The sequence below is a fragment of the Halomonas sp. AOP7-E1-9 genome, from assembly GCF_052376035.1.
Lineage (GTDB): Bacteria > Pseudomonadota > Gammaproteobacteria > Pseudomonadales > Halomonadaceae > Vreelandella > Vreelandella citrativorans.
The window spans coordinates 1-57,671 of record NZ_JBQSVC010000012.1; the positions used below are offsets into that span (position 1 = coordinate 1).

The 57,671-nt window shown below is 55.9% G+C and carries 50 protein-coding genes and 1 pseudogene (1 of these 51 running past the window's edge); 27 read left to right on the forward strand and 24 right to left on the reverse strand.

The genetic code is table 11. The features are described 5' to 3' along the window. Positions 1-222 precede the first annotated feature (222 nt). The 10 genes from ACT3R4_RS08775 to ltnD form a co-directional block, all read right to left on the reverse strand. Positions 223-1,116, reverse strand: coding sequence for an NAD(P)-dependent oxidoreductase (locus tag ACT3R4_RS08775; RefSeq protein ID WP_441678626.1), 894 nt, complete (start codon positions 1,114-1,116; stop codon positions 223-225). A gap of 37 nt (positions 1,117-1,153) precedes the next feature. Continuing rightward, on the reverse strand, positions 1,154-2,614 hold the full coding sequence (locus ACT3R4_RS08780) for an aldehyde dehydrogenase family protein (RefSeq protein WP_441678624.1): 1,461 nt from the start codon (positions 2,612-2,614) through the stop codon (positions 1,154-1,156). Positions 2,615-2,625: 11 nt separating this feature from the next. Further along, positions 2,626-3,900 (reverse strand): TRAP transporter large permease, encoded by a 1,275-nt coding sequence (locus ACT3R4_RS08785; protein WP_192528268.1) that lies wholly within the window; start codon positions 3,898-3,900, stop codon positions 2,626-2,628. Then, positions 3,897-4,466 (reverse strand): TRAP transporter small permease, encoded by a 570-nt coding sequence (locus tag ACT3R4_RS08790; protein ID WP_192528269.1) that lies wholly within the window; start codon positions 4,464-4,466, stop codon positions 3,897-3,899. The genes ACT3R4_RS08785 and ACT3R4_RS08790 overlap by 4 nt, the downstream gene beginning before the upstream one ends. A 61-nt stretch (positions 4,467-4,527) precedes the next feature. Then, positions 4,528-5,529 (reverse strand): TRAP transporter substrate-binding protein, encoded by a 1,002-nt coding sequence (locus ACT3R4_RS08795; RefSeq protein WP_192528270.1) that lies wholly within the window; start codon positions 5,527-5,529, stop codon positions 4,528-4,530. Between the two features lie 86 nt (positions 5,530-5,615). After that, positions 5,616-6,578, reverse strand: coding sequence for a D-erythronate dehydrogenase (gene denD / locus ACT3R4_RS08800; protein ID WP_192528271.1), 963 nt, complete (start codon positions 6,576-6,578; stop codon positions 5,616-5,618). A 63-nt stretch (positions 6,579-6,641) separates the two neighbouring features. Then, entirely contained in the window at positions 6,642-7,436 is a 795-nt protein-coding gene (gene otnI, locus ACT3R4_RS08805) for a 2-oxo-tetronate isomerase (RefSeq protein ID WP_192528272.1), read from the reverse strand. Positions 7,437-7,474: 38 nt separating this feature from the next. Further along, the gene (gene otnC, locus ACT3R4_RS08810; RefSeq protein WP_192528273.1) at positions 7,475-8,134 is read right to left on the reverse strand and encodes a 3-oxo-tetronate 4-phosphate decarboxylase; all 660 of its coding nucleotides are present in this window, start codon (positions 8,132-8,134) and stop codon (positions 7,475-7,477) included. Further along, positions 8,131-9,459: a 3-oxo-tetronate kinase gene (gene otnK, locus ACT3R4_RS08815; protein WP_441678621.1), complete on the reverse strand. Its 1,329-nt coding sequence runs from the start codon at positions 9,457-9,459 to the stop codon at positions 8,131-8,133. Before otnK ends, otnC begins: the two co-directional genes overlap by 4 nt. Before the next feature lie 2 nt (positions 9,460-9,461). Continuing rightward, positions 9,462-10,394: an L-threonate dehydrogenase gene (gene ltnD, locus ACT3R4_RS08820; RefSeq protein ID WP_192528275.1), complete on the reverse strand. Its 933-nt coding sequence runs from the start codon at positions 10,392-10,394 to the stop codon at positions 9,462-9,464. Between the two features lie 181 nt (positions 10,395-10,575). Between ltnD and ACT3R4_RS08825 the strand changes: the two genes are divergently transcribed. Together ACT3R4_RS08825 and ACT3R4_RS08830 are read left to right on the forward strand one after the other, a co-directional pair. Further along, on the forward strand, positions 10,576-11,610 hold the full coding sequence (locus ACT3R4_RS08825) for a LacI family DNA-binding transcriptional regulator (RefSeq protein ID WP_192528284.1): 1,035 nt from the start codon (positions 10,576-10,578) through the stop codon (positions 11,608-11,610). Positions 11,611-11,700: 90 nt separating this feature from the next. Next, on the forward strand, positions 11,701-12,447 hold the full coding sequence (locus ACT3R4_RS08830; RefSeq protein WP_192528276.1) for a sulfite exporter TauE/SafE family protein: 747 nt from the start codon (positions 11,701-11,703) through the stop codon (positions 12,445-12,447). Positions 12,448-12,489: 42 nt separating this feature from the next. Here ACT3R4_RS08830 and ACT3R4_RS08835 read toward each other — a convergent pair whose 3' ends face one another. Beyond that, positions 12,490-13,185, reverse strand: a complete 696-nt coding sequence (locus ACT3R4_RS08835) for an HAD family hydrolase (protein ID WP_192528277.1) — start codon at positions 13,183-13,185, stop codon at positions 12,490-12,492. Positions 13,186-13,402: 217 nt separating this feature from the next. Between ACT3R4_RS08835 and ACT3R4_RS08840 the strand changes: the two genes are divergently transcribed. Then, on the forward strand, positions 13,403-14,491 hold the full coding sequence (locus tag ACT3R4_RS08840; RefSeq protein ID WP_192528278.1) for an HDOD domain-containing protein: 1,089 nt from the start codon (positions 13,403-13,405) through the stop codon (positions 14,489-14,491). Between the two features lie 208 nt (positions 14,492-14,699). Here the strand turns inward: ACT3R4_RS08840 and ACT3R4_RS08845 are convergent, their stop codons facing one another. After that, positions 14,700-15,239 carry a winged helix DNA-binding protein gene (locus ACT3R4_RS08845; protein ID WP_225733898.1) on the reverse strand — a complete coding sequence of 180 codons (540 nt, stop codon included), beginning with the start codon at positions 15,237-15,239 and terminating at the stop codon, positions 14,700-14,702. A 211-nt stretch (positions 15,240-15,450) separates the two neighbouring features. Here ACT3R4_RS08845 and ACT3R4_RS08850 point away from each other — a divergent pair, with 211 nt between their 5' ends. The 10 genes and pseudogenes from ACT3R4_RS08850 (at position 15,451) to ACT3R4_RS08895 (ending at position 25,916) form a co-directional block, all read left to right on the forward strand. Then, positions 15,451-17,304 carry an ABC transporter ATP-binding protein gene (locus tag ACT3R4_RS08850; RefSeq protein ID WP_192528279.1) on the forward strand — a complete coding sequence of 618 codons (1,854 nt, stop codon included), beginning with the start codon at positions 15,451-15,453 and terminating at the stop codon, positions 17,302-17,304. Between the two features lie 48 nt (positions 17,305-17,352). Beyond that, positions 17,353-18,873: an ABC transporter substrate-binding protein gene (locus ACT3R4_RS08855; protein ID WP_172117828.1), complete on the forward strand. Its 1,521-nt coding sequence runs from the start codon at positions 17,353-17,355 to the stop codon at positions 18,871-18,873. 57 nt (positions 18,874-18,930) lie between these two features. Then, on the forward strand, positions 18,931-19,854 hold the full coding sequence (locus ACT3R4_RS08860) for an ABC transporter permease (RefSeq protein WP_172117827.1): 924 nt from the start codon (positions 18,931-18,933) through the stop codon (positions 19,852-19,854). 8 nt (positions 19,855-19,862) lie between these two features. Beyond that, positions 19,863-20,711, forward strand: a complete 849-nt coding sequence (locus ACT3R4_RS08865; protein ID WP_172117826.1) for an ABC transporter permease — start codon at positions 19,863-19,865, stop codon at positions 20,709-20,711. Then, the gene (locus ACT3R4_RS08870; RefSeq protein WP_192528705.1) at positions 20,708-21,313 is read left to right on the forward strand and encodes a hypothetical protein; all 606 of its coding nucleotides are present in this window, start codon (positions 20,708-20,710) and stop codon (positions 21,311-21,313) included. Before ACT3R4_RS08865 ends, ACT3R4_RS08870 begins: the two co-directional genes overlap by 4 nt. Next, positions 21,235-21,738, forward strand: a pseudogene (locus ACT3R4_RS08875) (ABC transporter permease); the annotation flags it as partial. The gene ACT3R4_RS08870 and the pseudogene ACT3R4_RS08875, both read left to right, overlap by 79 nt. Beyond that, positions 21,735-23,501 (forward strand): M14 family metallopeptidase, encoded by a 1,767-nt coding sequence (locus ACT3R4_RS08880; RefSeq protein WP_483392490.1) that lies wholly within the window; start codon positions 21,735-21,737, stop codon positions 23,499-23,501. The pseudogene ACT3R4_RS08875 and the gene ACT3R4_RS08880, both read left to right, overlap by 4 nt. Positions 23,502-23,527: 26 nt before the next feature. Then, positions 23,528-24,289 carry a 5-oxoprolinase subunit PxpA gene (locus ACT3R4_RS08885; RefSeq protein ID WP_192528403.1) on the forward strand — a complete coding sequence of 254 codons (762 nt, stop codon included), beginning with the start codon at positions 23,528-23,530 and terminating at the stop codon, positions 24,287-24,289. Then, on the forward strand, positions 24,286-24,990 hold the full coding sequence (gene pxpB / locus ACT3R4_RS08890) for a 5-oxoprolinase subunit PxpB (RefSeq protein ID WP_192528404.1): 705 nt from the start codon (positions 24,286-24,288) through the stop codon (positions 24,988-24,990). Before ACT3R4_RS08885 ends, pxpB begins: the two co-directional genes overlap by 4 nt. Further along, positions 24,987-25,916 (forward strand): 5-oxoprolinase subunit C family protein, encoded by a 930-nt coding sequence (locus tag ACT3R4_RS08895; protein WP_441678612.1) that lies wholly within the window; start codon positions 24,987-24,989, stop codon positions 25,914-25,916. The genes pxpB and ACT3R4_RS08895 overlap by 4 nt, the downstream gene beginning before the upstream one ends. 70 nt (positions 25,917-25,986) lie before the next feature. On the opposite strand, the gene ACT3R4_RS08900 is transcribed toward ACT3R4_RS08895, so the two are convergent. The 5 genes from ACT3R4_RS08900 to ACT3R4_RS08920 all read right to left on the reverse strand — a co-directional run bounded on the left by ACT3R4_RS08900 (position 25,987) and on the right by ACT3R4_RS08920 (position 32,372). Next, positions 25,987-27,018: a 2,5-dihydroxypyridine 5,6-dioxygenase NicX family protein gene (locus tag ACT3R4_RS08900; RefSeq protein WP_441678610.1), complete on the reverse strand. Its 1,032-nt coding sequence runs from the start codon at positions 27,016-27,018 to the stop codon at positions 25,987-25,989. Between the two features lie 123 nt (positions 27,019-27,141). After that, a complete protein-coding gene (locus tag ACT3R4_RS08905; protein ID WP_441678608.1) occupies positions 27,142-28,653 on the reverse strand; it encodes a sodium:solute symporter family protein in 1,512 nt (503 codons plus the stop codon). After that, a complete protein-coding gene (locus tag ACT3R4_RS08910) occupies positions 28,646-28,834 on the reverse strand; it encodes a hypothetical protein (RefSeq protein WP_441678606.1) in 189 nt (62 codons plus the stop codon). Before ACT3R4_RS08910 ends, ACT3R4_RS08905 begins: the two co-directional genes overlap by 8 nt. A gap of 21 nt (positions 28,835-28,855) precedes the next feature. Further along, positions 28,856-31,894 (reverse strand): c-type cytochrome, encoded by a 3,039-nt coding sequence (locus tag ACT3R4_RS08915; RefSeq protein WP_441678604.1) that lies wholly within the window; start codon positions 31,892-31,894, stop codon positions 28,856-28,858. Further along, the gene (locus tag ACT3R4_RS08920) at positions 31,887-32,372 is read right to left on the reverse strand and encodes a (2Fe-2S)-binding protein (protein ID WP_441678603.1); all 486 of its coding nucleotides are present in this window, start codon (positions 32,370-32,372) and stop codon (positions 31,887-31,889) included. Before ACT3R4_RS08920 ends, ACT3R4_RS08915 begins: the two co-directional genes overlap by 8 nt. A 503-nt stretch (positions 32,373-32,875) precedes the next feature. Here ACT3R4_RS08920 and ACT3R4_RS08925 point away from each other — a divergent pair. The 7 genes from ACT3R4_RS08925 to ACT3R4_RS08955 all read left to right on the forward strand — a co-directional run bounded on the left by ACT3R4_RS08925 (position 32,876) and on the right by ACT3R4_RS08955 (position 39,582). Further along, complete coding sequence (locus ACT3R4_RS08925; RefSeq protein ID WP_441678601.1) at positions 32,876-34,042, forward strand: FAD-dependent monooxygenase; 1,167 nt, start codon at positions 32,876-32,878, stop codon at positions 34,040-34,042. After that, positions 34,039-34,872 carry an alpha/beta fold hydrolase gene (locus tag ACT3R4_RS08930; RefSeq protein WP_441678599.1) on the forward strand — a complete coding sequence of 278 codons (834 nt, stop codon included), beginning with the start codon at positions 34,039-34,041 and terminating at the stop codon, positions 34,870-34,872. Before ACT3R4_RS08925 ends, ACT3R4_RS08930 begins: the two co-directional genes overlap by 4 nt. A gap of 73 nt (positions 34,873-34,945) precedes the next feature. Further along, the gene (locus ACT3R4_RS08935) at positions 34,946-35,647 is read left to right on the forward strand and encodes a maleate cis-trans isomerase family protein (RefSeq protein WP_441678628.1); all 702 of its coding nucleotides are present in this window, start codon (positions 34,946-34,948) and stop codon (positions 35,645-35,647) included. A 10-nt stretch (positions 35,648-35,657) separates the two neighbouring features. Then, positions 35,658-36,356, forward strand: coding sequence for an N-carbamoylsarcosine amidohydrolase (locus ACT3R4_RS08940; protein WP_441678597.1), 699 nt, complete (start codon positions 35,658-35,660; stop codon positions 36,354-36,356). A 155-nt stretch (positions 36,357-36,511) separates the two neighbouring features. Further along, positions 36,512-37,486, forward strand: coding sequence for a Bug family tripartite tricarboxylate transporter substrate binding protein (locus ACT3R4_RS08945; protein WP_441678595.1), 975 nt, complete (start codon positions 36,512-36,514; stop codon positions 37,484-37,486). 31 nt (positions 37,487-37,517) lie between these two features. Beyond that, entirely contained in the window at positions 37,518-38,042 is a 525-nt protein-coding gene (locus ACT3R4_RS08950) for a tripartite tricarboxylate transporter TctB family protein (protein ID WP_441678593.1), read from the forward strand. Positions 38,043-38,064: 22 nt separating this feature from the next. Beyond that, entirely contained in the window at positions 38,065-39,582 is a 1,518-nt protein-coding gene (locus ACT3R4_RS08955) for a tripartite tricarboxylate transporter permease (RefSeq protein ID WP_441678591.1), read from the forward strand. A 29-nt stretch (positions 39,583-39,611) separates the two neighbouring features. Here the strand turns inward: ACT3R4_RS08955 and ACT3R4_RS08960 are convergent, their stop codons facing one another. Further along, positions 39,612-40,097 (reverse strand): MarR family winged helix-turn-helix transcriptional regulator, encoded by a 486-nt coding sequence (locus ACT3R4_RS08960; protein ID WP_290982284.1) that lies wholly within the window; start codon positions 40,095-40,097, stop codon positions 39,612-39,614. 201 nt (positions 40,098-40,298) lie between these two features. Between ACT3R4_RS08960 and ACT3R4_RS08965 the strand changes: the two genes are divergently transcribed. The 3 genes from ACT3R4_RS08965 (at position 40,299) to ACT3R4_RS08975 (ending at position 45,739) form a co-directional block, all read left to right on the forward strand. Beyond that, on the forward strand, positions 40,299-42,578 hold the full coding sequence (locus tag ACT3R4_RS08965; RefSeq protein ID WP_441678589.1) for a xanthine dehydrogenase family protein molybdopterin-binding subunit: 2,280 nt from the start codon (positions 40,299-40,301) through the stop codon (positions 42,576-42,578). Then, entirely contained in the window at positions 42,578-43,531 is a 954-nt protein-coding gene (locus ACT3R4_RS08970; RefSeq protein ID WP_441678587.1) for an XdhC family protein, read from the forward strand. The genes ACT3R4_RS08965 and ACT3R4_RS08970 overlap by 1 nt, the downstream gene beginning before the upstream one ends. Positions 43,532-43,756: 225 nt before the next feature. After that, complete coding sequence (locus ACT3R4_RS08975) at positions 43,757-45,739, forward strand: methyl-accepting chemotaxis protein (protein WP_441678585.1); 1,983 nt, start codon at positions 43,757-43,759, stop codon at positions 45,737-45,739. A gap of 102 nt (positions 45,740-45,841) precedes the next feature. Here the strand turns inward: ACT3R4_RS08975 and katG are convergent, their stop codons facing one another. From katG to ACT3R4_RS08995, 4 genes are all read right to left on the reverse strand, one after another. Next, positions 45,842-47,992: a catalase/peroxidase HPI gene (gene katG / locus ACT3R4_RS08980; protein WP_441678584.1), complete on the reverse strand. Its 2,151-nt coding sequence runs from the start codon at positions 47,990-47,992 to the stop codon at positions 45,842-45,844. 298 nt (positions 47,993-48,290) lie between these two features. After that, on the reverse strand, positions 48,291-49,733 hold the full coding sequence (locus tag ACT3R4_RS08985) for an NAD(P)(+) transhydrogenase (Re/Si-specific) subunit beta (protein WP_193053194.1): 1,443 nt from the start codon (positions 49,731-49,733) through the stop codon (positions 48,291-48,293). A 16-nt stretch (positions 49,734-49,749) separates the two neighbouring features. Continuing rightward, positions 49,750-51,330 carry a Re/Si-specific NAD(P)(+) transhydrogenase subunit alpha gene (locus ACT3R4_RS08990; RefSeq protein ID WP_441678582.1) on the reverse strand — a complete coding sequence of 527 codons (1,581 nt, stop codon included), beginning with the start codon at positions 51,328-51,330 and terminating at the stop codon, positions 49,750-49,752. A gap of 237 nt (positions 51,331-51,567) precedes the next feature. Further along, on the reverse strand, positions 51,568-51,840 hold the full coding sequence (locus ACT3R4_RS08995) for a DUF2798 domain-containing protein (RefSeq protein WP_441678580.1): 273 nt from the start codon (positions 51,838-51,840) through the stop codon (positions 51,568-51,570). A 131-nt stretch (positions 51,841-51,971) separates the two neighbouring features. Here ACT3R4_RS08995 and ACT3R4_RS09000 point away from each other — a divergent pair, with 131 nt between their 5' ends. After that, complete coding sequence (locus ACT3R4_RS09000; RefSeq protein ID WP_441678578.1) at positions 51,972-52,895, forward strand: LysR family transcriptional regulator; 924 nt, start codon at positions 51,972-51,974, stop codon at positions 52,893-52,895. Here ACT3R4_RS09000 and ACT3R4_RS09005 read toward each other — a convergent pair. Continuing rightward, a complete protein-coding gene (locus ACT3R4_RS09005; protein WP_441678576.1) occupies positions 52,892-53,542 on the reverse strand; it encodes a TetR/AcrR family transcriptional regulator in 651 nt (216 codons plus the stop codon). The genes ACT3R4_RS09000 and ACT3R4_RS09005 overlap by 4 nt on opposite strands. 128 nt (positions 53,543-53,670) lie before the next feature. On the opposite strand from ACT3R4_RS09005, the gene fabF reads away from it, so the two are divergent. After that, the gene (gene fabF / locus ACT3R4_RS09010; RefSeq protein WP_441678574.1) at positions 53,671-54,936 is read left to right on the forward strand and encodes a beta-ketoacyl-ACP synthase II; all 1,266 of its coding nucleotides are present in this window, start codon (positions 53,671-53,673) and stop codon (positions 54,934-54,936) included. A gap of 67 nt (positions 54,937-55,003) precedes the next feature. Further along, on the forward strand, positions 55,004-56,425 hold the full coding sequence (gene mapR / locus ACT3R4_RS09015; RefSeq protein WP_441678572.1) for a GntR family transcriptional regulator MpaR: 1,422 nt from the start codon (positions 55,004-55,006) through the stop codon (positions 56,423-56,425). Between the two features lie 45 nt (positions 56,426-56,470). Here mapR and ACT3R4_RS09020 read toward each other — a convergent pair whose 3' ends face one another. Further along, the gene (locus ACT3R4_RS09020) at positions 56,471-57,121 is read right to left on the reverse strand and encodes a hypothetical protein (protein ID WP_441678570.1); all 651 of its coding nucleotides are present in this window, start codon (positions 57,119-57,121) and stop codon (positions 56,471-56,473) included. Between the two features lie 356 nt (positions 57,122-57,477). Between ACT3R4_RS09020 and ACT3R4_RS09025 the strand changes: the two genes are divergently transcribed. Further along, positions 57,478-57,671: the 5' end (the start) of an NRAMP family divalent metal transporter gene (locus ACT3R4_RS09025; RefSeq protein ID WP_441678568.1), read on the forward strand. The gene runs 1,126 nt beyond the window's last position; 194 of the gene's 1,320 nt are visible here — the first part of the coding sequence; it begins with the start codon at positions 57,478-57,480; the stop codon falls past the right edge of the window.

Consider the following 57,671-nt stretch of genomic DNA (forward strand, 5'->3'; position numbering starts at 1 on the left):
TATCCCGGATAAAACACTTTCCTTGATCTCGCAGGGAGACAAGTTTCCTCGAAATACCTACAAATGCTCTCTCGGTACCGCTTTAGTAATTTTGGTGTTGCAAGAAGGTTCACGTCGTCACCTCATACGGTGAAATAATAAGATTTTTTTGAGGTAACGAATCGCGGCAACTTCCTTCCGTTTTTATAGTCTTCAGCGCTCGCCAAGCCAACGCCACAATGATCAGACTTCAGCGTGCTCCTCTAGCAAACGAATCAACTCCGGCACCGCCATGGTCTGATCCTCCACACCGGCGTACAGCGCCGCTACCGCGCCGGCGACGCCTCTTGTCGTATTAAGCTCATCGGTCATGGTGTGGTAGTAGCCGAGATCTTTATGCGCGTTCGCCACGCTAAAGCGAAACCCCGAAGCATCGCCTGATTCAATAAAGGGACGTAACCGTTCCAGCACCACGCCGCCCCCGCCGCCCTTGGTCAAAACCTCCAGAAAAGCGTGGTCATCGATACCCGCCCGCCGGGAAGCCGCAGTCGCCTCGGCCAGTACGGCTGAAAAGCCCAACGACACGTAGTTATGCAGTAGCTTAAGGGTATGCCCTGAGCCTACGCCTCCCGCGTGGGTAATGACCTCAGCGAAACTTTCGAGTAGCGGGCGCAACGCTTCAAACAGCGTCTCGGATGCACCGACGATAAGGTTCAACCGCCCCTCCTCAGCTTCCTTGGGCGTGCGTGTCATCGCCGCATCGACCAGGTGGCCACCCGCTTCTTCTACCCTGGCGGCAACCTTAGCCGTGGAACTTGGCAGCGAGGTAGAGCAGTCCACCACGATGGAGCCCTGGGCGAGCCCCTCCAGCACGCCATCCGGCTCAAACAGCACGGCCTCTACTTGGGGTGATCCCGTTACGCACAGCAATACCACGTCGGCTTTTTCGGCCACTTCCCGCGCGCTTGAGCACGACACGGCGCCTGCCGCCAGTAGATCGTCTACGGGCTGGTTGCCAGGGTGGTCCAGAAAGGCCAGGGAATACCCCGCATTGAGAATGTTCTTGGCAATGCCGTGGCCCATTAACCCCACACCCACCATACCGATGCGATGCTCTGTACGAACGGATTGATTCATGAATAAGCTCCTAGCCTAATGTAGTTATGATTGTGTTCTAGCCATGGCGAATGGCGACCGTTTTTATCCGGGTATAGCTGCGCAGCCCCTCGAAGCCTTTTTCCCGCCCGTGCCCGGAGCGCCCGACACCGCCGAAAGGCAGTTCAATACCGCCGCCCGCACCGTAGTTGTTGATAAAAACCTGGCCGCTGCGAATGCCTCTCGCCAAGCGCAATTGACGACCACCGTCGCGCGTCCAGACACCGGCGCACAGCCCGAAGTCGGTTGCATTGGCCAAGCGCAACGCTTGTGCTTCATCGTCGAATATCTGCACGGCCAGCACGGGGCCAAACAGCTCTTCGCGCAGCACGTCATGTTCATCGGGAATGTTCGTAAGCAGATGCGGGACGACGAAATGCCCGGCCGGTGAGGCATTTTTAGCGAGCTGCCCTCTTGCCGCAACTCGAATACCGTCCGCTTCGGCCATGGCTAGCCGATTATCGAGCTGCGATTTTTGACGGGCATTGATCAGCGGGCCGCAGTCGGCATCTTCCTCGCCCGATGCACACTGTAGCGCCGAGAAGCGCTTTATCAGACGATCCGTAAACATTTCCGATATATCGCGCTGTACTAACAGGCGACTGCCCGCCGAGCAGGTTTGCCCCGCATTCTGGATAATCCCACGCACCACTGCGTCGAAAGCCGCATCTAGATCGGCATCTGCAAAGACAATCTGCGGCGACTTGCCACCCAGCTCTAGCGTGACGGGCACGTGATGCTTTGCCGCCGCTTGGGTTACATGGGTGCCGGTCTCAGGAGAACCGGTGAATGAGAGATGATCAATACCCGGATGCGCGGCCAGGGCGGCACCGGCTTCACGCCCAAGTCCCGGCACCACATTGAGCACTCCGGCTGGCAGACCGCAGGCTATCGCCAGCTTTGCCAAGCTCAAGACGCTCAAACAGGCATCTTCGGCAGGCTTAAGAACGATAGTATTGCCAACAGCCAAGGCGGCTGCCACGCAGCGGCCAAATATCTGTGACGGGTAATTCCAGGGAATAATCTGCGCGCAAACACCATACGGCTCACGCAACGTCATGACGGTGTAGCCCTCTTCATAAGGTAGGGTCTCGCCATGTAATTTATCGGCGCCACCGCCGTAAAAGCGAAAGTAATGCGCGCAGGCTTTAATATCCGCGCGCGCTTGGGTTAAGGGCTTTCCAGTGTCCAGGCATTCTAAAGCCGATAAATGCTCATGGTTGGCCTCGATGGCATCAGCAAAGTCAAATAGCCAGGCGCTGCGTTGGCGGGCACTCCACTGCGCCCACTCTCCCAGCTCACCTGAAAAGGCGCGCCGCGCTGTGGCGACGGCATCATCGACATGCTCCGGCGTGCAGCGGGCGATATGCGTGACGACTTCGCCACGAGCGGGCGCCTCTACGGGTAGCGTCGCGCCGGTATCAACCCAGATATTGCCTATTAGCGCCGCCTGGGGTGGAAATTCGGGCAAATCAATCATCAACATACTCCTTAGCCATACAGCAGGTTAACCAGGCCCATCGAGATCCAGGGCATATAGGTAATTGCCATCAGACACGTCAGCACCACCAGCACAAATCGCACCAGCCAGGGCAGCATCTGATCAATGGAAATCTTCGCCACTGCACACGCGGCAAACAGGTTTACGCCCAGCGGCGGAGTAATCATTCCCAGGGCCAAATTAACCACCATGATCAGTCCGAAATGTACCGGATGAACGCCAAACTGCATGGCGATCGGCGTAAGGATCGGTGCCAGTACCAGGATCGCCGCGCCGGTCTCGATAAACATCCCCACCACAAGCAGCAGGGCGTTGACGGCCAGCAAAAAAGCCCAGGGGCTTTCGAACATCGCCGTGACTCCAGCGGCGACTTGGGCGGGAAGGCCGGAACGGCTAATCAGGAAACTAAACAGAGCGGCCGCTGAGATAATCAGCATCACCGCAGCGGTAGACACAACGCTTTGACGCAGTACGGGGATTAGGTCGACCAGCTTAAGCTCTCGGTAGCAAGCACCGACCACCAAGGCATAAAACACCGCCACCGCCGAGGCTTCAGTGGGCGTAAAAATCCCACCATAGATGCCGCCGATGACCACCACCGGCATCAGCATTGCCGCCCAGGCACGCTGGAAGGCCGTCGTAAAGCGAGTGCGGTCATTGCGATCTTGAAGACCAAAACCGCGCAGCTTGCAGAAAATATAAACAAAGACCAGCAGCGCACCACCAACCAATAACCCTGGACCAATGCCTGCAATGAACAGCTGGCCAATCGAGGTATTGGTACTTACCCCAAATAGAATCAAGGGAATAGAGGGCGGAATCAGCACCCCCAGCTCTGCCGATGAAGCCTGGATGGAGGCGGCCAAGGGTTTGGGATAGCCGTGCTTGACCATTGCTGGAATAAGAATCGCACCGATAGCAAAGGTCGTCGCCACACTGGAGCCTGATACTGCCGCAAACATCATGCAAGTCAGTACGCAGGTCATCGCCAACCCACCCTGAACGCCACCCACGATTGACTTGGCCAGATCAACCAGTCGGCTAGAGATACCACCGGCTGCCATCAGGTTGCCCGCCAAGATGAAAAAAGGAATCGCCATCAGCGGGAAGTTATCCAGCCCTACAAACAGCTGTTGAGGCACCATCATCAAGGGAAAGCGCGAAAAAAACTCAATGCCGATGATCGATGCCAGCAGAATGGAGATTGCGATCGGCACGCCGGTGGCGAACAAAATCAACAGAGAAAGACCAATGGCTAAGTTCATAAGCGCGGCTCACTCGGGGTAGCAGGCGGCATGCCGGACGTTGCTGCAGCCTCTTGCTCGACTGCCTCATCATGCATTGGCCCTAAAGTTTCAAGACCGCAACTTTGGGCCAGCAGCCGCGCAATAACGGCCAGCATCGCAAAGGCACTGCCCACTGGAATAGCCGCATATGCCCAGGACATCGAGACCTCAAGCGCGGACAGCGTCTGATTGCTAACCCGCTGGGTCATTTGGATGCCGTAGAATACCAATACAGAGAGCACCAGAAGACAGCACAGACCGATAAACCATTCAAGCGCCAGCAGGGTGGGCTTGGGCACGAGCTTGTAGATAACCTCTACGGCCATCATAAAGCCGCCGCGGAACGTGGCGGCAGAGGCCATAAACACACACCAGATCATCGTCGCCCGTGACAACGTCTCCGACCACGTCGAGGGCGCATTGAAGAGAAATCGTGTAAGCACTTGATAGAATCCCAACGACACTGAAACGATCAACATCAAAATAGCAATCGCCAGCGCTAACCGAGTCAACACATGTTCGACACGCAGAAACCAGGACACCATAAATCACCTCACCCCGTCAGGTTATGGGCAAGTGGCGCCCAGAGGGCGCCACGGGATGGGTTCAGCAGCTACTGTTACGAATGCGCTCTAGCATCTCCTCGCCATACTGCTCAATAAAGTCAGCATGAACGGCCTCTACTGCTTCCTGGAACGGTGCTGGATCGATATTATCAGTGACCGTCATACCCTGTTCTTGCAGGAAAGCCACGCCCTCCTCTTCCAAACGTGTAACCTCAGCGCGGGTGGCTTCGGTAGCAGCTTGAGCGGCCTCATTAAACCATTCACGCTCCTCCTCGCTCAGCCCATCAATTAGCACCGGTGAGCCGAGCACAATGGCAGGCGAGTAAACATGGCCGGTCAGCGATAGTTGATCCTGGACCTCATAGAGGTTCGCAGCCACAATCACCGTAATGGGGTTTTCCTGACCGTCCACCGTACCCTGCTGCAGGGCGGTAAACAGCTCCGGCATGGCCATGGGCGTCGGGCTGGCCCCTAGCCCTTCAAAGGCCTGCTGGTGAATACGGTTCTCCATGGTGCGAATTTTTAAGCCGCTAACGTCTTCTGGCTTTTCAATGGCTTTTTGGCTGTTGGTGATATGGCGGAAACCGTTTTCCGACCAGGAGAGGCCGACCAGGTCGTGGTCGCCCATCTTATCGAGCAGTTCCTGACCGATCTCTCCGTCAAGTACGCAGCGGGCTTGTTCGTAACTGGTGAACAAAAACGGTAGATCAAGAACATAGGTCTCGGGGACAAAGTTGCCCAAGGGTCCGGAAGAGGTGATCACTATATCGACGGTGCCGATCTGCAGCCCTTCAATCATGGCCCGCTCTCCGCCAAGCGAACCACTGGGATGATCCGTCACGGTAAAAGCACCATCAGAAAGGCTTTCAAGCGTCTCTTTAAAGGCGCGGGAACCAGCGCCATAGTGGGAGTCGCTGGAAATAGCGTAGCCAACGCTTACCTCTGTAGCGGCCTGAGCCTGAAATGCCAAGCCGGCCAGGGCCAGCGTGGTAGCGGTGCCAATAGCGGTCGCAAGCGTACGCCGAGCGAAACGAGTGGTCATGGTGATACTCCTAATTATATTTATTGGTAAGAACGATGGGGAGTAGTAACCCCTTATTGCTCGCCCGCCAGGCAGGCGAAGATCCATTAGCGATGCTCTGCCACATAGGCATCGATAATCTGTTTAAAATCTCGGTCGCCAACAAAACCCAGCCGGTTCGCTTTAGTGGTCTCAAAGCGCGCGGGCCAGCTTGCCACCAAGGGTTCGATACGCGGGTCTGGCTCATGACGCACACGTGCCACCGCTTCAGCACCCGCCACTTCGCGCAGCGCCTCGAGCATTTCGGAAACATCGGTCGTGATGCCCGGCAGTATAAATGCGCGAAACTTACCCAACGCTTCTTCCTGCACTTCGGCGCCATGTATCAACGCTTCGATCACCTTATCCGGCGACATAACGAAAAGCGCCCGATCCAACGGTACGGGACAAATGGCCTCCTCCCCGTTTAAGGGCTCGCGCAAAATGCTGGACGCAAAGCTCGACGCCGCGGCATTCGGCCGCCCAGGACGAATCACAATGGTCGGCAAACGCAGTACCCTGCCGTCAATCAGGCCGCGTCGGCTGTAGTCGTTGATTAGCAGCTCACACATTGCTTTTTGCGTGCCATAGGATGTTTGCGGCTGCGAAGCCGTCATGTCATCCAGCACATCAGGCAGATCCCCGCCGTAAGCCGCCACGGAGCTTGCCATGACTAAGCGTGTCTTATTCAACTGCCGGGCACGGCAACCTTCCAGCAGAGTGCGAGTGGCATCAAAGTTGACCGCCATCCCCAGATCCAGATCGGCCTCAGCCGCGGAGCTTACGACCGCAGCCAAGTGGAAGATGACATCGGGCTTTCGATCAAGCGCACTACCCAGCGCATCTGGAGCAGTAATATCCACAGCATCGTTGCGGATCGTTATATCAGGCGCGTCAGGTACAGCAGCCTGAGTTTGATCGACCAGCGTTAAGTGCGTGATCGGATGACTGCACAGCTCTTTGCGGCTAATCAGTCGATGTAAAAGACGCTGTCCCAAAAAACCAGCGGCGCCCGTGATTAAGATATGCATGATTAAGGTGTCCTCGCTTTATTGTAGGTTGTTAGCGTTTGAGACCATGTTTTGGCTACTCGATCATGAGTGAAGCCCATAATGTCGCCCCCAGCCCAGACCTTGGCGCGTATCGCCGGCCGGCCTGTATTCGCAGCCAACCCAACCGCTATAGCCCAGCGCTTCAAGCCTGGCAAATAGTGCGGGGTAGTTGATCTCGCCAACATCGGGTTCGTGCCGTTCCGGCACTCCCGCCACTTGAACATGACCGATAGCGCTAAACTGGTGTTCAAGATGGCGAATGAGGTCCCCCTCCATGATCTGGCAGTGGTAGAGATCAAACTGCAGCTTAAGATTGTTCGCCCCCAGCGCTTTCAATACCGCCATGGCTTGCGCTTGTCCCGACAAGAAGTAATGGGGCATATCACGGGTATTGATGGGCTCGATCAATATGCCCTTGCCCAGTTTGGCGGCCTCAGTAGCAGCGTAGTGCAGGTTACGTAGGTAAGTAGCCTGATGATCGGCCAGGGTCGTCGCATCGGCATCCTCAGGTAGTAATCCCGCCATGGCGTGAACGTGTGGGCAGCTGAGCGTCTCGGCATAACGTAGCGCCTCGATAACTGAATCACGAAACTCGGCTTCGCGCCCAGGCAGGCTGGCAAGCCCTCTTTCACCTTTTTCCCAATCACCCGGCGGCAAGTTAAACAACACTTGTTCCAACTGTGTTTCGTCAAGCGCCTGGCGTAGCTCTGCAGCGCTATAGGCGTAGGGAAACAGGTATTCAACCCCTTTAAACCCCGCATCAGCCGCCGCTGAAAAGCGGCCCATAAAATCGCGCTCGTTAAACAGCATACTGAGGTTGGCGGCTAATCGAATCATGGTGTATCGGCGCCTCTTTATTTTTATCGCAATGCGGGCTAATCCCGAGGAAACCGCGCCTCAAGCTCCGCGACCTGTTCAGGCGTTAGCCCCCGTGGGTTTTCGCCGCGCAGTAGCAGAAACAGTTTGGCCGTCTCTTCAAGCTCTTCGGTGGCGTACACCGCCGCTTCCAGATTCTTGCCTGCCACTACCGGGCCGTGGTTGGCAAGCAGCACAGCGCTGTGTTTACCCGCTAGGCCCCGTACCGCTTCGCCCAGTTTTGGGTCACCGGGGATGTGATAGGGCACAAGCGGCAGTTTGCCCACCCGCATAACATAGTAGGCGGTGAGCGGCGGAATGCAGTCGCAAGGGTTTACGTCCGGCAAACACGAGACCGCCACCGAGTGGGTAGAGTGAAGGTGTACAATAGCGCCCGACTGAGGGCGCTCTGCATACATCGCCATATGCAGGAACTGTTCTTTAGTAGGTTTATCACCACCAAGTAGCTGGCCGTTATCATCCAGATGGGAGATTCGCGCCGGGTCCAGCCGCCCCAGGCAGGCGTTGGTGGGCGTCATCAGCCAGCCACCGTCATCCAGGCGCACGCTAATGTTGCCGCTGGACCCCATGGTCAGGCCGCGGTCAAACAGCGACTTGCCAAGCGTGCTAATCTGCTCGCGCAGGCTGTTTTGATGATGGTGGCGTACGTGGACGCTCATGCCAACACCTCAAAGGCTCGGGTAAAGAAATCGACACCGCCAAAGTTGCCCGACTTCAGCGCCAGCGAGAGCGGCGCTTCACGACCTTCCAGCGGTGCCTGGGTCCAGGGCACACCGGGATCAATCTGCTCGCCTATACGTAGGGTGGAAATTCCCAGCGCCGAGACCACTGCCCCCGAGGTTTCGCCCCCGGCGACCAGCAACTGACCAACGCCTTCGTTAACCAGCGTGACCGCCAACTGGCTCAGAGCCTCTTCGACCAACGCCCCCGCACGCGCAACACCCAATGCTTGCTGGGCAGCGCTGACTTTCTCTTGATCCGCCGAGGCGTAAATCAATACCGGGGTCTGTTCTGATAGCCGCTGTCGCGCAAAGACCAGCGCCTGCTCCAACTGCCGGTCACTTTCGGCAAGCGACAAAGGGTCTAGCGCAAAACCGCTGTTAGGGTGGCGAGCCAGAAAATCGGCTACTTGTGCCAAGGTTGCTGTAGAACAACTCCCGGACAGCACCAGCATGCTGCCTGATGCAGGGTTTAAACGCCCCGGTTCCGTAATGGGCTTAAGCCAGCCTTGGGCACGGTACTGGGCGGGTAAAGCCTGCCCCAAGCCGGATCCACCAGTCACCAACGGCATTAGCACGGTAGCTTCTGCCAATATATCCAGATCCTGCTCATCAAGCGTATCGCAAATCACATGGCGAGTGCCCTGCTCGGCAAGTGCGGATAAGTGACCACAAGCGGCGCTGGCGCCTTGGGACAATACCGAGTGACTGAGCAAGCCTACCGGGCGGGGTGTTTGGCGGGATAAGACCCGCACCAGATCGGCGTCCTGCATCGGGTTGAGTGGATGATACTGCATACCGCTATCATTAAGCAGGCGATCACCCACAAACAGGTGGCCCTGATAAACCGTACGCCCATTGACCGGAAATGCCGGTACCATCACCGTTTGAGAGGCGTCCAGGCGATCCAGTAGCGCATCGGCCACGGGCCCGATATTGCCTTTATCCGTAGAATCGAAAGTAGAGCAATATTTAAAGAATAGCTGTCGAGCACCCTGCCCACGCAGCCACTCAAGAGCCGTGAGAGAATCCGTGATGGCTTCATCAACCGGGCAGGAGCGCGATTTCAAAGCTATCACCACCGCATCAACGTCCTGGAGATCAATCGTCTCCTGCGGCACGCCGATCACCTGCAGGCAGCGCATGCCACCGCGCACCAAGTTATTAGCAAGATCGGTTGCCCCGGTAAAGTCGTCGGCGATAGCTCCAAGGACTATGCTTCCAAGGGCTGTCTTTTCAAGGGCTATGCTCTGCTCTGTGCTCATGATTAGGTTTCCTGAGCATCGTTAGCCGCTTCAGGCAACGTAATTCCTGATAGCCGCTGGTAGACTTTGATAACCGCAGAATCATCTTCTCGACCAAAGCCTGCCCCACTGGCCGAGGTGAACTGCTGCAACGCGCTGGCAGCAACCGGCGTTGCCATCGAAAGCTCGCGCCCGGTCTGGTGCACGATATTGAGGTCTTTAATAAAGATATCCACCGCTGAAAGCGGCGTGTAGTCACCTTTGAGAATATGGGGCACACGATTCTCGAACATCCAGGAGTTGCCCGCCGAGTGGGTAATCACCTCAAAGATAACCTCGGGGTCAAGCCCCATCCGGATACCCAACGCCATGGCTTCAGCGGCCGTCGCGATATGTACGCCTGCCAACAGTTGATTGACCAGCTTCATACTAGAGCCCATGCCGGGGTCGTCGCCCAAGCGATAAACCTTGACAGCCATGCCATCAAGCACGTCACTTGCGTAGCTAAATGCCTCCGCGGCGCCCGATGCCATAACTGATAGCTCACCGCTTTTGGCTTTTGCAGCACCGCCGCTAATCGGTGCGTCCAGCATCATCAATCCCTCTGCTGCCACGCGCTCACCAAGCTGTTTCGCCTGACTGGGCGCCACCGTGGCGCACTGTATAATCAGGCTGCTTGGCGCTAGATGGCCCACCACGCCCTGCTCACCAAACAACACCTGCTCAACCTGGCTACCGTTGACGACCACTACCAGCACAATATGACAGTGAGCAAGCTCCATCGGCGTTGCCACACTCTTGCCCCCAGCTGCTATAAAGGCATCGCGTGCCTCAGCGGCAATATCACATCCAGTTACGTTAAATCCCTGGTGATGTAAGGCAGTAGCGGTGCCCATTCCCATCGCACCCAGGCCAATAACGCCTACTTGACGTGATTGCTTATCGTGTTGACTCACCGGTCGACACCTCGCTGTTGTTGTATGAATTGCTGGCGTTACGATGCCTTACTTTTCCCTTGAGTCTTCTCTGATTGTTCACCGTAACAAGGAAAATGGTAGCGCTGTCATGATAGCGCTACCATTACTTCTAGATTACTCTCAGCGTATCGACAAGTTGAACACCAAGGACGTGCGACTAATGTCTAAAGACCTCTCAGCCGCTAACAAGTCACGCCGCCGCTCCGATCAAATCACGCTCAGTCAGGTGGCGCAGGCCGCAGGGGTTTCCCCGATTACGGCATCTAGAGCACTAAACCATCCCGATAAAGTAAGCGACAGTACCCGCCAAAGCGTTTTGGAAAGCGTAGAGCGCCTGGGCTATGTGCCCAATCTGGTAGCGGGTAGCCTGGCATCTTCCCGCTCCCGGCTGATTGCCATCATCGTGCCGTCGCTGATCAACAGCGTGTTTGTGGAAGTCATAAAGGGCCTGCAGGAAACACTAGAAGCGCAGGGGTATCAGATCCTGCTCGGCAATACTGATTACGACCTGGACCGTGAGTATCAACTGGTGCGTACGTTTTTAGGCTGGTCATGTTCGGCTTTGGTCACCGCCGGGCTACGCCATAACGATGCGTGTCGGACGCTATTAGCTAACTGGGGCCATCCGATTATGGAAGTGATGGAGCTCGGTAAAGGCATAGATCTCAACGTGGGGCTGGATCATTTAGCTGCCGGCCGGTGCATGGCCAGCCATCTTATCGACAGAGGCTACCAGCGAATTGTGTATGTTGGCGCGCGGCTCTCCCACGATTATCGCGCGGGAATGCGCTACCTAGGGCATAAAGAAGCATTGGAGGAAAAGGGGCTTGAAGCCCCCTTGCTAGAACTGGACACTTTGGGCAGCCTGCAGGCGGGCGCGGAAAGCCTAGCCCAGGTTTTGAAAGGCTACCCCGCCACGCAGGCCATCCATTTTGCCAACGATGATCTTGCCGCAGGTGCCTTGCTGGCCGCCCAACGCCAAAATCTTCTTGTGCCAGATGATATTGCCATTGCAGGCTTCAACGGCTTACCGTTAGGTCAACATATCACGCCGAAACTCACTACCATTCTCTCCCCACGCGAAGACATGGGCCGTCTGGCCGCACAGGAGCTCATTCGCAGACTTCGCGGTAAACATGTTTATCGCCGACAACACGATGTAGGCTTCACGCTTCAAATCGGTGAAAGTACATAAGAGACCGCAAAACATTTTCGCTAACTCCAAGCCCCGCCCACGCGTTTTTTCCCGCTAGGCGCTTCAACTTCGGGCTTTTAAGGAATTGCCATGCTGCCGAACTACTCCATTATCGCTTGGCTATTGATCGGATTTTCGGTGTATCTGACGGGCATCTCAAAAGGCGGCTTTGCTGGTGGTTTTGGCACGCTTTCGGTGCCGCTGATGGCACTGGTGATTAGCCCCACGCAGGCCGCAGGCCTATTGCTGCCGTTGCTGCTGGTAATGGACGTATTGGCAGTGAAAGCATGGTGGGGCAAGCATGACATGGCCGAAGTATGGCGATTTTTGCCAGGGCTCTTCGTCGGTGTTGCGGTTGGCACACTGCTCTTTGGCAGCCTGAGCGAACAGGGCGTTCGCCTGGTATTGGGTGCGATCTCAGTGGTGTTTGCTGCGTATATGCTGTTAAAGCCATTGGCCGCCAAGCCTATCTCAACGCATTGGGCGCTGCCTGCCGCCAGCGTGTGTGGCTTCACAAGCTTTGTTGCCCATGCAGGCGCCCCACCACTCAATCTTTACCTACTGCCACGAAAACTGCCTAAAGAGACCTTTATCGCCACCTGCGTTGTCACCTTTACAGCGGTTAACGTGATTAAACTGGGCCCGTACCTGTGGCTTGGTGAAATCAATATGACCAGTGCTTGGGCATCGCTACTCCTGGTGCCGGTCGCTTGGGTAGGCGTGCGCAGCGGCCTTTGGCTACAAAGCCGAGTTAATGAGCAGTGGTTTTATCGCCTGGTTATACTGGCCATGTTCCTGGTGGGTGTTAATCTGATTTGGCAGGCGTTGGCGCCTTAAAAGATAAACGTCTCCCCATACAATTATCTGCGTAGGGTATCTTTACAACTGATAACCTGGTAGCGGCCAGGTTCGCCAATCAAGCCTCTGCCACCCTTCAAGGCTCGCGACCTCAGCCAGCACGGGGTCGGGATTAACCACCACGGGGCAATCGACATATTGCAGAAGCGGTAAATCGTTGCGGGAGTCTGAGTAGAACATAGTGTGGCTGGGGGTAATCTGGTGCTCCGTTAGCCACTGCTGTAAGCGCAGCACTTTACCGCCGCGGTAAGAGAAAATGCCCTCACTCTCACCGGTATAACGCGCTTCTTCTGCCTCTTTATCAATACTTAGATCCACCGCCAGCACGTGGGCAATTCCCAGCATGTTGGCAATGGGCGCGACCAAGTGGCGTGACGAGGCAGAAATCAACACTAACGTATCGCCCGCCTGACGATGAGCCGCCAGGCAGGCCAAGGCTTGAGCGAATATACGCGGCTGGATATGCGTCGCAACAAAACGCTCTACTTCTTTTTCGACGTCAGTAACGAGCCTGTTCTTAAGTGGCGCCAGCGTCATCGTCAGGTACTCTTCCAGCTTTAATTGACCCGCATGATAAGCCTGCTGCATCTGCTCAGCCCGGGCGAGAAAGGTCTCGGCGTTGCTGATCCAACCCTGCTCGAACATCCATAAATTCCAGCGGTCGCTACAATCTCCATCCAAGAGAGTATCATCAAGGTCAAACAAGGCCAGCCGCATAAAGCACTCCTATCGTCGCGGATTGACGGCGCGTAGGATATGCCACGAATCATGGCAAAAAGATGACAACCGCAAGCCATTCGTTGTTACTCACCCGCTGTACAAGCGCTGTTCATTGCATCAGCATGGAAGACGTCGACGCCTACGGGGTATATGATTAACGAAAGTACTGACAGCCGCTGCCCGCTACGCTGACAACACACAAGGAGATTATCCCATGACGGGCCCTTTAGTATCAGTCGATACGCTCTACATAACACTGACTGATGAACTGCCAGCGTTTTTGAGCCAATCACTTTTACAGTGCAAGAGCCTACCAACGCTACCGTCTGTAGCGCTTAAAGTGCTTGATATAGCCCGTTCATCAAGTTCAACCTTGAGCGATTACGCCAAAGCGATTGAGCACGATCCAGCGTTAACACTGCGCCTCATTGCGCTCGCGAATAGCGCCTATTACACGCGCTCAGCGCCACCTGTTCAAACCTGTATTGAAGCCATGCAGCGCCTTGGTATAAACGCAACGCTGCCCGTTATATTAGGGTTTAGTTTGTTTCAAGAAGCGCCTAATCGTCATCAGGCTTGGCAACGCACCATCACTGCGGCCCTGGTAGCCCGCTATTTGGCTGAGCAGCTATGCCCTGACGAAAGTGGCAGCATATTTACACAGGCGCTACTACAGGATATTGGCATATTAGCGTTACAGGCAGCCTACCCTGAAGAAGCCGACAAACTCTATACCGATACTTCCTTATCGCATGCTGAGATAACGCAAGCAGAGCAACGCTGCTTTGGCTGCGACCATACACTGGTTGGCGCTTGGCTAGCCTCTAAATGGGGAATGTCCAATCACGCGGCAATGGCCATACGCCAAAGCCATGAAAGCTTTTTAGTCAGTGATAAAGCACTTCTCTGCCTTCGTTTGTCAGGACCCATTGCCGATGCCTGGCTATCCAACAACCCAGCATCTCAACTGGCGGCCTTGTTATATCAACTCAAGACCGTTAGCTATGCCGATACGCTGCAGCTCGACGAAGTGCTTTATAATGTTCAGCATCAGACCAGCCTGATTGCCAACGCGATGAACATGAATACGCCCATAGAGGTCGATAGCACGGCCCTGTTGGCGGAAGCTCATCAACTGCTCTTTCAGCACACGCTGACGCTTGGTTCTCAACTAGAAGCCCAAAAACAAGCGTTAATCTCATTGCGCTACCCCAATGACAACACCAGTCCCAAAGAGCGTATCCGACGGGATGCTTCTCTTGATGCCAAGCGATCAGGGCTAGTACGCAAGCATAAAAAATAGATAAACCGCATTTTGACCCATGCTAAAAAAACAGGCCGTGATTAAGCGACCTGTTTTTTAAGTATATTGTTATTTTCACCCTTATCTTTTCTCGTCGACGAAACATTTCAAATAAACAGCAATAAAATAAAGCATTAGATATCAGCGATCGATAAAAGTGGGCCTAATTGAAGTTGATTTTAACCGCTACGTGATCATAAAAGTGTATTCATAAAGAAGCAGCGGCTCGCGCGGCCTGATCATAAAGACCTGACATGGCGCGCAAAATACCTGCCACGCGGCTGATTTCGGCCCGTTCAATTCCCATGGAAGCGAGTGAGTCAATCAAGCATGTTTCTCGTATTTCAGCATAACGGCTACACACACCGCCTCCTTGTTCAGTTGTACTGAAATACGTCTCTTTACCCTGCTTTTCGCCTATCACCAAGCCAAGTTTGGTTAGCTTTTTAAGCGCGTAAGTAACGGTATGCGTATCTTCCACGTTAAGTACCAGGCAGATATCAGATTGGCGCTTGGCTCTCCCTCGATGGTTCACCCGATGCAACACCAGGACATCCAGAGCGCTCAATTCAGGGTATCCGGTCGCCGCCATGCAACGCACCATCCAACGATTAAACGCATGGCTCGAAATAATAACGCCAAATTCAAATTCCGAGAGTTCGTGAGCCTTATGAGATAAGTGCTCCGAAGAGACGATCGGCTCTCGACTACTGACTACTGTCTGGCTTGATTCTATCATCGCTAACATATCCATTGTCTTTGTTCGTAAACATATATTTACGCTGCTTGATCGCTCGCTAGGGAACCATACTCTACGTAGTTTCGGATGTTTGGCAACTTGTTATCAATGCCGGGGTTGCTTACAGAATAGGAAAGGGATAAACACTGCACGATTGACACGCAGACATCTTACGGATAATTTCTATATAAATTACATAAAAAATACAGGTAAACACTCTGTGCCATCACAACCGCCCTACCCGCTGCTATCCGTTAATTCGTTAGATATCGCCTTCGGCTCAAACCGAGTCGTCAAGAACCTATCTTTCGATCTCTACCCCGGTCAAACGCTTGCGATCGTAGGAGAGTCCGGGTCAGGTAAATCCATGACCTCACTGGCTATCATGGGTCTGGTTCACTATCTCAATGCCACCATTGCCAACGGCAGTATTCTTTTTCAAAAAAACGTCGATAGCACACCTGTCGACCTGACCCAGTTATCTGATCGCCAGATGCGCAAGATCCGTGGGAAGGATATTTCCATGATCTTTCAAGAGCCGATGACATCGCTTAATCCGGTTTACACGATTGGTGATCAAATCACCGAAGTTTTGCTACTTCACGGTGATTACACGCGAGCATCAGCACAAGAAGAAGCACTGCGACTATTACGCTTAGTGCGATTGGCCGATGCCGAGTCCTTGCTAAAGCGCTACCCCCACCAACTATCTGGCGGCATGCGGCAACGCGTTATGATTGCAATGGCACTCGCTTGTAAGCCCAAGGTACTGGTCGCCGATGAACCGACGACAGCACTGGATGTCACGATCCAAGCACAAATTCTAACGATTATTCGCGACCTGCAAAAAGAACTGGGCATGGCAGTGATTTTCATCACCCATGACATGGGCGTGGTCGCTGAAATTGCCGATCATGTAGTTGTCATGCGTGATGGAGAAAAGGTTGAAGAAGCGGATGTTGAACCTCTTTTTAAGCATCCTCAAGAAGCCTACACCCGCGCCCTTCTAGCGGCTGTGCCTACGCTGGGCAGCATGAAAGGACAAGCGCTCCCGTGCGCTGACCCACTCGTTATCTTTGACGGCACAGAGATCGTTACCCACGGTGAACCTACCGTTCAGGATACGGTTCGTGTTCAGGAGGAACCGATAGTACGCGTCGAAAATCTGGTAACGCGCTTCGATATCAATAAGGGCTTTTTTGGAGGCGTTAGCCATCGCGTCCATGCCGTAGAGAACGTTAGCTTCGCTATCTCTCCAGGCGAAACACTGGCGCTGGTAGGTGAGTCTGGCTCAGGAAAGTCGACCATTGGCCGCACTATCCAGCAGTTACAAAAGAGCAACAGTGGTGACATTATTTTCTCTGGGAAGCCTGTCTCACAGATGTCCCGCAGCGAGAAAATGACGCTTCGTCAGCAAGTACAGTATATTTTCCAAGACCCCTTTGCATCGCTAGATCCGCGCAAAACGGTAGGCTTCTCCATTGCTGAACCCATCCACACCCACTATTTAATAAGTGATAGCAAACGTATTAAGCAACGGGTGAGTGAGCTTCTCGAACGGGTTGGCCTTAAGCCAGAGCATGCCAAGCGCTATCCGCATGAGTTTTCCGGCGGCCAGCGCCAGCGCATCTGTATCGCTAGGGCGCTAGCGTCTAAACCCAAGCTTATTATTGCCGATGAAGCGCTCTCAGCACTGGACGTCTCTATCCAGGCACAAATTATTCATCTCATGATGCAACTACAGCGTGAAGAGGGGTTGGCATATCTCTTTATCAGCCATGATATGGCCGTAGTAGAAAAGATGAGTCATCGCGTTGCCGTACTACACCTGGGCCAAATTGTTGAAATGGGGTCACGCCAACAGGTGTTTGACTCCCCCAAGCATACTTATACCCAAAAATTACTTTCTGCCGTCCCGGTAGCGGATCCACTTCACCACCGTAAGCATCTGTTATTGGAGGGTGATATCCCAAGTCCCATCCGTAAAGTAGGCGACGAGCCCGCCATTTACCCGTTGGATGAAGTAGCGGCAGGACATTTTGTGTCGCGTAGCGGCACGTCGTCCCGCCTGTAATTGCTCGTTTTGTTAACACAAATAACAAGCCCTTGGAGAATGATACTAATGAAAAAGACAAAACTGTTCCAAGCATGCACCCTGGCTGCTGCCATGGCTGCTGCAAGCACCAGCTACGCGGGCTCAATCACTATAGCCTCACCGCAGGATCCGGGCAGTTGGGATCCGATTGACACCTTTTTGGTGAACTGGGCCTCAGTGGCCACTAACATCTTCGATGGTCTGACCTACCGAGGCCCCGACCTTGAGTTAGTACCAGGCTTGGCCACCAGTTGGGAAGAGCTGGATGATGGTAAGCGCATCCGCTTTACGCTGCGTGAAGGCGTGGTCTTCCATAATGATGAACCGTTCAATGCTGAATCGGTTAAGTTCACCTTCGACCGTCTGCTCGGAGAAGAGGGCTCACGCGGGCCACAACGCTCTAACTACACGGCTATTTCTCATGTAGAGATCATTGACGACTATACCGTTGATTTCTTCTTATATAATGCGGATCCCGTGCTGCTCACCAAGTTGGCCGGGTATGGCGCGATGATCGTACCGCCTGGCTATATTGAAGAGCATGGTGACGACCACTTTAATACTCATCCTGTCGGTACCGGTCCTTTTAAATTAGTCGACTACACACCACGCTCTGATGTGAAGCTGGAAGCGTTTGCGGATCACTGGGGTGGCGCACCCAAGCTCGACAGTGTGACTTACCGTTTTATCTCTGAGCCTTCCACTGCCGTTGCCGAGCTACAGTCCGGCCGAGTCGACTTGGTACTACCGCCCACTATTCCGATCGGCATGATCGAATCCATCAATAATCATCCTAATGCGGAGATTGTCAGCGTCGCTTCTCCTACGGTAGAAGCTCTGCGTTTTAATACCCAGTCAGGCATTACCGCCGATGAGCGAGTACGTCAGGCGATTATCATGGCGGTTGACCGTCAGGCGATCGTCGACGCCGTACTCGCAGGTGAAGGCAATGTTATCGCCAGCTTCCAAGGCAGCCAGTCGTTTGGCTTTGATCCCTCGCTTGACCCCTACCCCTTCGATCCGCAGCGCGCCCAGCAACTGCTCGCCGAAGCGGGTGTTGAACCTGGCACCTCACTGCAGATTGATGTACGCGGAAACGACTCTACCTTTTCCGAAGTCGCTCAAGTAGTAGCTTCCTACCTGCAAGGCGTTGGGCTTAATGTCTCTATCCAACCTTACGAAACCAACGTATTGCTTAATGACATTATTCCAGCGGGACGTACCGGCGCAATGTTCCAGCAAAAGTGGGGAGGCTGGACGTTTGACTTCGATAACACTGCGTATTTGATGTACCACACTGGCGAACGTTGGAACCCCTACGACAGCGATGCCCAGTTGGATGAGATGCTGAACACTCAACGCGGCATTACTAACCGCGAAGAGCGCGAAACCCTGCTTCAGTTCATCGCACGTTATACCAAAGAGCGTGCCTTGGAGATGCCTCTGTATAGCCAAAATGCGCTGTACGGCGTGGGTAGCCGTGTGACGAACTTTGAGCCAGCCCCTGACAACCGGATACGTCTCACTAACGTCGACGTCAGCGAGTAAGCCTAATTCGCCGTCGTCCTTGTGGGCGGCGGTGCCTATTTTGAGTGGGGAGGCCACGTGGCCAAGTTTCTTTTCTACCGACTGCTACAGGCGCTGTTTGTGCTTGTAGCCGTCACGTTGATCGTGTCGTTTGCGATTCGCCTCACCGGCGACCCGGCCGTTATGCTCGCCCAAGGTGCAGGCAGCATTACCGAAGCAGACCTGGAGCGTATTCGCGAGGCTCTTGGACTCAACCAACCGTTTTTAGTGCAGTACCTGGAATTTTTAAAAGGTTTGTTTACAGGTGACATGGGACGCAGCTTTATGGGCGGCACATCCGTAAGCGAGCTGATTAGCCGCGCCCTACCAGCCACCCTGGCGCTGGCCTTTGCATCCCTTTTCATCTCAATTGCGCTGTCGATTCCTTTAGGAGTAAAGGCCGCTGTTTCACGCGGTAAATGGCCCGATCAGGTCATTCGGATTGTTTCGCTGGTGGGGCTCTCCTTCCCCAACTTTTGGCTAGCTATCATGCTGGTATTAGTGTTCTCCATTACCTTTAATCTGCTGCCCCCCAGCGGTATGGAGGGCTGGCAGAGTTTCATTATGCCGGCGGCGACCATGGGCATTATTCTTACCGCAACCAACGTGCGTCTGGTCAGAACAACCATGCTGGAAACCCTACGCTCTCAGTACATCATGGTGGCGCGTGCTAAAGGCCTATCCAATTCTGTAGTGCTCTATAAGCACGCACTGCGCAACTGCTCTATTCCATTGATTACCTACTTCGGCCTGCAATTCGGCGGCCTACTGGGCGGTATTGTTGTGGTTGAGCGTGTTTTCAACTGGCCTGGGCTGGGTACGCTGGCCTTTGATGCTGTTGCTGCCCGCGACTACCCCGTACTGCAGGGCGTTATCACCGTCCTCTCGCTGATGATTATCTCAATCAACCTGCTGGTCGATATCGCCTATGGCTTTGTTGATCCCCGCGTGCGCAAGAGCTAGGTATCATTATGTCGGCAAACTCTCTGGATCTAAGACATTTTAAAAGTATTGAATTTATCATGGGCGCCCTGTTGGTGGGCGGCATCACCTTGGCCGTTCTGCTATCAGGCTGGCTATTTCCAGACGGCGGCAGCGGTATCAATCTCGCCATGCGCCTCACGCCTCCCTTGGTCGACGGTAGCTTTCCGTTAGGTACTGACCCACTGGGACGCGATGTATTAGCACGCGTGGTCATCGGTGGTGAAATATCGCTTAAGGTCGGCTTTTACTCCGCGTTAGGTGCTGTAGTGCTGGGTATTATTATGGGGCTTTTATCGGGCTATTATGGCGGCATTGTCGATATGCTCGTGATGCGCTTTGCCGATGTGCAGCTTGCGCTGCCCTTTATTCTGCTCGCCATTACGTTCATCGCCGTCATCGGTGGTGGGCTGACCAACATGATCATTCTGCTCATCATCTCACAGTGGGTGCAGTACGCTCGTTTGGTACGCGGCTCGGTGCTATCACTTAAAGATCGCGAATTTATTCTCTCGGCACAGGCCATTGGTGTGCGTGACTGGCGAATTCTCTTTCAGCACTTGCTGCCGAACTTGCTTGGCCCGGTTGTTGTACTGATGACACTTAACGTCGCCAACAACATTCTTCTGGAGAGCAGCCTAACCTTCCTGGGCTTGGGAGTTGACCCCGTTATTCCTAGCTGGGGTGGCATGCTGGCAGAGGGCCGTACTTATCTGCAAACCGCGTGGTGGGTCAGCGTATTTCCTGGTGTGGCGATTTTGCTCACCGTGCTGGGTCTCAATCTATTGGGAGACTGGCTACGCGATACCCTTGATCCTACTGGGCGGACATCACGATGATCACATTACTGGAGACTTCGTTTGAGCGCAGCGTAGATGCCATCGTTTCACAATACCAGACAGTGCTGTCGTCTGGCGATACGCTTAACGCTTGGGTATTTGATGACCTCGCCGCACGTCAGCAGGCTGAGCAAACACTTGCACAACATGGCATTAAGGCGCACTTCTACAGCGCCTATAAGCCCTTGGTGCACTATGTTATTGAGGTACTGCCCGAGCGGTCGCTACGGGCTATTCATATCCGCTACCCAGCACCTTTGGAAACGCCCCAGCGTTTTTTGTTGGAAGCCTACCCGCTGGCAGGACTGCTTGATGCCAACGTAGCACTCAGCTGGGAACCCGTAGCATGTGACACGCAAACCCGACGTTACCACTACGAACTGACACTTACCGATAGCGATGGCGCACAAGAGCAGGTCCGTGTCGCGGCCCCTAACCGCCACCATCTGGACCACATCAATACCTGGCAACTCTCTCCTTGCGGCTGGGTCGAGTGGAGCACTGGCGATGGCAACACCGAAAGCGCTTTGCCGATGTGCAGCTTGCGCTGCCCTTTATTCTGCTCGCCATTACGTTCATCGCCGTCATCGGTGGTGGGCTGACCAACATGATCATTCTGCTCATCATCTCACAGTGGGTGCAGTACGCTCGTTTGGTACGCGGCTCGGTGCTATCACTTAAAGATCGCGAATTTATTCTCTCGGCACAGGCCATTGGCGTGCGCGACTGGCGAATTCTCTTTCAACACTTGCTGCCGAACTTACTTGGCCCGGTTGTTGTACTAATGACACTTAACGTCGCCAATAACATTCTTCTGGAGAGCAGCCTGACCTTTCTTGGCTTAGGAGTTGACCCCGTTATTCCTAGCTGGGGTGGCATGCTGGCAGAGGGCCGTACTTATCTGCAAACCGCATGGTGGGTCAGCGTATTTCCTGGTGTGGCGATTTTGCTCACCGTGCTGGGTCTCAATCTACTGGGAGACTGGCTACGCGATACCCTTGATCCTACTGGGCGGACATCACGATGATCACATTACTGGAGACTTCGTTTGAGCGCAGCGTAGATGCCATCGTTTCACAATACCAGGCAGTGCTGTCGTCAGGCGATACGCTTAACGCTTGGGTATTTGATGACCTCGCCGCACGTCAGCAGGCTGAGCAAACACTTGCCCAACATGGTATTAAGGCGCACTTCTATAGCGCCTATAAGCCCTTGGTGCACTATGTTATTGAGGTACTGCCCAAACGGTCGCTACGGGCTATTCATATCCGCTACCCAGCACCTTTGGAAACGCCTCAGCGTTTTTTGCTGGAAGCCTACCCGCTGGCAGGACTGCTTGATGCCAACGTAGCACTCAACTGGGAACCCGTAGCATGTGACACGCAAACCCGACGTTACCACTACGAACTGACACTTACCGACAGCGATGGCACACAGGAACAGGTCCGTGTCGCGGCCCCTAACCGCCACCATCTGGACCACATCAATACCTGGCAACTCTCTCCTTGCGGCTGGGTCGAGTGGAGCACTGGCGATGGCAACACCGAAAGCGCTTTTTACGCCTGTGACTACGCCAAGCTGTTTGAGGCGGCGATAGAAGCTGTCACCCGAACTGATTGGCCCACCGAGCAACCGTTCTTTGAAGAGCTAAATATCAGTGTCACGCTGCCAAGCCAGGATACACGCTTACCCTTTGGGCTAGAGCACATCAGCTTGGCCGAGGCTCTGCATGAGGAATTATACTTTTCTCTTCTTGAGTATTATCAGCATCTTGCAGGCTTACCGCTCGGCGACCGTTCAATTCAGCCGGGCCAAATTGTGCCTGAAATCAAGACTCGCCCGGACGCATCTCCTTCCCTGAACATTACCCTGCGCCCGCTGAATACCACAGAGGCACCCGCCAAGGCAGAGGTTGAGCTCGATACGGCCTCCCACCCACTGAGCGTTGGCCAAATCAGCGCACAGTTGGAGGCTTTAGACGGCGAAGCAATCCACACAAAAAGCCGCAGCGGACGACAACTCTCTGCACGTTACCGTCAAGGCAGCGATCGTGCAGTAATGATTAGCGCAGCGCAGCACGCCAACGAGCCGTCTGGTATTGTTGGCGCACTTCGGGCCGGGCGCGACCTGGCGCAGCAGGCTGAGGCGCACTTTGTACTTTCACCGCTTGAGAACCCTGATGGCTATCGCTTGCAACAGCGCCTGGTCGCCGAGCAACCGACCCATATGCATCATGCTGCTCGATATACCGCCTTTGGCAACGACCTCCAGGCACAGCCCGCCAACGGCGAGTTTGAGCTAGCTATCCGCGAGCGTGCCAAAGCATTAAGTGATGCTTACCTGCACATTAACCTGCACGGCTATCCCGCCCACGAGTGGACTCGCCCATTGACCGGCTACGTGCCGCGTAACTTTGAACTATGGTCCATTCCGAAAGGGTTCTTCCTGGTCATTCGCTATCATCAAAAGTGGGAAACCCAAGCCAACGCACTGCTTGAGAGCGTAACCGCTCACTTGGCAAACGTACCGGGTCTTGTCGCCTATAACCAACGACAGATTAAGGCTTTTGAAGCCCATGCTGGTCCTCTGGAATTTTCCACGCGTCGCCATATTCCTTATTTACTGACACGTGACGAGCAGCAGTTAACCCCTTTGCAACTGATTACCGAGTATCCCGACGAAACGATTTATGGCGACGACTTCGTAATGGCACATCAAGTGCAGTACGAAACTATTTTAAGCGCTTATCAGTGCTACCAAACGATGGCCTTGCCCAACACGCCATGCTGATCGACCGCTCACCAGGAGAGTCAATAATGACCGATAAAAAGCTCCCCACGCTCAACTGCGACATGGGTGAAAGCTTCGGTAACTGGACACTTGGGCTGGATGCTGAGGTCATGCCTTTTGTTGACTGCGCCAATATCGCCTGTGGCTACCACGCCTCCGACCCTCACGTAATGCGTCGTACCGTGGCATTGGCTGTTCAGCATGGGGTGCGGATCGGCGCGCACCCAGGCTATCCGGATTTAATCGGCTTTGGACGACGCTCCATGGCCTGCTCGGCGGCAGAAGTTGAAGATATGATGCTCTACCAGGTCGGCGCACTGGCCGGTATTTGCCGTGCGGAAGGCGCTGAGCTTTCCTACATCAAACCCCACGGGGCGATGTATAACGACATAGCCGCCAACCCTGAATTGCTGGAAGGTGCAATGCGCGCCGTGCGAGCCTTTGATGCCCGCCTACCGATAGTGGTCATGGCAACGGCCATGCCTGAACCCTTTCGTGAACTGGCCACCAGCATGGGCGTGACACTGTGGTTTGAGACATTCGCCGACCGCGCCTATGAGCCTAACGGCCACTTGGCATCGCGACGCCTGCAGGGTGCCGTTCACCACGACCAATCGACTATCGTGGCCCAGGCCATAGCGCTTGCTAAAGGCGACGCTCTAACGGCCCGCGACTGCTCATCGCTGCGACTTCCCTGCGACACGCTCTGTGTTCATGGTGACAACCCCGAGTCGATTGCCGCCGTACGTGCGATCCGTGAAGCCTTCAAGGTGTTGGAGATCGCGTGAAACTGCGTCTGGAAACCGCTGCCATGGACGCCCTCACGGTGCGTCTTTTTGATGAGATTGATGAGCGCAATATGGGCTGGATCATGGCCGCAGACACTGCCCTGCGCCACGCCTTTAGCGATGCGCTGATCGATCTCATTCCTTCTTATACGACCCTGCTCGTTCACTACGACTGCCAACGCATGACCTTCGTTGAGGCAACGTCACGAATCCGCGAAGCTCTCAAGGGTCTTCAGCCTGCCGATACACAGCAGGGTCAACTGCATGAGATCCCGGTGTGGTACGACGTAAGCGTGGGGCCTGAACTACCGGCAGTGGCCCAAGGCGCCGGGTTAAGTATTGAGCAGTTGATTGCGCGTCACTGCGGTCACGACTACTGCGTTTTTGCGCTTGGTTTTGCACCGGGTTACGGCTTTATGGGGCTGGTGGATGAAGACCTGGCCACCCCTCGCCTGAAAACCCCGCGACGCCGGGTGACAGCCGGGAGCGTAGGCATCGCCGAGCGCCAAACGGCGATTTACCCGCTGCTTTCGCCTGGCGGCTGGAATATTCTCGGCCGCACGGCGGTACCGCTTTTTGAGTACGCAAAACGCGGCGAACCGCTGTTGCGACCCGGCGATAAGGTACGCTTCAAGGCCATCTCTCAAGCCGAATTTGAAGCTGCCGGTGGTGATACGACCCCGCTAGAGGAGCGCGTATGAGCCAAGCTAGCATCACCGTAAAGCAGGCAGGCCCCCTTGCGCTTATTCAGGATAACGGGCGCTTCGGCGTCGGCCACCTGGGCGTTACCCAAAGCGGCGCCGCCGACTGGATCTCCTTTCGCTGGGCCAACTGGCTGCTGGGCAATCCGCTTGAGAGCGCCGCGCTAGAGATTGTGATGGGCGGCAACCTGACATTGGAAACCGACGCAAGCGTGTGCCTGGCGTTGGCCGGTGCCGACCTTGACGCGCGTATTGATGATAAGCCGCTGGCAGTTAACGCGCCCTTCACTCTACGCCCTGGGCAAGCACTCACGTTTCGCCAGCCACGTGCCGGGCTGCGTGCCTACCTCGCCTTCCCCGGTGGGCTTGAGGCGCCAGTCGTATTGGGTAGCCGCGCCTGCACGGCCCGAGAGCAGCTGGGCGGGCTTTATGAGGATGGCAGACCCTTACAGCTCAATGACCGCTTGTATTGGCAGGGCGCGTCCGTGACGCCACGCCGACTTCCAGCAAGCGCTCAGTTGCCGATTCCCAACGGTCGCTGTTGGCTGCCAATGGTACTAGGTGCCCAGGCGGCCCTCTTTGCGGGCCGCAGCCTCTATCAATTATTTAATCAGCCCTGGCGCGTTGATCAGCGCGCTGACCGGATGGGCATTCGACTTACGGGACAGACACTCAAAAGTAAAGTAAGCGGCGTGATCTCAGAAGGCATCCCGCTGGGCGCTGTACAGGTGCCGCCCGATGGTCAGCCGATCATTTTGATGAATGATCGCCAGACCATTGGCGGCTACCCGCGTATGGGCGCGATTACTCCCAGCGCCTGTGCTCTGCTCTCCCAGTGTCTACCCGGCACCGAGGTGTGGCTACAGCCGGTTAGCGCTACTCAGGCTCAGGTTACTCACCGCCGCCAGCTGGCCGTGTGGGAGTGAGCCTTTAAGAAGCGCTCAAATGTCAAAAGGCACCCTGGGGTGCCTTTTGTATTGAACTGCCCGCTAACGGTCAGTTTCGAAGCATCTGTATATCTTTTACTACGATATCGCCATCAACCACAACAGGCTCGTCGTCCAAAAATAACGAGCAATTGCGCATGGGAATATCCAGATGGCAGGCCGTATCGTTGGGCCCGCCCAATTCGTTGTTGGGGCCGGTGGAGAACATCACGTTGCCATAAAAGCTGCGTGGCTCCATGCCCATCCCGCCCGGAAACTCACCGGGCACCATACGGTGCCACTTGGCATCAGGGTTCATGCCCCAGCCAACATGGCTCATGCCCAGGCCACGTTTGTCGTTGAAGCTGTCCATGTAGGATTTAACCAGCTCGGCATCCAAGCCACCTTGAATACCGGTAATCCAGCCCTTCTTGATGGTGTAGGTGATCGGCTCGCGGACATACATGTTCTGAGGCAACAGGACATCGCCGGGCGCCACGACAATGGTGCCGTCCACACCATCGTCATCACCGCCGGTAAACACAAAACCGGAGGGCCAATGATCCCAGCGGCCCGGTTCATCGGTACACGCATATTCGGCAACCGTTGGATAGGTATTCAACTGGTAAGTCACGTCGGTGCCATGGGCGGAAGTAATGCGCATTACCTTGGCCTTAGCTAATAGCTCGGCGGCAATCTCGACCTTCTCTCTGAGTTCCTGGGTTGGCAGCATACGCGCCAGCAGTTCAGGCGGTTCCACCGCGGTAAGAATCCGCGTGCCTGCCGCCTGAATGGCCATCTGTTCAGGGGAGAACAACAGGAAAATACAGTCGATGAGCATATCGCAGTTCTTGAGCGCTTCCACCGCCTCGGGCATCGCAGCAAGCCCGGTAGTGCCGACGTTCCAACCACCCACAAGAGGCGGTGACGGCAGGCGCATATGGTACATATTGGCGCCTAAACGTTGTCCGGCGGCCATGAAAGCATCGGCATAATCGAGCCGGTCGTTGCCCTGAGTCAGTACGATGAGCCTTTCATCGGACTGAACGCCGGACATTTTCAACTGGTGAAGGCAGATTTCCGTAAAGCTTGCGTGATCCATAACTACTCCTGCATATCGTCAGCATGACGTGAAGGCGGTAACCCCTGCACTGACGCTAGCTGTATTTGCCAGTCCAGCATCAAGACAGACGGTTATCGAGAGATAGCGTTGGTAGGAATAGTCCTACACAGCGGCTTTCTGAGATGACGGCGCACTGACCGGAGCGCTCTTTTTGCGTCCCAACTCTTCGGAAATAGCGTTCAGGAAGGCATCGGTTGAGGCCTTATGCGGCTTGGTTACAAGGCTTACGCCAACGAAGAGGGCCGTCGAGACAAAGATGCCCCAGATACCGGACGGTAAACCCAGCAGGGAATTACCCGTGGCATACATCAACAGCACGAAAACGCTGGTACCTATGATGCTTGCCAGCGCACCGGCGGCCGTGCCACGCTTCCAGTAGAAAGCGCCGATAATGGCAGGCACCATGGCGACCAGACCTGATGAAGCCGCCACTGAGAGTACAGCGATCAAGTCCAGCTGCAGCTCAGCAAAACCCAGCGCCAACAAAGCAATAACCGGGACGACGATTTTGCCCACCATCAGTTGGCGTTTTTCACCCACGCCCGGTTTAGCGTTGGCATAGACATCCCGAGACAGCATGGAAGCTAGGGTCAACATGATCGAATCGATCGTTGAGACGGCAGCGGCCATGATACCGATCATGACGATGACACCCAGAACCGGCGGGATAAAGTCAGAGGCGAGCAGCGCCGGCGTTGCAAGGTCGGCACGCGCAAGGTCGGGAAATGCAGCAAGCGCCGAGAAGCCCCACAGCACCGATACCAATGTATAAATGAAGCCGAACACCAGAAAACCGATCAGCATCTGACGCATAGAGCGCAAGGACGACGGCATGAAAAGACGCTGACTGACCTGCGGGTTGGATAGGCTGAAGAAGAACCAGGGAATGCTCAAGCCCAAGAAGGTTACCAGGCTAAAAAGCCCTGACCCCGGCACGCTAAGCGAGGTGGGATGTTCAGCTACAAGCGTACCAAACAAGCCGCTGAAGCCGCCAAGCCCTTGAACAACCAAAAAGGCGACCAGCGTCGAGGCAACGATCATCATCAAGGCCTGTAAGGAGTCGGTCCACATCACTGAACGAATACCGGCAATATAGGAGAAGAAAACGGCTATCACCGTTGCCATTACCACCCCAGTGGTAAACGTGATGGCACCATTGGTCATGCCGTCCAGCAGGTAGCCAACCCCGGCCAGTTGAACGGCAGAGTAAGGGATCAAAAAGATGCAGCTGGCAATCGCGACAGCCATCGCGACATGCTTACTGTTATAACGGTTTCCCAACATTTCACTGGGCGTGACGAAGCCAAACTTCTTGCCGACAGCCCAAAAACGCGGGCCGAAAACGGCCACTAGAGAAACACCGGCAAAATAGATGATCTCAAAGCCTAGCGCGCCGACGCCACCGGCATAGGTCAGCCCCGCCAAGCCCACCATCATAAAAGCACTATAGGTTGTAGCGCTGTAGCTCAGCGCCGATACAAACCCGTTCATCTGCCGGTTGCCAAGGAAGTAGCCCGACATACTTTCCGCCGGTCCCTGACGGGAGAGGAAAGCAATACCGACCGCGATCAGTAGATAGATGGCAATTGACCACCAGATCATTGACTCAGTCATGGTCGTGCTCCTCGAAATCTTTGGTAATGAAGACATTAAGTGCAATAACCACGAGCCCGGCGCAGGTCCAGAAGAGAAAGCTGCCATACCAGGCCGCAATATTCGTTAGTAGGGTGTAGGGCACAAGACAGCTCAAAAGAACCACTGTCCAGACTGTCCATATCCACTTGCTGCGTTTCATGATCCACCTCGTTTTGTATTGTCAGTGAGAAGAGTGCGTATTGTTGTGATGAGGCTGGCGTATTGCGGCAACACGTTGTTCAAGTTGTTGCCAGGGAGGTGCGCCGGGCGCGAAACGTGCCCGAAGATAGCTTGCCAGGGTAGCGACTTGCGTATCGCTGAAGCTGTCAGCAAAACCGGGCATGTTACCTACACCAGGGACGGTGTCAGCATGCACACCGCCTAAAATCGATTGAATAACGTTATCGGGACGATCGCTGTGCAGATTGGTATTCAGCGCAAGCGATGTTCGGGCTCGGGTAAACGAGGGCAAGCCGTTATCCAGATGGCAGGCGGCACAGGCACCTTCAAACAGGCGCTCGCCCTCCTCCATGCCACTAGGGCTAACCGCTGCTGCGGCCAAGCGTTGCTGGGCGTCGGCTTGCTGTACTTCACTGTCCCCAACCGGCGCTTCCATCTGCTGCGCTACATAATGAGCAATGGCGCGAACATCATACTCGGGCAGTTCGCTCAACCCGGCGACCACGGGCGCCATTGGCCCCGAGGCCACGCCATGTAACGCTGACTCGCCGTGGCGTAAGTAGTCGTATAGCGAGCTTTCGCTCCAGCCAATGGGTGATCGCGAAAGCGTGTTCAAGGCAGGCGCTTCCCACCCATCTACCATGGCACCTGCAAAGTAGTACTTACCGTCCTTTTCCGCGCCCATCGCATTGCGCGGACTATGGCAGGCACTGCAATGCCCCAGCCCTTCGGCAAGATAAGCGCCGCGATTGTAGAGCTCGCTTTGCGCAGGGTCCGGTTGAAACGGTTTCGGATCGTGATAAAGCGCATTCCAGGGCGCCATGAGCGCACGCACATTGAAAGGGAACGATAGATCGTTCTGGGGCGCAGGAGCCGATACGGCAGGCTGAGCCATCAAATAAGCATAAAGCGCCTGAAGGTCGGCATCGCTGGTTTTGGCAAACGCCGTATAGGGAAACGCAGGATAAAGGTGGCGGCCATCACGGCTGATACCGTGACGCATGGCGCGCTCGAACGCCGCATACGACCACCGGCCGATCCCGGTTGTCTCATCAGGCGTAATATTCGTGCTGTAAAGCGTGCCGAACGGCGTGTCAAAAGCATGGCCGCCGACATTTGTCGCGCCACCTTCAACGGTGTGGCAAGCGACACAATCGCCCGCCGCCGCCACTAGCCGTCCACGCTCGATAGTTTCAGCGGAATAAAGAGTTGCCGCAGGCCGGGAGACCGGTGCAATCGCCCCTTTCCAGGGCCAAGCCATAGCCGCGCTACCGGCAACCGTCATAAAAGCGGCGGCCGCCAGCCATTGGCGACGCGGCGATATGCCTTTGCGGGATAAAAGCAGGCTACTGCGGCCTTTAGATGCCTCCAGATCCTGCTCTTGTAACGCCTGCCGCACCCGGTTGGCCGTAAAAGGCGGCTGCCGAAAACGTATGCCTGTGGCATCGAACAACGCGTTGGCGATAACTGCGACACTAGGTGAAAGCTCGCTATCCGCAAGGCTAGCCGGCAACGTCGAGGGTGCTTCATTTGGCGTCACCACCTGTCTTTCAAACGAAGACTGGCGCCGGGCCAATGGCGACTCTTTTTTGGCTTCTAAACGACCATCGCCCCACTCATCGAAAGCCGGCTCACTGCCCAGCAGCGGCCGCGCTTCGCCTAACACTCGCGCTTGAAGCGTGTGTTGCAAACGCGCTGTATCAACCTCAATACCCGAATCCTGGCCCACGACCAGTCGCGTCAACTGGACAGCGCCCGTAACCCGATTAACCTCGACATCGGCAATCCAGGCAGAGCGTACGCCACTTTCCAGACGCTGCTGGCGGCCGGGTAGCTGTGCATAAGCCAAACCACGGCCCCGTAACAGATCAATCGATGCCTCACGAGAAGGGGCATCTGCTTGCCAGTTGGCTCGCTTGGCAACCGATTCAATAAGCTCGCGACCACGTGCGTCGTTAAGATAGCCTAGGCGTAACGCCAGCGGGTCCTGGCCGAGCGCATGAGCGACTTCATCAAGAAATGACTCACGGGCGAACGTTTGCTGAATACCCAGCAGGGTATCGTTTAACGGCTGCCCTGAGGGGCGCCCGGTATGCGCCGACAGATGGGCGTTATGGAAGGCATAAGGAGAATATAGCGGCTGCTCGGCTTCCTCTGAAACACCTTGTGCGGCGACTCGCCCACTCAGAAACAGGCCGACGGCCGCCACCTCTCCACTGGCATGCGCTTGTCGGTAGCGATACCGCTCTATGTAATCCCCTTCACCAAAGACAGCGCTTAGCGATAGGCGTTGCGCCTGCCCCAATGCCTTAACATCCGTGCTGTACTGCGCATCCAGCCATACCGCGACCGGATGGCCCAGCGCTTTTGCCATCAAAGCAGCATCGACGGCGGCATCGTCACCACAATGGCGGCCAAGGCCGCTGGCCACGTGCCGTTCTGCCCCCTCCCACTGTTCTCCTTCGCTGGTATAAAGCGCTATTTGATCCATACCCAGCGTCGTTAGGGTACTCAAATCCTGGCGCAGCGCTTGTGGCGTTGTAGTGTGCGTCCAAACCTCAAGACAGTTATTTCGGTATTCGGCAACCACCCAGCTTTCGGTTTCTCCCCAGCGCATACGGCTGGGCCAACCGTAGTCGCACTCATATCTGCCAACGTGGTCACCGTCGACATCAGCTAAGCCAGTTTTTTTGTGGTCGGGCGTCTTACGGCTTTCTTCGCTTGCGCGTACTTGCTGTGTTGGCGCGGCCGATATTTGGCCGTGTGGCTGCCAGCTTAGAACCAGACACTTAGCGGCATCGCGCGCGTTTTCAATGCTACTTGCCACAACCCCCACAAAATTACCCTCGACCACCGCCTTTGCGTCATATGGCAACGTCTTCAGCATCGAGGTATCGACATGCGCCAACCGGTCACACGTGAAATGTTCGCCGTTCCAACGGTAGTAAGGCGGACGCACCACAACGCCGTAGCGCAGGTGCTCGAAACCGTCAGGCCAGGCAACCTGGCGGGGCTGCACCGTGGTATGGGGCTTAGTCATCAGCGTCTCCCAACGCCGCAGCGTTGAGGGCAACGGCACGATGGGCGGCATTCAAAATTTCCAGGTGCGTGCCACAACGGCAAAGGTGATGCTCAAGCGCCGCCCCGATCTGTTCTGAAGAGGGGGCCGAGGTGTGATTTAACAACGAGCGAATGCTGATAATCATGCCATTCAGGCAATAGCCGCACTGTGCTGCCTGCGCATCAATGAACGCTTGTTGGACTGGATCCAGGCGGCCCTTATCGGCCAGCCCGTCCAGCGTCGTCACTTCACGTCCAACCACCGAGGCGACCGTGAGCACGCAGGCTCTGGCAGCCATGCCATCCACCAGCACACTGCACGCACCACATTCGCCCAGCCCACAGCCATACTTTGGGCCGTTCAGCAACAGGTCGTTACGCAGTGCGTTGAGCAGCGGTGTTGTAGGCGGAATGGTCAGCTCAACCTTCTGTCCATTCACTTTTAGCTTCAGCGTCATAGGGAATTATCATCATTATTGTTAAAGCAAATTTTTATTTAGAGCTTTCTGATTAACTGGCAGCACTATTAACTGACAGCGCTATTAGCTACTAGCACTATTAACTAGCAGCACTAAGGTAATTGTTAATTATTTTTTGACCATATCTAATCTACCGGGGTCGCTCCCAGCTTCGATGCACCTGCATGGTGCATACCTGCCTCAACTTGCTTAAAAATAGCGCACACCCTATAAGTGCGCGACTATAAAACATATAGCACCCTACTCTCGCATCGAGCAAGTTTTTTATTAAAACAGCTTAAAAAATAAAAATACATATATTTAATATAAGGTTACACAAAAATCCGGGTGGCTAGTAATTTTATTCTGATTTAGGTTTATTTTTTCTTGACCAAAAAATAAATGGTGTATACGTTGTTTTATAACGTTTCAAAGACTCTTCCAAAGGTTTGGCTATTGCCCCCCCCTGTGCGTTATGCCAATAAAACGAGGGAAATTACGTTATGAATAACAAACCCACCATCGCCGTGATTGGCGCAGGCCTTGGCGGCGCCGCCGCTGGCGCCTTGCTACAGCAGGCCGGTTACCCCACCAAGGTGTACGAGCAGGCGCCAGCGTTTTCCCGCCTGGGTGCCGGCATCCACTTGGGGCCTAACGTGATGAAGGTGATGCGGCGCATCGGTATTGAGGAAAAGCTCAATTCCATGGGCTCGCATCCCAATTACTGGTTCAGCCGTAATGGCCTGACCGGCGAGTATCAGTCGCGCATTCCTCTTGGCGACTTTGCCCGCGAACACTACGGGGCGGCTTACATCACCGTTCACCGCGGCGATCTGCACGAGCTGATGGTCAGCACACTCGATCAGGAGAACCTCTTCTTCAACAAACGCCTGATGGATGTCGACGATCAGGGCGACAAAGTGCGCATGACCTTTGCAGACGGCACCACAGAGGAGGCCGACCTTGTGATTGGCGCCGACGGCGTCAACTCGCAAATTCGCGAAAAACTACTGGGGTCCGAAGCACCAACCTACAGTGGCTGGGTAGCGCACCGGGCGATCATCTCCGCCGAAAAGCTCAAGGCCTATGATCTGGATTTCGAGGCCTGCGTGAAGTGGTGGTCAGAAGACCGTCACATGATGGTTTACTTCGTCACCGGCGACGAGAAAGAGTACTACTACGTCACCGGTGTACCGGAGCCCGAGTGGAGTCACGGTACGTCCTTCGTCGACAGTTCCCAGGAGGAAATGCGCGAGGCCTTCAAGGGCTACCACCCCACGGTGCAGGCATTGATCGATTGCACCGAAACGGTCACCAAATGGCCGCTTCTGGAACGCACTCCCCTACCACTGTGGCACGACAACCGTCTGGTACTGCTGGGCGATGCCTGCCATCCGATGAAGCCACACATGGCCCAAGGGGCCGCCATGGCTATCGAGGATGCTGCCATGCTGGTGCGCTGTCTGGAGGAAGTAGGTGCCCACGGCTATCGTGAAGCCTTTGAGCTTTACCGCACCAATCGCTTCGAACGGGCTTCCCGCGTACAGAAGGTCTCCCACGACAATACCTGGCTGCGCCAGGATGAAGATCCTGCCTGGGTCTTCGGCTATGACGTGTTCGAGACGCCGCTGCAAACGCCTGAAGCCGTTAGCGAGGAGAACCCGGCATGACCGACACGCTTTCTACCAGTACGTACCGCTACGGCGCCAATATTCACGCCAACGACATCCGCCAGCACTACCTGCGCTTTGGCGGTGACTCGGCCTCCACCAGGCAGCCACTGGTGCTGATTCCGGGCATCACAAGCCCCGCGGTCACTTGGGCCTTCGTCACCGAGCGCCTTGGCCGTCACTTCGATACTTACGTGCTGGACGTTCGTGGGCGTGGGCTCTCCTCCACGGGACCCGATCTGGACTACGATATCGACACCTGTGCCGACGATGTCATCGCTTTCATCGAAGCGTTGGGGCTTGAAAACGTGATTCTCGCCGGTCACTCCATGGGCGCACGCTTTGCCCTGCGCGCCATGACGCGTGGCGCAAAAGGCATCGACAAACTGGTGCTGATCGACCCGCCCGTTTCCGGCCCCGGCCGCCGGGAGTATCCCAGCAAGCTGCCTTGGTACGTGGACTCCATCCGTGATTGCTCCCAGGGCGCTGGCCTCGACACCATGCGCACCTACTGCCCCACCTGGAGCGAGGAGCAGCTGCGCCTGCGCGCCGAGTGGCTGCACACTTGCTATACACCGGCTATCGTGCAGGCGTTCGAGGAGTTCCACAGCGTGGATATCCACCAAGACCTCCCTGCTATTGAAATACCGACGCTTCTAATCTGCGCCGGCAAGGGCGGCGTGATCCAGGAGGAGGATCGCGAAGAGATCCAAACTCTGCTGCCGTCGATTCGTATCACTACCGCCGCGAATGCGGGCCACATGATTCCCTGGGATGACTTCGAAGGCTTCTTCACTGCCTTCGAAGACTTCCTCGGCACCCCACTCTGAGAGACCGATTGCCATGACGCTTGAAACCAAGACCTATCGTATCGGCCAGATCGTGCCGAGTTCCAATATCACTATGGAAACGGAAATCCCTGCCATGCTCGCCGCAAGGCAATTAATTCGTCCTGAGCGATTCACTTTTCACTCCAGTCGCATGCGGATGAAAACGGTCAGTAAGGACGAACTGGCCGCTATGGATGGCGAATCTGATCGCTGCGCGCTGGAGCTTTCCGATGCCGCCGTGGACGTCATGGGGTACGCCTGCCTAGTGGCCATCATGTCCATGGGCCCGGGCTATCATCGTGAGTCCCAGAAGCGACTACGCAGCCGCACTGAAGAAAACGGCTGCGATACGCCTGTCGTCACCAGCGCCGGCGCCCTGGTAGATGCCCTGCACGTCATGAAAGCCAAACGCGTAGTCGTGGTAGCCCCCTACATGAAGCCGCTGACCGAAATGGTGGTGGATTACATTCGTCAGGAAAACATCGAGGTGGTCGACTACCGGGCGCTGGAAATTCCCAACAACCTGGACGTGGCGCGTCATGACCCGGCCAAGCTGCCCGAGATCGTTGCCAGTCTAGACTTGAGCGATATCGACGCCATCGTGCTTTCGGCCTGCGTACAGATGCCCTCACTACCGGCCGTCGCCAAGGTCGAGGCGCTGACCGGCAAGCCGGTGGTGACCGCCGCCATCGCCACCACTTACGCCATGCTCAAGGCGCTGGATCTGGAGCCGGTGGTGCCTGGAGCTGGCGCTTTGCTTTCCGGCGCCTACTAGGAGCGTACCCATGGCAACCCCTGATGCGATTCAAGACAGCTCGCTTCAAAACGGCTCGGGTCATGAGGAAAAATCGGCCCAGGAGAACTCGGCTCAAGAGAACTATCGGGGCGTCTGGGACGGGCGCATCGGCTTCGGGCGCAAGGCGGCACTTTTGGTTGTGGACTTCATGCAGGGCTACGTGCGTGAGGAGTCGCCACTCTACGCGCCCGGCGTCGTCGAGGCCGTGGCCAACATGCCGCCGTTGCTTGATGCCGCTCGACAGAGTGGAACTCCGGTCATCCACACCAATATTCTCTACCATGCGCCGGATCAAGTCGACGGCGGCATCTGGGTGAAGAAATCGCCGGTCATGCGCGCCATGGTGGCTGGCAACCCCTTCGCCGAGTTCTGTGCTGAAGTGGTGCCGGACTCAACGGAGCCGGTTATCACCAAGCAGTACGCGAGCGCCTTCTTTGGCACCTCGCTCGCTTCCATGCTGGTAGCCATGGGCGTGGACACGATCATCGTTACCGGCTGCTCAACCAGCGGCTGCATTCGCGCCACCGCCGTCGATGGCCTGCAGTACGGCTTTCGCGTGATGGTGATACGCGACTGCGTGGGCGACCGTCACCCCGACCCGCACGAGGCGAATCTGTTCGACATCGACAGCAAGTACGGTGACGTTATCGACCGCCAGACCGCAATCGATCATCTGTTGGGAGGCTGAACAGCGCTTCTGAAAGGCCGACTTGCGGCCTTTGGGCTTCTATAGCATTCATTAAAAAAGGAGAAAGTCCCTCAACGCTCGCCAGCTCGGAAAAACCAACAAACCACAATAAAACGCTTCGCTTTGATCTACTGACAACACAACAGGTAACTCATATGACACTTCGCCGTTTGATGATAGCGTCCGTTTTGGGCTTCACTCTACCCTTGAGTTCTGGACTTCTCGCCGATGACTTTCCCGAGCGTGCACTCACCCTCGTCGTTCCCTGGCCCGCTGGCGGCGCCTATGACCTAGCGGCCCGTTTAATGGCCGAGCATGCTGGCACGGCACTCTCTGTCCCCATCGTCGTTCAAAACGTGACGGGGGCGGCCGGATCTACGGGTATTCGCCACGTAGCTGAGTCCGATCCAGATGGCTATACTTTAGGTATGATGGGTACCCATGCCATCGCCCAAAGCTACATGAACCCCAACGCCACGCCGTTGGACGAACTCGAGGCGCTGGTATTCATCGGCCCCGAGCCAGCCGCGCTCGCAGTGGGCAGCGATACGGGCATCACGAATCTTGATGACTATCTGCAAACACTTCAGGAATCGCCCGGCGCAATTGTCAACGGTAACGACTCGCCCGGCGGCTTCTCTTATATCGCAGCCAGCATGCTCGAGTCACAGTTCGACGTTACGCTGACGAAGATCCCCTATCAGGGTTACGCCCCCACCCTCTCGGCATTGCTTTCTGGTGAGGTCATGTCTGTCCTGCTGCCAATACCGTTGCTAGCTGACCAGCACGCCTCGGGGCAACTCCAGATACTGGGCGTGGCCACAGATGCGCGTCATCCCTTTGCGCCGGATGCTCCTACCTTCAAGGAGCAAGGTTATGGCTTCGCGGCGGAGGACTTCTTTATGCTTTATCTGCCACAAGGCGTACCCGATGAGCGCCGCGACACGTTGGAGTCGGCTTTCTACACACTGCTCGAAGACGAAGCGTTTCAGTCGGCGGCAAGCGAGGCGGGCTTAGTGATTGCTCCGCAACCTCAAGAGGTAAGCTCAGATTATCTTACCCAGCGTGCCGATGAGGTCTATGAGATCCTTTCTTCCTCCAATCTGGTGGATGCCGCGCTGACGCGCTGACGGCTCCTACTCACGACTTAGGAGAGACGCCATGCGTTCGTTTAACAGTTTTCTTGATCGCGCCGCCGGGCGCGATCTTGCCTGTGGACTGCTTTTCAGTGGCATCGCCCTTGTCGGGCTCATCGACGTAAGCGGCAATACGATGTTGATGAACACGCTGGGCCGAGGCCCTGACCCAGGTCCCGCACTGCTGCCGCTGACCGTTCTAAGTTTCATGTTGCTGGGAGGGGGCATTCTCCTTCTCAAGGGGTTGGCCGGCTGGGTACTTCACTTGCGCAAGACAGCCGAGCAGACGCCGACCCAAAGTGACGCTCCTCTAAGCCGTCACACGCACGCGGCAGCCCTGCTTATTTCTCTTTTGGCGCTGCCAAGCGTGGTGACATCGCTTGGTTTCTTGCCAGCGACCTGGCTTTTCGCCGCCCCTTGGCTCATCTGGCTGGAATATCGTCGCTGCCATCGCCTGCATCGTGCCCTACTGCTCGGCATCATAACCGCCTCGTTACTAAGCCTTGCGCTGTATCTGATCTTCATCACCCTGCTGGGCGTCGCGCTATGACGCCCGCGATCAGGAGACTACCATGCTGATCGACAGTTTCTTTACCTCGCTCCTAGCAACACTCGCATCGCCCTGGGGTTTGATGCTTGCTGTGCTGGGCACTCTGCTTGGCATCGTACTCGGCGCCCTACCGGGCGTTAGTTCCACCATGGCGCTAGCTATTCTGCTACCGTTGAGTTTCGGTATGGACCCCGCATTTGCCATTCTCTTTCTACTCTGTGTATTCGTTGCCAGTGTCTACGGTGGTTCAATCTCCGCCATCCTGATCAACATTCCAGGCACGCCGGGTGCAATCGTCACTCAATTGGACGGTCACCCTCTTGCCCGTGCAGGACGAGCTAAGGAAGCGTTGGTCTATGCGCTGATCGCCTCGAGCGTAGGGGGCGTCATCGGTCTGGCGCTTCTGGTGGTCACCGCTCCGATGCTGGCCTCAATCGCGATGCGCTTTAAAAGCCCCGAGTTCACGGCTATCGCGGTATTCGGTTTGGTGCTACTTGCCTACGCTTCGCCAGGTTCAACGGTACGCGGATTGCTGGTCGGCGCCGTCGGTCTACTCTGTGGAATGGTAGGGTTCGATGCTTTAACCGACGTCTCGCGCTTCACTTTCGATACACGTGGCCTGCAAGGTGGCATCGAACTAGTACCGCTATGTGTAGGGTTGTTCGGGCTCGCTGAGGTTCTCAGGAATCTGCACGACTCTCATCGCGCCACGCCTGAGTTCGACATGCAATCTACCCAATCGCCTCTACCGAATCTGCGCGCGATCGCTGGACGCTGGGCGTCGATGTTACGCGGTTCCTTTATTGGCGCATTTGTCGGCGCTATACCCGCTGCCGGGTCGGCTATCGCAGTGGCTATTGCCTACGCCCAGGAGATGCGCTTTTCAAGGCATCCCGAGCGCTTCGGCCATGGCGCCGTCGAGGGTGTGGTGGGGCCCGAGGCCGCTAATAGTTCGAGCATCGGTGGCACGCTGATACCAATGATGACGCTGGGCGTACCTGGAGATGCCATCACGGCAGTATTGATGGGGTCGCTGTTAATCCATGGGCTGCGGCCAGGGCCAATGCTCTTCGCCGAAAACCCAAGTTTCGTCTCGAGCCTCTACGCCGGGTTCTTCCTTGCGCTACTGCTCACGCTGGTCATCGGCCTTTTGCTGATGCGCTGGTTGCCTTGGGTACTGCGCATCCCTTCGCATACGTTGCTCATCGGCATTGCGCTGCTTTGCGTGGTAGGCGCCTATGCTATTCGCAGCAGCATGGCAGATGTCTACATCATGCTCTTCTTCGGCGCCGTAGGGTACGCCTTATATCTCTTGTCGCTACCCGCTGCCCCTTTGGCCTTCGGCTTGATTCTGGGGCCGCTGCTTGAGGAGAATCTGCGCCGCAGCCTGCTGCTGGGTCGCGGCTCTTGGGAGGTATTCTTGCACAGCCCCATTGCCATGGGCCTGTTTGGTCTGTCATTACTGGCCATCATACTGCCGCTTTTGGCGCCACTCTGGGTGCGGCTTGGCAATGACATAAAGCGCGTAAGGATGCGCTGACTGTCGCGATCACCAAACGGCCCCTCGTACTATGGGACGGGGTCTGCATTCATTTTTTCCAGCAGGTGCATCAGCGCCACCCGCTCGGCAGGGTTGAGGTTTTGCATCGTCGCATCGCTGATCTGTTGAGCGTTGGGCACCATTGCCTCAACGATGGCGGCCCCAGCTTCGGTAATCACCACCATCACCTTGCGTTGATCGTTGGGGTCGGTGGTCAGCGTTACCCATTCACGGGCCTTGAGACGCTTGATCACCCCCCGAACAGTGGCCGGGTCAATGGCCGTGGCGTTAACGATATCGGTTAAGGAGCTGGCCCCTCGCTCCATCACTGTGCACAAAGCGACAAACTGAATGGCCGTTAGCTGCTTATCGCAGACGTGGCGCTGGAAAATGGCAATGTGGCGCTGATAGGCCTTACGTAACAGATGGCCTACCTGTTCTGAAAAATCGTACCCCTGCTCAGACGGTGTAGGGTGTGCGTTTTTTTGGACGTCGAGGGAACGATCCGATGTCATTCAAACTCCTTGCTGATGTGCAATGATGTCACTGAAGTATGGCAGTGGAAAAAGGTTAGGGAGAACTTTACGTATAACGCGAGAATTACCGCCTGATTCACCGTCAATTTATGGCGTACACATTATAAGTTTATATTAAACTCAAGCAACCTCTCGCGATACATGAAAGACCTGAGCATCTAAAAAAACCAAGGAGGCCACATGACCGGCAAGAAAGTCTATGATCGACAAGCCCTTCTGCATGATCCAGATCATCTTATCGTGTATCGAGATCCGATTACGCCTCCCAAGCCCGCACCAGGACAACCGGGTACACATTCTAATTTCGTACCTACTGAGCCCGAAATATTTATTGCTATCCTGAGCGCGGGCCAGGTGCTGGCGTTCAACGGTCATGTGGATCTTGGCACAGGCATACGCACTGCGCTTGCCCAGATCGTGGCGGAAGAGCTTGAGGTAGCGCTTGAATCCGTCACCATGGTTTTGGGTGATCCGTTCGAGGTACCCAATCAGGGGCCGACGATTGCAAGCGCCACTATTCAGATTACTGCCGAGCCGCTTCGTCGTGCTGCCGCTCAGGCGCGTGAATATTTACTGTTCAGAGCCGCCCTGCATTTTGGTCTACCTCAACACAAGCTCTTTTGTCGTGCAGGTCATATTTCACCGTTAGACGACACGTTACCCGCCATCGGCTATAGCGAACTGCTCGTCGGCGCCCGACATGCTCTGAAGCTTGCCGATGAGGTGCCCCTCAAACCTGTCCATCAATACAGCTTGGTGGGCAAGGCAGCGCCTCGCGTTGATATTCCCGGCAAGGTGACGGGCGCACTGACGTTCGTACATGACTTTCGTTTGCCGGATATGCTCTACGGCCACGTGATTCGACCTCCTTACAGTGGCTATGACCGGGGCGATTTCGTCGGTAATTCACTGGTATCCGTTGATGAAAACTCAGTAGCCGGCATGGCAGGGCTGGTCAGCGTCGTGACGATTGGCGACTTTGTCGGCGTTGTGGCTGAACGCGAAGAGCAGGCGGCCGCTATCGCCCGTAAACTCAACATCGTTTGGCGCAAGCCCGATACGCTGCCCCCCATGCATAACATTGAGCAGGCATTGGACGAACTGCCGGTGCAACAACGCCTGCTGCTTGAAGAAGGCCAGGTCGACGATGCCCTCAAAAGTGCTCAACATCGTGTTCGACGCGCTTATGTCTGGCCCTTTCAACTGCATGGCTCAATTGGGCCTTCATGCTCGGTTGCCCACTACCGTGACGATCAACTGCACGTCTGGTCGGGCACGCAGAATCCTCACAGCTTGCGTGCCGATCTGTCACGTCTAATGCTGCTGGATGAAAGCGCCATTACCGTCACGCGTATGGAGGCCTCTGGCTGTTACGGCCGCAACTGTGCCGATGATGTGGGTGCTGATGCGGCGTTGTTATCAAGGGCCGTTGGTCGCCCTGTGCGCGTCCAGCTCACCCGCGAGCAGGAGCATCTCTGGGAACCCAAGGGAGCTGCCCAGCGGATGGATGTTGAAGCCGGTATCGATGCCGACGGTAATCTGACAGGCTACCGTTTCGTGGCTCGCTACCCTTCCAACAATGCACCGACTCTGGCGCTTTTGCTGACAGGCGCACAGCCACCCAGCGACGTGCCTTTCCAGATGGGTGATCGTACGTCCGTTCCGCCCTATGGCTATCCGCATCGGCGTATTGCCTGTGACGATGTGCCCACGCTCGTACGCGCCTCATGGCTACGCGGCGTTTCCGCCATGCCGAACGCTTTTGCGCATGAAAGTGTCATTGATGAGCTGGCTTACCTGGCCGGGGAAGACCCCGTTGCCTTCCGAATTAGGCACTTGACCGATACGCGCGCGATAGAACTCGTCAAGACCCTGGCAGAACGTGCCCATTGGCAGCCTCGCCCAGCGTACCCTGCCCCTCGTACCGAAGCGGGCTGGCATTACGGGCGGGGGTTTGCCTACGCGCAGTACGTGCATAGCAAATTCCCCGGATTCGGCGCCGCGCTGGCGGCCTGGGTCGTCGAGCTCAAAGTGCATACCGCCAGTGGCCGGATCATTATCGAACGTCTGTATGTGGGCCAGGATGCCGGACTCATGATCAACCCCGATGGCGTACGCCACCAGGTGCATGGCAACGTCATCCAGACGCTTAGCCGAACCCTGAAAGAGCGGGTGACCTTCGAAAAGGGACTGCCCATGAATCGCGAATGGGGCAGCTACCCCATCCTGCGCTTTTCGGAGCTTCCGGATATTCAGCTTCTAATGCTGGACCGAACGGACCAGCCGTCGCTAGGTGTCGGCGAATCCACGTCGCTGCCTGGCGCCCCGGCCATTGCCAATGCGCTGTTCGATGCGACCGGGGTTCGCTTTACACACCCTCCGTTTACCGCAGAGACCGTGCGTCGGCGGCTTGGGCAGGGCAATAGACCCACAGAAAAACGCGCCGAGGTGGCGCTGTAATGCAGCACCTTGATCTTCAGGTTGTCGAGCGGGCCCTCCAGTGGGCTAACCAAGGCCGTGTGGTCTGGCTGTGTACGGTGCTGTCGACCTTTGGCTCGTCACCCAGGGAGCCCGGAGCCATCATGGCCGCGTGCTCAAAAGAGCAGTTCATTGGTTCGTTATCAGGCGGGTGCGTTGAAGAGAACTTTCTGGAACGCCTGGAAAAAGGGGCTTTTTCATCCTCACCGGTTCAACTGATTCATTTTGGTGGCGAAAGTGATGAAACCGTTCGCCTGCCCTGCGGCGGACGTCTTGATGTGCTGGTAGAACGGCTTGAGCCCAGCGCCGACACATTGATCCATCTTGAAGTCATGCATGCCACGCTGATGGGGCGACGGCCATTGATACGTCATGTGTTACTGGACGGATCTCGCAAGCGCTTCATCGTGCCCGAAGGGCCGGGACCTGCCGTCACGTGCGATGAGCATGCCGCCTATCTTCGTATTGGCCCGTCACTGCGCCTTGTAATCGCAGGTATTTCCGCCATCGCTACTCCTTGCGCCCAGTTCGCTCAGGCACTGGGATTTGAAGTCATTGTCTGCGACCCACGCGAGGAGATGCGGCGCGGCTTCAATGTTCCTGGTGTCGAGGTACAGGCGGTGTTGCCTTCGCTGTTCATAGCCTCAGGAGCCTGCCACGCAGCCACGGCGATTGTCGCCCTTACGCACGATCCGCGTATTGATGATCTGGCGATGATCGAAGCTGTACGCACTGACGCTTTTTATATCGGCGTCATGGGGTCGAAGAAAACCTCAGCCCAACGTGCCGAACGCTTACGGCGCTCCGGCGGTTTGACCGACACCGATATCGCGCGGATCGTGATGCCGATTGGCCTAGACCTGGGAAGTAAGACACCGGCGGAGATCGCGCTGGCGACCATGGCCGATATTCTGCGTGTCTACAGGGGAAAATGACATGACAAGCGGTAACACATCGATAGTCAGTAGCGTATCCAACGCTTTTGATAAAAGCATCCTCAACGTTTACTGGCCTATACCAATGGTAATTACACTTAAGTTAATCGTAAAACGGTCGTTATTAACTTTTGCGCCAGCAATAAAAACGATCTCTGCGCCATAAAAAACTGCGTGGATCATGATCGGCCAGTGATGGCCAACCTTTAACCACCGAGGCTTTTAATGAGCAAGTTCTCTCGTCTGTCGTTAACACAAAAATTGCTGAGCGCAGTCGCTCTTCCTTTACTGCTTGTTGCCATCGTTCTCGGCATTATCGTCAATCAGCAGCTCAATCGAGCCATTCCTGACCTAATCGACAATGCCGGTACACGGCAAGTTGAGGCACGCGCCGACGAGATAGGCCGCTGGATCAACGGCTACCGTAACTGGAATGCGGTGCTGGCGGAAGATGAGCGTCTCGCCGAAGATCTGCCTGTCGCTACGCATCTTGACTGGCTCGCCAAACGCTACCCTCCGGGCGGCACCATCGAGTCGCTTTTTTTCTCTAATGCCTCGGGCGACACGATAACCCATGCTGGCGTGCCGCTAGACATCTCGGAACGTTCCTACTTCAAGACACTCATTTCTGAAGGCAGCCAGGATAGCCTGCTTGTCGACCCGGTGATCTCCATGGTCAGCGGGCTGCCAACGGCGTTAGTAGTCGATACCGTTTTCGATGAACGCGGCAATCGCGCAGGGCTACTCGGCATCACCGTGTCCATGGCGGCGGTGTCTGATATCACCTCGGCAATCAATGTCGGTGAGGGGAGCTACGGCTGGCTTATTGACAGCCAGGGCCAGGTCATTGCCCACCCGGTGGAAGAGTACCGCATGTCGCTGAACTATACCGACGCCGACCGCACTCAGGGGTATCAGGGGTTGGATGCGCTGAGTCAGTCAATTCTCAGCGGCGCCCCCGGTTCCGGTGAAATCACCATGCCCAGTGGCGAACGTACCCGGCTTATGTGGAGTCCGGTGGAGGGCACGTCCTGGGTTGTCGGCGTGACCGTCCCGATGACCGCCTTTACCGCCGTAACCAACAGCTTGCTGAAATCCCTGCTGCTGGCGGGCGGGTTGCTGCTGATATTGCTTCTGGTGGTAGCTGCCTATGCGGCACGCCGCTCGCTTGCGCCAATCAAGCATACGGCTAGCGCCATGGCCGATATCGCTCAGGGCAAGGGCGATCTGACCCGCCGTCTGGAGGTTAAATCACAAGACGAGATCGGTGATCTGGCGCGTGGTTTCAATGCGTTCGTTGAACGTATGCAGGGCACCCTCCAGGAAGTGCGCTATAACGCCCAAACGGTACTCGCCGGTGCCAGCGACATGGCGGATGGCACTCACGAACTCTCCTCACGTACCGATCAGGCCGCCGCCAATATCCAGGAAACCTCCGCCTCCATGGAGGAGATCCACTCAACGGTGGCGCACACGTCGCAAGCTTCTGAGCAGGCTAATGGTCTGGCGATTGAAGCCGCCGGCGCCTCTAAACGCGGCACTGAATCCATGACCCAGATGGAAAGCAAGATGGGCGCGATCAGCGAGTCGTCCAACAAGATCAGCGATATTATCGGCCTGATAGACTCCATCGCTTTTCAAACCAATATCCTAGCGCTTAACGCGTCGGTCGAAGCCGCAAGAGCCGGTGAACAGGGGCGCGGATTTGCGGTGGTGGCCAACGAAGTGCGTACGCTGGCCAGCCGCTCGGCCACTGCGGCGCAGGATATCCGCGCGCTGATTGATGTGTCGGTCAATCATGCCAAGGAAGGCAACCATATCGTTAAATCCGCTGCCCAGCAGATGCAGGAAATCCATCGCAGCATTACTCAGGTATCTGACGTGATTGGCGAAATCACCGCTGGCGCTCGCGAGCAAACCGCAGGCATCGAACAGGTGAATACTGCCGTTGCCGAAATGGATACCATGACGCAGCAGAATGCCTCCATGGTCAGCCAGAATGCCTCTCTTGCCGCGCAGATGCGTAAAAACGCCGAGCGCCTGGACCAGTTGATGAGCGAGTTCGTGCTGGGCGATTCGCAGCCGCTATCCATCACGGCAAGCGCTACTCCGCCAGCAAGCAGCCCCCGCTTACCGGCCGCATCCACTACACCTTCAGCACCCAAGCCCAAAAAGGCCGTCGCCGAACCTGAGTGGGAAGCGTTTTAAGCCTTTCCTTATACCTAAAAAAGCCCGCATCTTTCGATGCGGGCAAGACTGGGTACACCAATAACAGTGACTGCTCACGCGCCCCTTATAGGGCGCGTGGCATTACGCTAAATCAAACCGATCAGCGTTCATCACTTTTGTCCAAGCGGCAATAAAGTCGCTGACAAACTTCTCGACGTAATCATCCTGAGCGTAGATTTCGGCATAGGCACGCAGAATCGAGTTGGAGCCAAACACCAGATCAACGCGGCTGGCTGTCCACTTCACTTGACCCGTTTGGCGATCACGAATCTCATAATGGTCGCCCGCCGGGTGCCAGGTATTGGCCATATCCACCAGGTTCACGAAGAAGTCGTTGGTCAATGCGCCTTCGCGCTCGGTGAACACGCCATGTTTGGTGCCTGCGTGGTTGGTGCCCAGCACACGCATGCCGCCGACCAGTACGGTCATTTCCGCCGCAGTCAGGCCAAGCAGCTGGGAGCGGTCCAGCAGCATCTCTTCGGGGCTGACCACGTAGGTATCTTTCTGCCAGTTGCGGTAGCCGTCGGCCAGCGGCTCGAGCGCCTCGAACGACTCGGCGTCGGTCATCTCATCCGTTGCATCACCACGGCCGGGGGCAAAGGGCACTGTGACGCTTAAGCCTGCGGCTTTTATCGCCTGTTCGATGCCCACATTGCCCGCCAGCACGATGGTATCGGCAAGACTTGCACCGCTTTCCTGGGCAATGGGTTCAAGCACTGCCAGCACGCGGGCCAAGCGCTCGGGCTCGTTGCCCTCCCACTGGTTTTGCGGTGCCAAGCGGATACGTGCTCCGTTGGCACCGCCGCGCATGTCAGAGCCACGGTAGGTGCGTGCGCTGTCCCAGGCGGTGTTGACCATATCGCTGATGCTCAGGCCGCTGGCGGCGATGCGGGCTTTCAGGGCATCCACATCGTAGTCGGTGCGGCCCGCAGGCACCGGGTCTTGCCAGATCAGGTCTTCCTGGGGTACGTCCGGGCCTACATAGCGTACCTTCGGGCCCATGTCGCGGTGGGTCAGCTTGAACCAGGCGCGGGCGAAGACATCATCAAAGTACGCCGGGTCCGCCATGAAGCGCTGGCAGATGGCGTTGTAAATCGGGTCGACCTTCATAGCCATATCGGCATCGGTCATGATCGGCATGCAGCGGATGGAAGGGTCTTCCACGTCTACCGGCATGTCCTCTTCTTTAATGTCGACAGGTTCCCACTGCGAAGCACCGGCGGGGGATTTTCTCAGCTCCCATTCGTGGCCAAACAGCATCTCGAAGTAGCCCATGTCCCACTGCGTCGGGTTCTTGGTCCAGGCGCCTTCAATACCGCTTACCAGGGTGTCACGGCCAATGCCACGACCCTTGGTTTTCATCCAGCCAAGGCCCTGGAGCTCGGGGCCAGCCGCTTCGGGCTCCGGGCTTAGATCGCCGGGTGTGCCGTTACCATGGCACTTGCCGATAGTGTGGCCACCAGCAGTCAGGGCAACCGTTTCTTCATCGTTCATCGCCATGCGTTTGAAGGTTTCACGCACCTGGGCGGCGGTCTTGAGCGGGTCGGACTGGCCGTTCACGCCTTCCGGGTTCACGTAGATCAGGCCCATCTGCACGGCGGCCAGCGGGTTATGCATGGTGTCGGGCTTTGCCACGTCGCCGTAGCGGCCGTCGGAAGGCGCCAGCCACTCTTTTTCAGCGCCCCAGTAGGTGTCCTTTTCAGGGTGCCAGATATCCTCGCGACCAAACGCAAAGCCGAAGGTTTTCAAACCCGCGACTTCATAGGCCACAGTGCCGGAGAGAATCATCAAATCGGCCCAGGATATTTTGTTACCGTACTTCTTTTTGATTGGCCACAGCAGGCGGCGGCCTTTATCGGTATTGGCGTTATCCGGCCAGGAGTTGAGCGGTGCAAAGCGCTGATTGCCGGTGCCGCCACCACCACGGCCATCCGCCAGGCGATAAGAACCTGCCGCATGCCAGGCCACCCGGGCAAACATGCCTACGTAGCTTCCCCAGTCGGCTGGCCACCACTCCTGGCTTTGGGTAATCAGTTGGCGAAGGTCCGCTTTCAGTGCCTCGACATCCAACGTTTGAAGCGCTTCGCGATAGTTAAAATCTTCACCCAGTGGGTTCGTCTTGGTATCGTGCTGGTGCAGGATGTCCAGGTTCAGGGCGTTAGGCCACCAGTCGGTGTTGGACTTGCTGGCGGCTGTGTTACCACCGTGCATTACCGGGCATTTACCACTCATGCGTTCGTTTCCCCTTATTGCTCTTACCCCTGGCGTGACCAGAGGAACACTCAATGACGTCTCTCAACATGACGCTTTCAAAACGCGCGAGCGGGCGACTCATTGACATGGCACTGTTTTAAAGCACATTAGCTATAGCTACAATTTGCATTTAGCGACTAACTTGATAGTAATTTTTAATCCACAGGCGAAAAGGCCATTTCCTGGTAACCATGGCAGTGAGCGAGACGCGCCGACTAAACGCAAACAGGGCGCCCTTTGGCGCCCTGTTCGTTGGGTTACACTGCGTTGTGGAGCGTTAATCGACCAGCGGCAGCAATGCATTCAGACTATCGCGAGCATCACCGTAGAACATCCGGCTGTTCTCCTTGAAGAACAGCGGGTTTTCGATGCCTGAGTAGCCGGTACCCTGCCCGCGCTTACAGATAAACACTTGCTTGGCCTCCCAGACCTTCAATACCGGCATACCGGCAATGGGGCTGTTAGGGTCTTCTTCAGCGGCCGGGTTAACGATATCGTTGGAACCAATCACGATCACCACGTCGGTGCTGGCGAAATCATCATTGATTTCATCCATCTCCAATACAATGTCGTAAGGCACCTTGGCCTCGGCCAGCAACACATTCATGTGCCCCGGCAAACGGCCCGCCACCGGGTGAATGCCAAAGCGTACGTTCTTACCTGCCGCGCGCAGCTTGCGCACCAGGTCGCTGACCGCACCTTGAGCTTGCGCGACAGCCATACCGTACCCCGGCACGATCACCACGCTATCGGCATCGTTTAGGGCACTGGCCACGCCGCCAGCATCAATCGCCACCTGTTCGCCTTCGATCTCTGCCGCTGGCCCAGTACTTCCGCCAAAACCGCCCAGAATCACGTTAACGAAGTTGCGGTTCATCGCTTTACACATGATGTAAGAGAGAATCGCCCCGGAGGAGCCCACCAGCGCGCCGGTCACGATCAAAAGATCATTAGAGAGCGTGAAACCGATAGCCGCCGCCGCCCAGCCGGAATAGCTGTTGAGCATCGACACCACCACCGGCATGTCCGCACCACCAATCCCCATGATCAGGTGATAACCGATGAAGAAAGCCAGCGCGGCCAGCAAAATCAGCGTCCAGAAGCCTGCACCGTTGAGATAAAGCACCGCCAACAGCAATGAAAGCACTGCCGCCCCAGCATTCAGCAGATGCCCGCCAGGCAGTTGACGCGGTTTGCCATCCACCTTGCCCGCCAGCTTGCCAAAGGCGATCACGGAGCCTGTAAAGGTGATCGCACCGATAAAGATGCCCAGCACGACCTCAATCTGCAAAAACGTCAGCTCATCGGGGGCCTTGGTAGCCACCAGCGCGGCAAACGCCGAAAACTCTTGCATGACACCATCAGCCGCACGGGCAGCCAGCACTCGGCGGCGCTCCAGGTCCGCACTCCACGCCACAAACACAGCCGCCAAACCCACAAAGCTGTGCAGGGCGGCCACCAGTTGGGGCATTTCGGTCATTTCGACCTTACCCGCCATATAGGTACCGATGCCTGCGCCGATAATCATCATCGGGATCAACCACCAGTAGCCACCAATGCCCGGCCCAAAGGCGGTGAAAAACACCGCAACGGCCATCCCTACAATGCCGTACCACACAGCACGCTTGGCTTTTTCCTGATTACTAAGCCCACCCAGCGATAAAATAAACAGTACGCTTGCCGCAATCGCCGCAGCAGATACGAATCCTTGACCTAACATATCGTCTCTCCGCCGCTCAGGATTTTTGGAACATGGCCAGCATCCGGCGTGTCACCAGGAAGCCACCCACAATATTGATCGTTGCGATGAGTACCGAAATAGCCGCCAGCACGCTAACCACTGCACTGCCTGAGCCAATCTGCAAAATCGCCCCCAAAATAATGATGCCGGAGATCGCATTAGTCACCGCCATCAGCGGCGTATGCAGCGAGTGGCTAACTTTCCAGATCACCTGGAAGCCGATAAAGCAGGCCAACACGAAGACAATAAAGTGCTGCATAAAAGACGCGGGCGCGACCTGACCGAGCAACAGCATCAGCGCACCACCGATCGCCAATATGCCGACCTGACGTTTGGTCTGGGCTTTGAACGTCGCCGCTTCTGTGGCTTTTTTCTCTTCAGGCGTCGGCTCTTTTTCTTTCTTCTTCGGTTTGGCCGCAGCAATCGCTTTTACTTTGGGCGGAGGCGGCGGAAAGGTCACTTCGTTCTGGTAAGTCACCGTCGCGCCACGAATCACGTCATCATCCATATTGTGATTGATCACGCCATCTTTCTCAGGCGTTAAATCGGTCAGCATATGGCGAATATTAGTGGCATACAGTAAGGACGACTGGGTCGCCATGCGTGAGGGGAAGTCGGTATAGCCGACCACAATCACGCCGTTATCGGAGACGATACGCTCATCGGGCTGGGTTAAATCGCAGTTACCGCCTTTTTCAGCCGCCAGATCAACAATTACCGAACCTGGCTTCATGGCAGCGACCATATCCTCAAGCCACAGCTTGGGCGCCGGGCGTCCGGGGATCAGAGCGGTAGTGATGACAATGTCCACATCAGGCGCCTGTTCGCGGAAGCACGCAAGCTGCTTCTCGCGAAACTCGGGGCTTGAGGGCGAGGCATAACCGCCGCTTGCCGAGCCATCCTGGCTGTCTTCGCTGTCTTCAAAATCGAGGAACAGGAACTCAGCGCCCATCGACTCGATCTGCTCGGAGACTTCCGGACGCACATCAAAGGCACGCACCACAGCACCCAGGCTGGTGGCAGTACCAATGGCCGCAAGCCCGGCAACGCCTGCGCCAATTACCAGCACCTTAGCCGGAGGCACTTTGCCCGCGGCAGTTACCTGGCCGGTAAAGAAGCGGCCAAAATTATTGCCTGCTTCGATCACCGCGCGGTAACCCGCGATATTGGCCATGGAAGAGAGCGCGTCCATCTTCTGGGCACGAGAAATGCGCGGCACCATGTCCATCGCAATCACGGTGGCGCCCTGGGCACGGCACTTCTCAAGCAGCGCTTCGTTCTGAGCGGGCCAGAAAAACGCAATCAGCGTTTGTCCTTCTCTGAGTCGCGCCGCTTCTTCATCAGAAGGCTCGCGGACTTTAATGACCACCTCAGCGCCGTGCCAAAGAGCGTCAGCACTATCCACTACGGTAACGCCAGCATCACGATAAGCGTTGTCATTAAAGCCCGCCGCAAGACCAGCGCCTGTTTCAATCAGACACTCGTGGCCCAGCTTTTGGATCTGCTTTGCGCTTTCAGGGGTAAGCGCCACACGTGCTTCTCCCCGACTCGTTTCCTTAGGTGCGCCTATTCTCACACGGGTACTCCCTACGGTTTGAAAGCCGACAATGAGCTGTCATGGTTTGTTTTGATGCCAAGTACAGCCCGCTTGACGGCAGTTGATTTCGACCACCACATCTTTATAAAACGTTACAGTTTCGCATGTTGCGTTTTAATAAAGCCATTCAACCTTTGATGCATGCATAGCATGAGCTTTTCCAAACATCGTCACCGGCAGGAGCAGTATGCGCAAAAAACAGGCGGCATAATTACCTCAATGCGACCTGATCGTAAGCTGTACAAGACGGGCAACCAGTGGCCGTACTACCAAAATGCACACAAAGGCGCTGGGCATGGCTACCCGATAGGCGTGCCATACCTGGCTGAAATAGTAGTCACTCACTCCGGCATTAACGGCGGTAATAATCAGGGTCATCAAGAACGCCATAATCGTCGACATAAAGAATGCAAATACGACCGGCGTAAAACGTGGGTGCAACTTGCGCGCTGCAAGCAGGCGCTGTTCTGGGTAGCGGCGGGTTGTCATGGGTGAATTACCTTATCTATCAAAAGTGTTTGCGCACTCTACAGTGACTTGAAACAATTCAGAAGCAGGCCCACGACAAGCACAGCCGTAAGCTAGTATTACGAATGGCGCTAAAGATTAAGGTATGGCTTATGGTTGCGTTACGCGGTATCGAGAGTTTTGTGAAAGCAGTTGAAGCCGGCAGCATTGCGGGCGGCGCGCGCCTTTTGGGTATTAGCGCGGCAGCCGCCAGCCAAAACATCAGCCGATTGGAAACCCACTTGGGGGTGCGCTTGCTCACCCGCACTACGCGCCGTTTGGCGCCGACGGAAAGCGGAGCCACCTATTACGCAAAAGTGCGTGAACTGGTACAGGAATTGGAGCTTGCCGGTCAGGCCGTCAGCGCGCTGCATGACGCACCCAGAGGGCGTTTGCACATCGCTTCAACCGGTGCCTTTGCCCGGCACCTATTGGCCCCCATGATCCCGGCCTTTAATCGCCGTTATCCCGACATCACGGTCGAGCTCAGCATTGCCGACCGCCACGTGGACCATATCGCCGAATCGGTTGACGCCAGCATTCGCATTCGCCATGCGCTGGAAGAGGGGTTGGTGGCGCGTCCTATTGCACGGGTGCCGTCCATCTTCTGCGCAGCGCCTCGCTATCTTGAGCAGGCTGGATACCCGCACACCCTGGAACAGCTTAAGGAGCACGACTGCCTAGTATTTCGGTTTCCTTTGGATGGGCGCTATCTCGGCTGGGGCGCAATACGCAACGGCATACGCTTCGATGCGCCGGTGAAGGCACGTATGATCAGCGACGACATTGATGCACTAGCCCAGATGGCCATTGAAGGTGGCGGCATCACACGGTTAGCGGCGTTTATTGCAGAACCGTTAATTGCGCAGGGCAAGCTTGTCGCACTGTTTACGCCGCCGTTTGCGGCTGATGAGCCCTTAGAGGTTGACCCACTGGAGTTTTTTCTTTGTGTCCGGCATCGGCGTGAATTAACGCCCAAGGTCTTGGCGTTTCAGCAGTTTTTAACCGAGACTCTCCCTGCCCACTGGCGAGCCTAGGCCGACATAACGCTTTGCAGCATCCCTTCTGCTTCCGTTTCGCTCACCCCCAGCATTAACAAAATCTGGCGCTGGGTCGCCAATAACACATGCTGACGCTCTTCCTCACCGGGTAAGCTTTTGGCAATGGCTACAGCCCCCACCAAGGCTGCCAGAATAACCCGCGACTTATCGGCAATCACCTCGCGGTCGTGGGCAAAGGGGAGTTTTTTTAGCTTACTCAAGGCAAGCAAGCGCATTTCAAGCATCTTTTTCATCCGCAGGTAAGACGCCTCAAACATGGTACGAATCTCGGCTTTCTCGCTGCCTATTTCATTAAACAGCACCGCTTCCGGCCCTGGCTGTTGCTTACGCTCAAGCTCCTGGAGATTCCAGTAGTTAGAGACCAGCTCCGTTAGATGCTGCAAGGAGAGCGGCCCTTTTACCAAGCGTGCCGCCCGGCTGCCATCCAGCGTTTTACGCACCGAGGCATCATACAACGCCTCTTTGGAGGCGAAGTGGGAATAAAAAGCCCCGTGGGTCATTCTGGCCAGCTTCATGACCTGACCGATGGAGACTTTATTAAAGCCGTATCGGCTGAACAGTTCAGTGGCTGACGCCAGGATACGCTCTCGGGTTTTCGCCTTATGGCTTTTGGGATAAGGCATGTTGACCTCGTTATGTACTGCTAAATCGTTCGGCTAAATTGTTTGGCTAAATAATCCTGCTAAATATTATCTTGATCATATAATGCGTACTGCTAGCGTAGCCGTATTTAAAGCACTGAGGAGCCGCTATGCACTCACCTATTGTTATCACCGGCATGGGCATGGTCAGCCCGCTGGGATTTAACGTCAAGACAAGTTGGGACGCTCTGCTGCAAAGCCGTTCAGGGATCCGCCAGATTACCCGCTTTGATATCGCTCAAACGCCTATCAAAATTGCCGGTGCGGTTGCCCACTCAACTGATGACCCGCAGGCGGGGCTTTGTCTGGATGATATCGTGGATGCCAAAGAGCGCCGCAAGTTGGACCTGTTCAGCCTTTACGCCATGGCAGCGGCAAAAGAGGCGCTTGAGCAGGCTGGCTGGCAGCCAACGGACGAAGCACAACGCCGCGCCACGGCGACCATTATCGGTTCCGGCATTGGCGGGTTCCCCACGATTACCGAGGCCCAGCAAACGCTACAGCAGAAAGGTTACCGTCGGGTGTCGCCGTTTACCGTACCCGCGTTTCTGGCCAATATGGCGGCGGGCAATCTGTCGATTCGCTATGGCTTTCAAGGGCCTTTGGGCTGCCCGGTGACGGCGTGTGCGGCGGGCCTGCAAGCGATTGGCGACGGCATGCGTCTAATCCGCAGCGGTGAAGCCGACGTGGCGTTAGTGGGCGGCGCCGAGGCGTGTATTGATCCACTATCATTAGCGAGCTTCAACGCGCTCAAAGCGCTTTCCACCGAGCATGAGCAGCCTGAAAGTGCGTCGCGCCCCTTCGACAGCACCCGTAACGGCTTTGTGATGGGCGAAGGTGCGGGCCTGCTGGTGATTGAAACACTTGAGCATGCACAAGCGCGCGGCGCCACGCCGCTGGCCGTCATTAGCGGCTACGGTACCAGTGCCGATGCCTACCATATTACTGCCGGGCCAGAGGACGGTAACGGCGCCGCCGCGGCGATTCATTCGGCGCTGAAAATGGCGGGGCTTAACGCGGATGAGATTGGCTATATCAATGCTCACGCCACCTCCACGCCCGTGGGCGACCGGGCAGAAATTGCCGCCTTACGGCGTGTGTTTGGTAGCAAACTGCCACACATTCCGATCTCTTCCACCAAATCGGCAACGGGCCATTTGCTGGGGGCGGCGGGCGGTGTTGAGAGCATCTTTTCAGCGTTTTCTGCCACCACGGGCCAGCTGCCGCCCACGCTTAACCTGACGCACTGCGATGAAGATATGCGGGACCTGGACTTCATCCCGTTAACCACGCGCACCCAGCCCGCTCAGCATGTGCTGTGCAACGGATTTGGGTTTGGCGGGGTCAACGCAGCACTGATTATCAGCCAGACGTAGCACTTGGTCATCGGTTTTTTACCGCCGTTCGCGTATCCTCTTGGCCTGCTTTTAGCGGCGGAAGAACATGAAACGCTACGAACGCTTTGCCGAGGAAATATCCGAACTGATCCGCAGTGGTGTGCTGGCGCCGGGGGAACGTGTGCCCTCAGTTCGCCAGGCCAGCCGCCACTACGCCATCAGCCCATCGACAGTGTTTCAAGCCTACTATCTGATGGAAAAGCAGGGGCTAATCGTGTCGCGGCCACGCTCGGGCTACTTTGTCCGCGAACAGGCGCAGCAGTTTCTCAACGAGCCCGAAATGACCTTGGGCCACCCTGAAACGGCCGACATTGCGGTAAGTGAACTGGTTTTTTCAGTGCTGGGGTCGCTTCAAAATGTCGATACGGTGCCTTTTGGCTCGGCCTTTCCAAGCCCTGAGCTGTTTCCGCTTCCCCGCCTGGCGCGCAGCATGGCCAAAGGGCTGCGCGAGCTTTCTCCCAACGCCATCATCACCGATATGACCGCAGGCGATACGGCACTGCGCCGCCAGATCGCCCTGCGTTATCGGCTGGCAGGCGTACACCTACCGCCTCAGGAATTGGTGATTACCAATGGCGCCATGGAAGCCCTCAACCTGGGGTTTCAGTGCGTGACCGAACCTGGTGACCTTGTCGCCATCGAGTCCCCAGCCTTTTACGCAAGCCTTCAGGTATTGGAGCGCTTGAAGTTACGGGCGGTCGAGATTCCTGTTCATCCACGGGAAGGAATCGACCTGGACAAGCTGGCAGACAGCCTTGCCAAGTACCCTATTAAAGCCTGCTGGCTGATGAGCCATTTGCAAAACCCGCTTGGGGCGAGCTTGAGTACGGCCAAAAAGAAAGCGCTGTATGGGCTGTTGAAGCAGCATCAGGTGCCGATGATCGAAGATGATGTGTATGCCGAACTCTATTTTGGCACCAACCCCCCCGTGCCGGTTAAGCACTTTGATGATGAAGGGCTGGTGATTCACTGCGGGTCGTTTTCAAAGTGTCTGGCGCCCGGTTATCGGGTCGGCTGGGTAGCCGGAGGGCGCTACGCCGAAAGCATTTCCCGGCTGAAACTGATGACGACAATTTCACCCTCGGTGCCCGCTCAGGTAGCCATTGCAGATTACCTTCAGCACGGCGGCTACGACCGCCATTTGCGCAAGCTGCGCCTGGCGCTGGAATTTCAGCAAGCCCGTATGCTCTCGGCGGCGGCACGCTACTTTCCTGCGGATACCCGCGCAACACGCCCTGCGGGCGGATACTTTCTGTGGTTTGAATTTCCCAAGCCGGTGGACTCGCTGCGCCTGTTTCAAATAGCCCTGGCAAACGGGATTAGTATTGCGCCTGGGCCTATTTTCTCTGCCACGCAGGGGTATCAAAACTGCGCCCGCTTAAGCTATGGCCACCCATGGACACCGCGCAGCGAAGAGGCCATGGCGTTTTTGGGCGAACAGCTAAGAGCAATGCTGGCATCTTGTTAGGCGCTGCTTGTAAGGTGCCCATTTTCAGACGCTCGTTTTAGCGACTTACGCTTTTTGGCTATGCAGATGACGATTGTCTGCCGATGTTAACCGGGAAAGCTTTCCAATTTGATACAGGTCGTGCAGATACATATCAAGCCGGAAAATGCCGTGAGAGATGGCGATCAACACGAAAGTTAATAGCATCAGCACCGAGGGTTCATTCAGCCAGGTAAAGGCAGCCGATGAAAAGGGGTATAGCAGCGTATAGATGCTCATTCCCCCCAGGAACTGCGCCAGCATACTGTTCACAATCACCAGTAAAATCATCAGTACGCGGACGTCCCATGTTGGCAGCCGAGTCTTCCAAAAGGGTAATTGGCGCACGCGTAACTCGTCGCTAAAAATAAGCTGTTCCCTTCGACGCAGAAGCGGAATGGCATAGGTGCCCGCTTTTTCCTCAGTAAACGCTTGAAGCGCCATGTGAGGATCCATCTGAGGCCCAAATATTTGGGCGACCGCCTGGTCAAAGTCGGCTGACCCGCCTGCTTGCTTCGCCAACAATGCTTTATGCGAAAGCTCGCTTAGGCGCTCTTTATCGCCGCTTGAGAGCTTCAAGTCATTGGCAAAGTTAATATTATAATTAACCTCATACACCTGGTATAAAGCGGCCGTGACACCTATAAAAATCATAAAATAAATGAAAACAGTCAGCATAGTAGCGCGCCTCTTAAACGTTTTATTACCCTAACAGCCTGACGTCTGGTTAACGAATGTCCTGCTCGCCATCTGTGCGTTTTTGAATTCTGCCTTGCACTGCCGTTTCAGTACAGACTCAGAACGTTACGATAAATACATATCAGCTTAAAGGCTGACCCAGCGCAAGCAAACCCGGCTAGCGTGACACCTTCGCCATTTAGCCAGCCTTAATGATTTTGCTATACGTGAGTAACGTCATACAGCGCATAGCGCATGAAAGCCATCAAAGACTGAGCTAACATAGCGGCCCGCGATCAGAATCGCTTAAAACAACAATGAAACTTCAATAAAACCTCGCTCACAAGGAACCCACCATGCCCCCTCAAGAATCCAGCACGCTGGCGGCTTCTCCCTCGGCCAAGTCCATGTATGCCAAATACCTGGCCGCGCTTGGTCCTGGGTTTTTATTTGCGGGTGCAGCCATTGGCACGTCTCACGTTGTTCAATCAACACGTGCTGGGGCGGAGTATGGCATCGGCTTGCTGGGCTTTATTTTACTTGCCGTACT

Excerpts from the sequence above, each read along its gene's own strand:
- ACT3R4_RS08965 (WP_441678589.1), top strand. The coding sequence starts at position 40,299 with ATGACCGGCAAGAAAGTCTATGATCGACAAGCCCTTCTGCATGATCCA.
- ACT3R4_RS08840 (WP_192528278.1), top strand. The coding sequence starts at position 13,403 with ATGACGGGCCCTTTAGTATCAGTCGATACGCTCTACATAACACTGACT.
- ACT3R4_RS08895 (WP_441678612.1), top strand. The coding sequence starts at position 24,987 with ATGAGCCAAGCTAGCATCACCGTAAAGCAGGCAGGCCCCCTTGCGCTT.
- ACT3R4_RS08880 (WP_483392490.1), top strand. The coding sequence starts at position 21,735 with ATGATCACATTACTGGAGACTTCGTTTGAGCGCAGCGTAGATGCCATC.
- ACT3R4_RS08795 (WP_192528270.1), bottom strand. The coding sequence starts at position 5,529 with ATGACCACTCGTTTCGCTCGGCGTACGCTTGCGACCGCTATTGGCACC.
- katG (WP_441678584.1), bottom strand. The coding sequence starts at position 47,992 with ATGAGTGGTAAATGCCCGGTAATGCACGGTGGTAACACAGCCGCCAGC.
- ACT3R4_RS08935 (WP_441678628.1), top strand. The coding sequence starts at position 34,946 with ATGGAAACGGAAATCCCTGCCATGCTCGCCGCAAGGCAATTAATTCGT.
- ACT3R4_RS08915 (WP_441678604.1), bottom strand. The coding sequence starts at position 31,894 with ATGACTAAGCCCCATACCACGGTGCAGCCCCGCCAGGTTGCCTGGCCT.
- ACT3R4_RS08870 (WP_192528705.1), top strand. The coding sequence starts at position 20,708 with ATGATCACATTACTGGAGACTTCGTTTGAGCGCAGCGTAGATGCCATC.
- ACT3R4_RS09020 (WP_441678570.1), bottom strand. The coding sequence starts at position 57,121 with ATGCTGACTGTTTTCATTTATTTTATGATTTTTATAGGTGTCACGGCC.
- ACT3R4_RS08920 (WP_441678603.1), bottom strand. The coding sequence starts at position 32,372 with ATGACGCTGAAGCTAAAAGTGAATGGACAGAAGGTTGAGCTGACCATT.
- ACT3R4_RS08960 (WP_290982284.1), bottom strand. The coding sequence starts at position 40,097 with ATGACATCGGATCGTTCCCTCGACGTCCAAAAAAACGCACACCCTACA.
- fabF (WP_441678574.1), top strand. The coding sequence starts at position 53,671 with ATGCACTCACCTATTGTTATCACCGGCATGGGCATGGTCAGCCCGCTG.
- ACT3R4_RS08790 (WP_192528269.1), bottom strand. The coding sequence starts at position 4,466 with ATGGTGTCCTGGTTTCTGCGTGTCGAACATGTGTTGACTCGGTTAGCG.
- ACT3R4_RS08885 (WP_192528403.1), top strand. The coding sequence starts at position 23,528 with ATGACCGATAAAAAGCTCCCCACGCTCAACTGCGACATGGGTGAAAGC.
- ACT3R4_RS08985 (WP_193053194.1), bottom strand. The coding sequence starts at position 49,733 with ATGTTAGGTCAAGGATTCGTATCTGCTGCGGCGATTGCGGCAAGCGTA.
- ACT3R4_RS08825 (WP_192528284.1), top strand. The coding sequence starts at position 10,576 with ATGTCTAAAGACCTCTCAGCCGCTAACAAGTCACGCCGCCGCTCCGAT.
- ACT3R4_RS08900 (WP_441678610.1), bottom strand. The coding sequence starts at position 27,018 with ATGGATCACGCAAGCTTTACGGAAATCTGCCTTCACCAGTTGAAAATG.
- ACT3R4_RS08845 (WP_225733898.1), bottom strand. The coding sequence starts at position 15,239 with ATGTTAGCGATGATAGAATCAAGCCAGACAGTAGTCAGTAGTCGAGAG.
- ACT3R4_RS08955 (WP_441678591.1), top strand. The coding sequence starts at position 38,065 with ATGCTGATCGACAGTTTCTTTACCTCGCTCCTAGCAACACTCGCATCG.
- ACT3R4_RS08775 (WP_441678626.1), bottom strand. The coding sequence starts at position 1,116 with ATGAATCAATCCGTTCGTACAGAGCATCGCATCGGTATGGTGGGTGTG.
- otnI (WP_192528272.1), bottom strand. The coding sequence starts at position 7,436 with ATGATTCGATTAGCCGCCAACCTCAGTATGCTGTTTAACGAGCGCGAT.
- otnC (WP_192528273.1), bottom strand. The coding sequence starts at position 8,134 with ATGAGCGTCCACGTACGCCACCATCATCAAAACAGCCTGCGCGAGCAG.
- ACT3R4_RS08995 (WP_441678580.1), bottom strand. The coding sequence starts at position 51,840 with ATGACAACCCGCCGCTACCCAGAACAGCGCCTGCTTGCAGCGCGCAAG.
- mapR (WP_441678572.1), top strand. The coding sequence starts at position 55,004 with ATGAAACGCTACGAACGCTTTGCCGAGGAAATATCCGAACTGATCCGC.
- ACT3R4_RS08910 (WP_441678606.1), bottom strand. The coding sequence starts at position 28,834 with ATGAAACGCAGCAAGTGGATATGGACAGTCTGGACAGTGGTTCTTTTG.
- ACT3R4_RS08950 (WP_441678593.1), top strand. The coding sequence starts at position 37,518 with ATGCGTTCGTTTAACAGTTTTCTTGATCGCGCCGCCGGGCGCGATCTT.
- ACT3R4_RS08975 (WP_441678585.1), top strand. The coding sequence starts at position 43,757 with ATGAGCAAGTTCTCTCGTCTGTCGTTAACACAAAAATTGCTGAGCGCA.
- ACT3R4_RS08930 (WP_441678599.1), top strand. The coding sequence starts at position 34,039 with ATGACCGACACGCTTTCTACCAGTACGTACCGCTACGGCGCCAATATT.
- ACT3R4_RS08830 (WP_192528276.1), top strand. The coding sequence starts at position 11,701 with ATGCTGCCGAACTACTCCATTATCGCTTGGCTATTGATCGGATTTTCG.
- ACT3R4_RS08940 (WP_441678597.1), top strand. The coding sequence starts at position 35,658 with ATGGCAACCCCTGATGCGATTCAAGACAGCTCGCTTCAAAACGGCTCG.
- ACT3R4_RS08865 (WP_172117826.1), top strand. The coding sequence starts at position 19,863 with ATGTCGGCAAACTCTCTGGATCTAAGACATTTTAAAAGTATTGAATTT.
- ACT3R4_RS08780 (WP_441678624.1), bottom strand. The coding sequence starts at position 2,614 with ATGATTGATTTGCCCGAATTTCCACCCCAGGCGGCGCTAATAGGCAAT.
- denD (WP_192528271.1), bottom strand. The coding sequence starts at position 6,578 with ATGCATATCTTAATCACGGGCGCCGCTGGTTTTTTGGGACAGCGTCTT.
- ACT3R4_RS08785 (WP_192528268.1), bottom strand. The coding sequence starts at position 3,900 with ATGAACTTAGCCATTGGTCTTTCTCTGTTGATTTTGTTCGCCACCGGC.
- ACT3R4_RS08925 (WP_441678601.1), top strand. The coding sequence starts at position 32,876 with ATGAATAACAAACCCACCATCGCCGTGATTGGCGCAGGCCTTGGCGGC.
- ACT3R4_RS08855 (WP_172117828.1), top strand. The coding sequence starts at position 17,353 with ATGAAAAAGACAAAACTGTTCCAAGCATGCACCCTGGCTGCTGCCATG.
- ACT3R4_RS08945 (WP_441678595.1), top strand. The coding sequence starts at position 36,512 with ATGACACTTCGCCGTTTGATGATAGCGTCCGTTTTGGGCTTCACTCTA.
- ACT3R4_RS08970 (WP_441678587.1), top strand. The coding sequence starts at position 42,578 with ATGCAGCACCTTGATCTTCAGGTTGTCGAGCGGGCCCTCCAGTGGGCT.
- ACT3R4_RS09000 (WP_441678578.1), top strand. The coding sequence starts at position 51,972 with ATGGTTGCGTTACGCGGTATCGAGAGTTTTGTGAAAGCAGTTGAAGCC.
- ACT3R4_RS08905 (WP_441678608.1), bottom strand. The coding sequence starts at position 28,653 with ATGACTGAGTCAATGATCTGGTGGTCAATTGCCATCTATCTACTGATC.
- ACT3R4_RS08835 (WP_192528277.1), bottom strand. The coding sequence starts at position 13,185 with ATGCGGCTGGCCTTGTTTGACCTTGATGATACTCTCTTGGATGGAGAT.
- ACT3R4_RS09005 (WP_441678576.1), bottom strand. The coding sequence starts at position 53,542 with ATGCCTTATCCCAAAAGCCATAAGGCGAAAACCCGAGAGCGTATCCTG.
- otnK (WP_441678621.1), bottom strand. The coding sequence starts at position 9,459 with ATGAGCACAGAGCAGAGCATAGCCCTTGAAAAGACAGCCCTTGGAAGC.